Below are 55,168 nucleotides of genomic sequence, written 5' to 3'. Positions count from 1 at the left end.
GAGCCATGGAACACGACTGGCAGGTCTGTGCCGACAACGCCGTCACCTGGGCACGACAGCATCTCGGATCGACCGCTTACACCTCGCGCTGCCTCGCCTTCGTGGAGGACGCCTACGAACGGTCCAACCACGTGGAGATCTTCGGTGGCGACTTCGCCGGTGAGTCCGCCCGGATCTATGCGGCGCGGGAGAATACCGGAGTTCCTCCGACCGGCGCCTTCGCCTTCTACGACAGCACCGGGGAGTTGTTCGGCCGCCGACAGGACTGGGGCCACGTGGGGCTGTGCGTCGGGGACGGCCGGGTCGTGCACGCCTGGGACCGGGTCAGGATCGACCACTATCTCGACATCCCGGACCTGGCGGCGCCTCCGGGCTGGGATCCCCCGCGCTGGGTCGGATGGACACCGGTCCAGCGCATCTTCCGGGGATGTAGGCCCAAGGACTGGGAGGCTGTCGGCGACGCGTCCGCAGCCGCGCAGCGCATGCAGGCGACCAGGTTCGGTGAGGGGCCGGGGCCGGCCTGACACCCGTGTGGGGCCCGGGCCGAGGCGCGACGGACCGGCCCGACACCGCCGCCTTGGGCGGCAGCGCACGCCGCACCGCCGCCGACCTGGCCCGCCGGGCCCTTACCGGCGGCCCCGCTCCCCCCTATGCTGCCGGGCATGGCAACACACGAGCGGGAGATCACCGCCCCTGTCGACCTGTGCGCGCCCGACGGCCGCCTCAACCCCGACGCCGTGGGGTGGTCGCGCACCCCCCTGCACCGGAGCGCGCTCCCCGGCTGGGGCCGCCGCAAGAAGTGGGAGTACTGGTGTGTGTCCACCCCCACCCACCTGGTCGCCCTCACCGTCGCCGACATCGACTACCTCGGAGTGGTCGGGGTGTACCTCCTGGAGTACGGGGGCCGCGAGGTGAGCCGCACCTCCCTGCGTCCGCTCGCCCACGGCGTCCGCCTGCCCGACACCCTGGGCGCCGGGACGGGCGCGGCCATCGGACCCGTGCGCGCCCTCGTCCAGGAGGCGCCCGGCGCGACACGGCTCCGCTTCTCCTGCGACACCCCCGAGGGCAGGCTCCACGGCGACCTCACCGTGGACCTGCCCCAGGACCACGAGACCATGAACGTGGTCATCCCCTGGAGCGCCGACCGCTTCCAGTACACCTCCAAGCACACCGCCCGCCCCGCCCGGGGCGCGGTCCGCCTCGGAGGGGACGTCCTGGACTTCGGGGGCGGCTGGGGGGTGCTCGACCACGGGCGCGGCCGCTGGCCCTACGACACCCGGTGGAACTGGGGCGCGGCCTCCGGCCGCACCGACGGCCGCACGGTGGGGCTGCAGTTCGGCGGCAGGTGGACCGAGGGCACCGGCCTGACCGAGAACGCCCTGTGCGTGGACGGGCGCCTGTCCAAGATCGGCGAGGAACTCGAATGGGAGTACGACCCCGACGACGCCCTCACCCCCTGGTGGATCCGCACCCCCGGCTCCGACCAGGTCGACCTCGTCTTCACCCCCTTCCACGAGCGGGTCGACCGCACCGACGCCGGCGTCCTCGTCAACGACACCCACCAGTGCTTCGGCCACTACACCGGCACCGTGCACACCGACGACGGCCGCCCGGTGGCCGTGGACGGCCTCTTCGGATTCGCCGAACACGTGCACATGCGCTGGTGACACGGGTGCGGTCCCGGTCCGTGGCGGTGCCCGAGCCGGCGCCGCCTCGGCTATTTTCGGCAGGGTGAGCAATCTCGAACCCCACCCCGCCGAAGAGCGCGTGTGCGCCGGGGAGATCGACCCCGCCCTCCCCGACCCGGACACCGAACTCCTCGAACCCCGCGAGGTCCCCCTGGGCGGGCCCCGCGCGATGCTGGTCCGCCGGGCCCTCCCGGGCAAGAACCGCCGCATGGTCGGCGCCTGGTGCTTCGCCGACGCCTACGGCCCCACGGACGTCTCCCCGGGCGCCGGCATGCAGGTGCCGCCGCACCCCCACACCGGCCTCCAGACCGTCAGCTGGCTGGTGAGGGGGACGGTCCACCACCGCGACAGCGTCGGCTCCGACCAGCTGGTCCGCCCCGGCCAGCTCAACCTCATGACCGCCGGGCACGGCATCGCCCACTCCGAGCGCACCCCCGCCGACGCCCCCCGCGACCTGCACGGCGCCCAGCTGTGGGTGGCCCTGCCCGGGGCCGACCGCGAGGGCGACCCGCACTTCGAGCACCACGCCGACCTGCCCGTCCTGGACCTCCCTCTCCTGGACCGGGCCGGCGCGGCCCCCGCGGAACCGCCGGCCCACGGGGCGAGGGTCACGGTGATCATGGGCGAGGTGGACGGGCGCCGCTCCCCCGCCCGCACCTACACCCCGCTCATGGGCGCCGAACTGGTGCTGGAGCCCGGCGCCCGCGTGCGCATGCCCCTGGAACCGGGGTTCGAGCACGGCGTGCTGGCACTGGACGCGACCGTGCACACCCTCGGGCACCGGGTCGGCGCGGGATCCCTGCTCTACCTGGGGCAGGGGCGCGACCACGCCGTCCTGCACGCCGAGGAGCGCGCCCACCTGCTGGTCATCGGCGGCGAGCCCTTCGCCGAGGACCTGGTGATGTGGTGGAACTTCGTCGGACGCGACCACGACGAGATCGTCCGGGCGCGCACCGCCTGGGAACAGGGCCGCGAGGCGCCCGCACCCGGATCCCGCTTCCCCGCGGTGGCCGGTGACGGGGGCGCGGCACTGCCCGCGCCCGACCTGCCCAACGCCCGCCTGCGGCCCAGGCCCCGCCACCGCCCCTGAGACCCCTCCGGCCCAGTACCGCAGGACCTGTGGCGGCGCCCCGGTACCCCGGGGGCGCCGCCACACGCGTGTGCAAGCGCGACTGAAGAGAGGTGTCCAGTGTTCCTTGACACACACGCGGGGTACGTCCATACCTGGACAAAGTGATACGAAAACCGTATTGCTGCACGACATGCGGCGAGGCGAAATGTCCCAACGATGCCGCCTGGACCAACTCCTGCTACGGTGCGGTTCGCGAACTACGGGATGATTTAGGAGGCCTGAACATGGCCCAACAGCCTCGCGAGCAGTGGGGGACGCGCGCGGGATTCCTGATGGCGGCGATCGGATCCGCCGTCGGACTCGGGAACATCTGGCGATTCCCCTACATCGCCTACGAGAACGGCGGTGGGGCGTTCATGCTGCCCTACCTGGTGGCCCTGCTCACCGCCGGTATCCCACTCCTGATCCTGGAGTACTCGATCGGCCACCGGTACCGGTCCTCCGCCCCCCTGTCCTACAGACGGATCTCCCGGCCCGCCGAGGCCATCGGCTGGTGGCAGGTGGCGATCTGCTTCGTCATCGCCATCTTCTACGGCGCGATCATCGCCTGGAGCGCCTCGTACATCTACTTCTCGGTCACCGGCGCCTGGGGGGACGACCCCAACGGGTTCTTCTTCGGCGACTACCTCCAGATGAGCGAGACCCCCGGCGGGATCACCGGGTACGTGCCCGCGGTGGCATGGCCGCTGGTCGGCGTGTGGGTCGTGGTGCTGGCCATCCTGGCCCTGGGCGTGCGCAACGGCATCGAGAAGGCCAACAAGGTCTTCATCCCGCTGCTGGCGGTCCTGTTCCTCGTCCTGGTGGTGCAGGCGCTCACCCTGGACGGCGCCGTCGCCGGCCTGGACGCCCTGTTCACCCCCGACTGGAACGCCATGCTCGACGGCAGCGTGTGGGTGGCGGCCTACGGACAGATCTTCTTCTCGCTGTCCATCGGGTTCGGCATCATGGTCACCTACGCCTCCTACCTCAAGCGCAAGGCCGACCTGACCGGCTCGGCCATGGTCGCGGGCTTCGCCAACAGCTCCTTCGAGCTGCTCGCGGGCATCGGTGTGTTCGCGGCGCTGGGCTTCATGGCCACCGCCGCCGGAACCGCGGTCGACGAGGTCGCCACCTCGGGCATCGGGCTGGCCTTCATCGCCTTCCCGCAGATCATCTCCACCCTGCCCTTCGGCGGGGCGCTGTTCGGCGTGCTCTTCTTCGCCTCGCTGATGATCGCCGGGCTGACCTCCCTGATCAGCATCGTCCAGGTCGTCGTCTCCGCCGTCCAGGACCGGGTCGGCCTGGGCCGCCTGCAGTCCGTCTTCCTGGTCGGCGGCATCATCGCCCTGGTCTCCATCCTGATCTTCCCCACCCACCAGGGCCTGCACTACCTGGACGTGTTCGACCACTTCATCAACCAGTACGGCATCGTCCTGGCCGCCCTGGCGATGCTCATCGTCTTCGGGTGGGTCCTGCGCCGACTGCCGATGTTCCAGAAGCACGCCAACGAGGTGTCCTCCATCCGCCTGGGCACGTGGTGGAAGGTCGTGCTGGGCGGGATCACACCGGTCCTGCTCGGCTTCATGATGTGGGACAGCCTGCGCACCGAGCTCACGGAGAACTACGCGGGCTACTCCACCGGGTTCCTGCTCTCCGCGGGCTGGGGCGTGGCGATCGGCGCCCTCGTGTTCGGGATCGTCGTCTCGCTGTTCCCCTGGAAGCGCGCCGACGCCATCGCCCGAGAGGACGCGGCCGACGCCGCCCTGACCGCCAAGGAAGGTGACAGCTGATGTCCACCAGCGCGATCGTCATGATGGTCGTCTCCATCGCCGTGCTCTGGGGCGGCCTCGTCGCGGCCGTCGTCCACCTGCGGCGCCACCCCGACGAGTCCGGGCCGGAGTAGGCGCCGGGCAGACGACGGGCGGGGCGGTGGATGCCGGGAGCATCCACCGCCCCGCCCGTCGTTCGCACCACGCCGGCGCACGCCTCACCCCTGGGCGAACTCCCGCACGATGCGCTCGCAGAACGCGGGCAGGTCGTCGGGGTTGCGGCTGGTGGTGACCCCGTGGTCGGTGACCACCTCCTCGTCCACCACGACCCCGCCGGCGTTGCGGATGTCGGTGCGGATGCTGGGGTAGGAGGTCACCGTGCGCCCCCGCACCACGTCGGCCTCCACCAGGATCCAGGGCCCGTGGCAGATCGCCGCCACCGGCTTGCCCGCCGCGACGAAGTCGCGCACGAACCCCACGGCGTCCGCGTCCAGGCGCAGGTTGTCAGGGTTGACGGTCCCTCCCGGGACCACCAGGGCGTCGTAGTCCTCCACCTTGGCCTCGGAGACCACGCGGTCCACCGCGAACCGCTCGGAGGGCTCGATGTCGCCGTTCATCGACTGGATCTCCCCCTCGCTCAGCGAGACCAGGTCGGTGCTCGCGCCCTCCTCCCGCAGCGCCTCGCGCGGTCGGACGAGTTCGACCCGTTCGACCCCGTCCGCGGCCAGAATCGCGATCCTGCGTCCGTTGAGCCTGTCGGCCATGGCTGCCCCCTCGGGTCGCGTCCTCGGCACCGCTCCGGTGCCGCGTTGGCCGCCCTACCCGCTCAGGGGGGACGTCTCACCTTCCGCCCGCGCGCCGAACCGCGCACCGCTCCGCGGGATCCGACCGGTACGGCCGCAGCCCCGCCGCCGCGCCCGGGAGGGGCGGCGGCTTCCCGGCGCCCAGGGCCGACCCGACCGGAGGCCCCCATGCCCGCGACCCGCTACCTGTACCTGGCCCGCCACGCCGAGGCCGACCCCGCTCACGGCGGACTGACCGGCACCGGCCTGCGCCAGGCCGTCCTGCTCGGCGACCGCCTGCGCGAGGCCGGGGTGCGAACGCTCCACCACGGACCCTCGGAGCGGACCACCGAGACGGCGCGCCTGGTAGCCGACCGGCTCGCCCTGGACGGGGCCGGCGTCGAAACGGCGGCCGCGCCCGAGGCGGGCGACTACGCGCCCCACCTCCCCTCCCGGGAGGAGGTGCCGCCCGAGTGCGCCGACACCGTCATGGCGTTCACGGCCTCCCTGCCGGAGCAGGAGCGCGGACCCGGTCCCGAGCTGGGCCGCCGGTGCCTGGAACGCTTCTCCGGTCCGGCCCCGGGCGAGCGGGAGGTCCGGGAGGCGGTCATCACCCACGCCTACCCGGTGGGCTGGCTGACGGTGGCCGCACTCGGGGAGCCCGCCTGGCGGTGGGCGACCCTGGCCCCGGCCAACGCCGCCCTGACCGTCATCCGCCACACGCCCGGGCGTGCGGCCGAGGTCCTGGCCTTCAACGACGTCTCGCACCTGGAACCGGACCTGCGGTGGAGCGGATGCGCGCCCGCGCGGCGCCCCTGAGACAGCCGCCTCAGGGACGGACCTCCGGGGCCTTCGGGGCGCCTTCCCAGGCCGAGGCGGGGATCCGCTCCAGCAGTCCGACCATGGTCCGGGCCGAGGCACGGACCCGTTCGGCGTCCAGTTCCCGGTGGTCCCAGCACAGCAGGCGGTCGCCGTGGATGCGGAACGGCACGGCCGCCGCGCCGGCGCCGGACAGCCACGACCGCACGTCCTCGTCCAGGACGGCGCGGGCGAAGCCGTCGTCGGAGGTGGCGACGTAGAAGAGGGAGTCGAACGCCGTCTCGCCCAGCCTCAGGTCGTGGACCCCCAGCGGGCCCAGCACCGCATGCCCCAGGGCCTCCTCCCGCAGCTCCAGCACGGGGGCGCCGGACGGGACCGGGAGCACGACGACGGTGTGCGTGTGGGTGGCGGTCCTGGTCTGGCGCCCGTCGTGGTGCGAGGAGGAGTAGCGGTACTCGAAGGCCAGGACACGGTGGCCGCGCAGCTCCGTGCACAGCACGTGCGTGGCCCTGGCGTCGGAACGGCCCTCCACGAACGGATCCCCCGAGAAGCGGTCCACCAGCTCCGGGCGCTCCCGGTCGTAGCGCCACCCCTCGCGTTCGGCCCAGGCGGCCAGGGCTTTCGCACGCCGGCGCTCGGCGGCCGAGCCCGCGAACACCAGGGCGCCGACCGCGGCGACCACAGCGACCGTGACGGCCAGGACCAGTAGGGCGACGTCCAAGGGGAACTCCTCATCCGGGTGCGGCTCTCCCACGGTGAGACGCCGCCCACCACCGGGCCGGTTCCCCTTTCCCGCTCACTCCTTGTCGGCGGATCCCCTGGTGCGCGGGCGCACCCGCACGTGGGCGCGCTCCCCCTGGGGGCCGAACAGGCCCAGGTACTCCACCGGCTCGGGGCCGGGGTTGGCGAAGGCGTGCGGCAGGCGCGTGTCGAACTCGGCGACCTCCCCGGCCGAGAGCACCATGTCGTGGTCGCCCAGGACCAGGCGCAGGCGCCCGCTCAGGACGTACAGCCACTCGTAGCCCTCGTGGGTGCGCTGCTCGATCTCGGTGTGGCCCCGGGGCGGCGGATAGGTGACCTTGAAGGCCTGCAGCCCCCCGGGCTTGCGGGTCAGCGGCACGAACGTGATCCCGTTGCGGACGAAGGAGCTGCGCCGCACGCGCGGATCGGAGGCGGGGTCCTCCCCCACGAGTTCGTCCAGGGGCACGCCGTGCGCGCGGGCCAGCGCGAGCAGGAGTTCCAGGGTGGGGCGCCGGCGTCCGGCCTCCAGGCGCGACAGGGTGCTCACCGAGATGCCGGTGGCCTCCGACAGCTGGGAGAGGGTCGCCCCGCGTTCTCGGCGCAGGGCGCGAAGGCGGGGCCCGACCGCGGCCAGGGTCGGCGCGAGTTCGTCGTCCATGACCACAATCTGCCACAGCGCGGCCCCCGGGCAGGCCCCGGCCCGCCCGGCCCGCGGGTCAGGCGAACACCTTGCCCGGGTTGAAGATGCCCCGGGGGTCGAGGGCGTTCTTGACCGCGTGGTGCATCCGCACCACGTCCGGCCCCATCTCCCGTGCCGCGCCGCGCATCTTCAACAACCCCACACCGTGCTCACCCGTGACCGTCCCTCCCAGGGCCAGGGCCTCGTCCACGATCACCTCGAAGGCCTCCTGCGCGCGCTTCTTGGCCGCCTCGTCGCCGGCGGGGACGATGAACAGCGGGTGCAGGTTGCCGTCGCCCGCGTGGGCGATGTTGCCGATCCGCGTGTCGAACCGCTCGGCGGCGGCCTCGATCCTCTCCAGCATCTCCGGCAGCTTCGCCTTGGGCACGCACATGTCCTCGGTCAGCAGCGGACCGAGCCGCTCCAGGGCCGGGTAGGCCAGGCGGCGGGCCTCGAACAGCGCCTCGGCCTCCTCCTGGTCGGTGGAGCGCACCGCGTACACCGCCCCCTCGTCCCGGAAGCAGGACAGGATGCGCTCGGCCTCCTCCTCCCCGGCCGCGCCCGGCTGGTCGCTGCGCGCCAGCAGGAGCACCTCGCCCTCGGCGGACAGCCCCATGTTCTTCCAGGCGTCGACCGCCTGGAGGCAGAACCGGTCGATGAGCTCCATGGCCGAGGGGACCACCCCCGCCGCCGAGACGGCGGCCACGGCGCGCCCGGCGTCGGTGAGGGAGTCGAAGTAGCCGACCACCGTGTGCTCGGCGCCGGTGCGCAGGGGCCGCATCCGCAGCGTCACCTCGGTGACCATGCCCAGGGTGCCCTCCGACCCGACCATCAGCCCGCACAGGTCGTAGCCGGTCACGCCCTTGGCGGTGACACGGCCCAGCCGCACCACCTCCCCGGACCCCATGACCGCCTCCATGCCCAGCACGTAGTCGCGGGTGACCCCGTACTTGACGCAGCACAGCCCGCCCGCGTTGGTCGCCACGTTCCCGCCGATGGTGGACCAGGGCGCGGAGGCGGGGTCGGGCGGGTACCACAGGCCGTCCCGGGCCACCCGCTCGCGCAGGTCGTCGTTGACGACGCCGGGCTGCACCGTCGCGGTCTGCTGGACCGGGTCCACCTCCAGCACGCGGTTCATGCGCTCGAAGGAGACCACCACCCAGCCGTCCACGGCGTTGGCCGCTCCGGAGAGCCCGGTGCCCGCGCCGCGCGCGACCACCGGGACCCCCAGTTCGGCGCACAGGGCGACCGTGGCCGACACGTCGGCGGTGTCGCGGGGGCGCACCACGGCCGCGGGGCGCCCGTAGGGGGCCCATTCGGCCTCGTCGTGGGAGTAGCCCTCCATGACCTGGGGGTCGGTGACGACCTGCTCCTCCCCGATCGCTGCCGTCAGCCTCTCGGCGATCCCGGACATGGGCACACTCCTCACCGCTTCGCGCCGCCGCCCGCTGCGCCGACGCTGCCAGCACCCTAGCGCCGCGCCTTCCCCCGCAGGTCACCCGTCCCCCGGGCAACCGGCCGAACGGTCCGGCGGGGCCCTTCGGCGGCCGGAACACACACCGCGACGAACCACCGCGAAAGCACACGTACGACCCTGCTCCGGTGTTAGCGTCGTCCCCACCGGCCACAGAGGGAGCCATCATGAAGACAGTGCTGGTCACAGGCGGTACCGGAACCCTCGGCCGTGCCGTCGTGGAGCACCTGCGCCGGGCGGGGCACGGCGTGCGCCCCCTGAGCCGCCACCCCGACCCCGGGGACCCCGACGCCGTCGGCGTCGACCTGCGCACCGGCGCCGGCCTGGGCCGGGCACTGGAGGGGGTCGACACGGTGGTCCACTGCGCCTCCAGTCCCGCCGGCGGCGACATCGAGTCCGCCACCAACCTCGTCCGCGAGGTGCGCGCGGCGGGCACGGCGCACGTGGTCCACGTCTCGATCGTCGGCGTGGACCGCGTACCCCTGGGCTACTACAAGGACAAGCTGCTGGTCGAGCGGGCACTGGAGGCCTCCGGTCTGGGCTGGACGGTGCTGCGCGCCACCCAGTTCCACGCCCTGGTCCGGCGGATCTGCGCGGGCGCGGCCCGCTCACCGCTCATGCCGTTCCCGGACGTGGACGTGCAGCCGGTCGACAGCGCCGAGGTCGCCTCCCGCCTGGCACGCCTGGCGGAGGGGGCCCCGGCGGGCCGCGCCCCCGACATGGGCGGACCGCGCGTGGAGTCCTTCCGCGACCTGGCCCGCGCCTACCTGGAGGCGGAGGGGCTGCGCCGGCGGCTCCTGCCGGTGCGCCTGCCCGGCAGGACCTTCGCCGCCTACCGGGCGGGCGGCCACCTGGCCCCGGACAGGGCGGTCGGCAGGACCACCTTCGCGGAGTACCTGGCCCGCTGAGGACCGGGCGCCTCCGGGCCGGGGCCGTGCGGCGGGCGCGCCGACCGGTCGCCGGGGAACGGCCTCGGGGCCCGCCACCCCGACCGTGAACACTTGGTTGAAAAAAACTAGTTGACAACAACTTGTTCAAGTCCCATGCTGGGTGCATGACCGAGCAAGAACGCGACGACGCCTTCACCCGGCCCGACGCCCGCAACGCCCAGCGCCTGCGCACCCACCAGGCGCTCCTGCACATCACCGAACGCCACGCCGCCGGCGAGCACCGCACGCGCTGGGACGAGCAGCGCATGCCCATGCAGCCCTTCGACGCCCTGCGCCGCGTCGCCGACCTCGCCGCCGGCAGCGCCCTGCCCCAGGACGGCGAACCCCCCGTCGACCAGGACGACCTCACCGCCGCACTCACCCTGGTGCCCTGGGCCCGCGCGGAGTTCGACCAGCTGGAGGCCGGCCTGCTCCAGATGTCCAGGGGCCGCGGCATGACCTGGCAGGAGATCGCCTTCGGACTGGGCCTCGGCTCGGCCCAGGCCGCCCGACAGCGCCACGAACGGCTCTCCCGGCGCACCGACTCCTGACCGCGCTGCGGGGGCCGGCCGCGCGGCCGGCCCCCGCAGCCCTCAGCCGCCCACCGGATAGTTGGACCGCACCACCCCGTGCGGGTCGCGCTCGCGCTTGATCCGCCGCAGCCGCGCCAACGCCTCCGGCCCGAACACGTCGGCCACCGACTCCCCCGGGGCCAGCGCCGTCAGCGGCTTGCGTCCGCTCACGAGCGGCCCCAGGTCCGCCACCAGCCGCCCCAGGCGCTCCCGGATCCCCTGCGCCGCCTGCGCGGAGACGGGAACCCCCAGCGCGTACACGTAGTACGGCTCCTCCACCGCACCGAACGGGGTGGCCGACTCCCGCGCCAGAGCACCGCCCAGGTGCCGCACCTGCACCCCCAGCAGGGGCGCCGGCGGCTCCTCCACCAGAGCCCGCACCGCACCCCCGTCCAACCCCCTCAGCAGCTCCGCACGCGCCATCCCCGGCGAGGGGGCGGTGGGCTCGGCGGTGATCGACCCCAGCGCCGCCGACGACATCGTCCCGCGCCCGTCCCGCAGCGGCGCGCCCACCGCCTCCAGCGGCCGCAGCAGCTTGCGCGCCCGCTCCTCCCCGCCCAGGAAGGTGACGTCCACCGACACCGTCGGATCCAGCCCCGGGATCTGCTGGAGGTTCGCCCACACCGTCAACTCCTCCGGCGCCCCGGACACGACCTCGGCGAAAGCCGCCATCACCCGCGCCGCCGCCGAGACCGGCCACACCACCCGGCCCCCGTACAGCTCCGGCGCCGGGTACAGGTCGAACTCCACGGAGGTGACCACTGCGAAGTCCCCTCCGCCCCCGCGCAGCGCCCAGAACAGGTCCGGGTCCGAAGCCGCGTCCACCCGGGCCCGCCCGCCTTCGGCGTCCACCACCTCGAACGCCCTCACACTGTCGGCAGCCCACCCGTGGCGTCGGGCGAACCAGCTCAGACCGCCGCCCAGCGTGTACCCCACCACCCCCACCACCGTTGAACTTCCCGGCAGCCCGGTCAGACCGTACGCGGCGGCGGCCTCCTGCACCCGCCCCCAGGCCACCCCCGCCCCCACACGGGCGGTGCGCCGGACCGGGTCCACCTCCACCCCGTCCAGGGCCCCGGTGCGCAGCAGCACCACACCCTCCACCGCCCCCGAGGCGCCGTGCCCGGTGGGCTGCACCGCCACCGTCAGCCCGCACCGGCGGGCGTGGCGGACCAGCGCGGACACGTCATCCGCACCGGCGGCCTCCACCACCGCCGCCACCGGCTGCTCGACCGCCAGGTTCCAGGGCCGGGCGGCGGCGTCGAAGCCCTCCTCGCCCGCCACCAGCACCCGGCCCCGCAGCATCCCGCGCAGATCGCCCAGGTCACTCATGCGTCATCCTCCGTCGACATCGGTCACACCGGCTGACCCGAAAACGTCAGCATCAACAAGCGTCGGAACCACGACGAACCTGCACGGAAGAATGTGACCGGTGAACACCGCAGAATCCCTCGCCGCCCGTTTCCACGAACACCGCGGGCTGCTGCACTCCATCGCCCACCGCATGCTCGGCTCCCGCGCCGAGGCCGAGGACGCCGTCCAGGAGACCTGGCTGAAGCTGAGCCGCACGGACGCCTCGCAGATCGACAACCTCGCGGCCTGGCTGACCACGGTCACCGGCCGGGTGTGCCTGGACCTGCTCAGATCCCGTTCGGCGCGCCGCGAGGACCCCGCCGGCGAGGACCTGCCCGAACCCGCACCCGCCGCCGCACCCGCCCCGGACACCGACCCCGAGCACCAGGCGGTCCTCTCCGACACCGTCGGCACGGCGCTCATGGTGGTCCTGGACACCCTCTCTCCCGCCGAACGGCTGGCGTTCGTGCTGCACGACATGTTCGCCCTGCCCTTCGAGGAGATCGCCCCCGTCGTCGAGCGCAGCCCCGCCGCCACCCGGCAGCTGGCCAGCCGGGCCCGGCGCAGGGTCCGCGGGGGCGGCGCCGACGGCCGCACAGACCTGGCACGACGCCGGGAGGTGGTGGACGCCTTCCTCGCCGCGGCCCGCGGGGGCGACTTCGAGGCGCTCCTGCGGGTCTTGGCCCCCGACGTGGTCGTCCGCCCCGACACCGCCGCCAGACTCGCCGGCGTCCCCGCCGAGACCCGGGGCGCGCGGGCCGTGGCCTCCCAGGCCATCACCTTCGCGCGGCTGGCGGAGCAGGCGCGCCCGGCACTGGTCCGCGGCCTGCCCGGGTTCGTCTCCCTCAAGGACGGGCGGCCCTACGCCGCACTGGCGTTCACGGTGCACGGGGACCGCATCACCGGGTTCGACGTCCTCTACGAACCCGAACTCCTGGCCGGGCTGGCCTGACCCCGCGGGCCCCGACGGCGGGACCGCCCCCCGCTCCCGGTCACGGGGGCGGGAGCGGGCCCTCCTCAGACCGGCACGAGGGGGGAGTGCTCCCCCGCGGGCGCGCTCACCTCGACGGGCATGCCCGCTTCCACGGGGCCTCCTTCCAGGACGACCCCCATCACCCCGGCCCGGCGCACGATGCCCCCGTCCCCGTCGCGGTGGACCAGCCGCTTGAGCAGGCCCCCGGCGAACCCGTCGATCTGCAGGCACGGATTGCGCAACCCGGTGACCTCCACCCGGGCGCGGCCGCCGAAGCGCAGGACGGTCCCGGTCGACAGGGCGAGCAGGTCCAGCCCGCGCGTGGTGACGTTCTCCCCCAACTGCCCGGGGGCGACCGCGAAACCGGCCGCGGCCAGCTCCTCCAACAGCTCGGCGTGGATCAGGTGCACCTGGCGCAGGTTGGGCCGGGTGGGGTCGACGGCCACCCTGGACCGGTGCTTGACGGTGGCGCCCATGTGGGCGTCGCCCTCCACACCCAGCCCGGCCAGGAGCCGGATACCGGGAAGGACGTCCTTGCTGAAGGCGTGCACGGGGCTGCTGCTCACCGATTCCACGACCGGGCCCATGGGCGCAGTCCTCTCTCTCGGTCGCCAGAGCCCCACAGCCTAGCCACCGGGGGGGCGGGCGCCCCCGTGCCGGGGCGGCCGGAGACGCTACCCGGACACCGCCCGCAGGGGCACGGGTCCGCGCAGGGTGAGGCGGTCCAGGGCCGCGGCGGTCCCCTCGTCGGCGGGGAGGTAGACCACCAGGCGCTGGCCTCCGGCGTCCAGGCTCTCGTAGGACAACCGCAGCTCGCCCGCCTCCGGGTGCACCAGGCGTTCGAGGCCGGTGCGCCGGGGCACGGCGGGCGCCGCCGCGAGCCGGTCGGTGAAGGGCGCGCCGCCCACGATCTCCAGCTCCTCCACCAGGTGCGAGAGAAAGGGGTCGTCGAGCGCGCTCTCGGCCCTGAGCTCGGCGATCCGCTCGTCCGCGACGCCGTCCCAGTCCGGGTACACCTGCCGCGCCCGGTCGTCGGCGAACACGAACCACCACCGGTTCACCGGCTCGCCGTCCTCGTCCAGGAGCCCGACCGGGCCCGCCAGGCGCGCGTACGCGGCCGTGTGCGCGAGCGTCTCACCGACCCTGTTGAACAGCACCGCCGGGGCGGGCTCCAAACGCTCCAGCAGGGACACCATGGTGGGGCGCACCTCGCGCTCGGGAGGCTGCTGCGGGCACAGCGCCCCCACACCGGAGGCGGCCTTGGACAGGTTGCGCAACTGCACCCGATCTCCCACGGACAGGCGCAGCGCGTCGGCCAGGGCCACCAGCACCTGCCCGGACGGGTTGCGGTCGCGCCCCTGCTCCAACCGGGTCAGGTAGTCCACGCTCACCCCCGAGAGGGTGGCCAGTTCGGCCCGCCGCAGACCGGGGGTGCGCCGCCGCGGCCCCGCCGGAAGCCCCACCCGGTCCGGGGGCAGGGCCTCCCGGCGGGCGCGCAGGAACTCTCCCAATGCGTTGTCGTCCATGGGCCGAGTCTAGGATCGGGCGCCCCTGCCGTCCTGGCCCCCTCAGGGCCAGCCTCGCCACGGCCTTCCTCCGCGCCCGCCTCCTCTCCACACTGGCCCCATGACCTTCACACCGGACGAAACCGCCCACCCGCACGGCCGGCCCCCGGCGAGCAGGCCGCACCCGGCGGCGGACCGGCCCGCCCGCACCGGGGGCGCCGCACACGCGGCGGAGGGAGCCGCCTGATGCGCTACCGGCTCCTGGGCCCCTCGGGCCTGCGCGTCTCCCAGCTCTTCCTCGGAGCGATGACCTTCTCCGGGCCCGAGGAGGCGCGCCGCATGGTCGACCTCTACCAGGACGCGGGCGGCAACGTCATCGACACCGCCTCCGCCTACCGCGACAGCGAGGAGGTCGTGGGCGCACTCCTGCGGGGGCGCCGCGACCGGTTCGTGCTCGCCACCAAGTACGCCCTGCCCCGGGACCCCACCGACCCCAACACCGGCGGCACCCACCGCAAGAACCTCGCCCGCTCCCTCGACCGGAGCCTGCGACGGCTGCGCACCGACTACGTCGACCTGCTGTGGGTGCACACCTGGGACGAGTACACCCCCGTGGAGGAGACCATGCGCGCCCTGGACGAGGCGGTGCGCGCGGGAAAGGTCCTGTACGTGGGGGCCTCCAACCTTCCGGCGTGGCTCGTCGCCCAGGCCAACACCCTGGCCCTGTGGCGGGACTGGTCCCCGTTCGTGGGCGTGCAGGTGCCCTACAGCCTCCTGCGGCGCGACATCGAACGCGAACTGCTGCCGATGTCCGAGGCCCTGGGTCTGAGCGCGGCCACCTACGGCGGCCTGGCCGCCGGGGTGCTCTCGGGCAGGTTCACCGGCCCCGGCGCCGAGGCCTCCGGCCGCCGGGTCGACGCCGCCGCCCTCTCCCCGCACGAGCACGGGGCCGCACGCGCCGTACGCGAGGTGGCCGGGGAGGTGGGGGCGAGCCCGGCCCAGGTCGCGATCGCCTGGACCCTGGCCCGCTCGCACACCGTCCACCCGATCATCGGCGCCGGCACCGCCGACCAGCTCCGGGACAACCTGGGCGCGGTCCGGGTGGACCTGCCCGAGCAGGCGGTGCGCCGCCTGGACGCGGTGGCCGGGTTCGACCCCGGATATCCGGGACCCGAGGACAGGGGCGCGCGCTCGTGGCTGAACGGCGACAGCGAGGTGGTCCCGCCGTCCAGGAGCGGGGCGCAGGTTTCCTAGGGGCCGACGGTCCTCGCCCCAGGAGCGGGGTGAGGACCCGTGCCGAACGCGCCCGCGCCGCACGCGCGGGCCGCCGCTTCCACGCCCCTCACCTCCTGGCCGGGGCGTGGAAGCGGGCCAGGTCCACGGGCCAGGCGTCGGCGTACCCGACCCCGCGCTCGGGCGGCAGCCGCCGACCGGTGAGGGCGTCGGTACGGGCGACCGCGGCGACGCCCCGCGCGTCCAGCGGGTGGAGCCCTCCCCCGTCGAGCCGCCACCCGCACACGCTCTTGAGGGGGACGGCGCGGCCGTCGGGCAGGGTGTGGGAGGTGCGGTCGGTGAAGGTGCGCAGCACGGCCGTCCCGGGGACGCCGTCCAGGAGGGCCGTGCCCAGGGCGTCGACCACCTCGGGGTGCTCGACGCTGAGCACGCCCAGACGGCGCCGCAGGCAGGTGTAGGCGGAGGAGGTGGTGAGGAGGGTGAGGATGTGCAGGTCGCCGGGGGCGCCGTCCAGGAGCGGGTCGAGGAGGGCCCGGACCTTGTGGGAGTCCATACCTACGGAGTATGCGGGGTCGGAGGCGGCCGGAACCGGTTGTCCACAGACCCGGTTCCGGCCCTTCCCGCCCCTGTCCGCCCCCGGCCCGGGCTCAGTGCCCCTGGGAGACGTCCAGTGACCTGGGCGTGAGCACGAACACGGCCACCGCGGCGGCCAGCAGCGCGAGGCCGCCCGCCAGACTGATCTGTGTCAGCGACTCGCTGAAGGCCGACCGGGCCAACGCGGAGAGCTCGGCGGAGCCGGTCTCGGCGGCGATGTCGAGGGCTCCCCCGAGCGACTCCTGGGCGGCGAGCACCGTCTGCTCGCCCAGGCCGGTGCCGGTGAGGAGCCCCACGGGCAGCTCCGCCCGGTAGACCGCCGCGGCGGCACTGCCCAGCACGGCCACCCCCAGGACGTTGCCCAGGTCGTAGGAGGTCTCCTCGATGGCGGCGGCGTTGCCCGCCTTCGCCTGCGGGGTGCTGGACATGATGACGGCCGAGGCGATCGCCAGGGAGCCCGAACCCGTTCCGAGCAGGACGAGGGCGACCATGACCACCGGGTAGGACAGCGGCCCCGGCAGGGCGAACATCAGCACGAACCCCAGCGCGGCCACGAACAGCCCGCCCGCCAGCACGGTGCGGCTCCCCAGGCGCCGGGCCAGCACCGGCGCCAGAGGCGAGGCCACCGCGGCGCCCAGCGCCATCGGCAGCAGCCGCACCCCCGCCTGCAGCGGCGAGTGCCCCTCCACGAGCTGGAGCCACTGGGCGACCAGGAGCAGCATCGCCGCCATGGCGAACATGGAGGCCAGCGCGGCCACGGTCCCCGCGGTGAAGGACGGGGAGGAGAACAGACGCACCTCCAGCAGCGGGTCCGGGCGCCTGAGGCAGCGCACCACGAACCAGCCCAGCACCAGCGCGCCCAGGGCGAACGCCAGCAGCGCCGAGGGGTCCAGGATCCCGGCCTTGCTGAACTGCTTGATGCCCCACACCAGCGCGACCATGCCCACGATCGACAGCACGGTCGCCACCATGTCCCAGCTGCCCGGGTGCGGGTCGCGGGCCTCGGGCAGCAGGAGCAGCCCCGCCAGGAGGCCCGCGGCCATGAACGGCACGTTGACCAGGAACGCCGCGTGCCAGGAGAAGTGCTCCAGCAGCAGCCCGCTCACGATGGGGCCCACCGCCGCGCCCAGCGACGCGATGGCCGCCCAGATCCCCAGCGCGGTGGCGCGCTCGCGGGGATCGGGGAACACGGTGCGGATCATCGACAGGGTGGTGGGCATGATCATCGCCCCGCCCACGCCCAGCAGGACGCGCACCGCGATCACGGTGCCGGGGCTGTCGGCCGCCAGCACCGCGAGCGAGGCGCCGCCGAAGACCGCGAAGCCGGCCAGCAGCATCCTCTTGCGGCCCCACCGGTCGCTCAGGGCGCTCATCGTCACCAGGAGCCCGGCCAGCACCAGGGAGTAGGCGTCCACGATCCACAGCTGCTGGCCGGAGGTGGGCCTCAGGTCGGCCGAGAGCGCCGGCAGGGCCACGTTGAGGATGGTCATGTCCATGACCACCACGAGGAGGCTGCCGGAGAGCACCATCAGCGCGGCCCAGCGCCGGGCGGCCGACATCGGCCCCTTCCCGGTGGTGGCGGTCGGGGCGGGATCGGTTCCCATCAGAGCTCCGTGTCGGTGGTGGCGGCCCGGCCCATCAGGGCGGTGACCGCGAAAGCGAGTTCGTCCGGGTCCAGGGGGTCGTCGTGCGTCAGGGCGTGCAGCATCGCCCCGTCCACGTACAGGGCCAGCGCCCGCGCGGCCCGGGGGGTGGTGTGCTCGGCCAGGATCCGCACCAGCCCCTCGAACCAGCGCAGTGTCAGCGGGCGCAGGTCGGGCCGGTGCACTCCGGCCAGGTACAGCTCGGCGTCGGCCCGCACCCGGGGGCCCTGGCGCAGGTAGTCGTGCAGGAGCGCGGCCACGGCGGCCGGGTCGCCCCGGTCGCGGGCGATCTGCCCGGCGAGCTCGCGCAGGGCCTCGTCGGTGTCCTGGGCCAGGTGCTCCAGGGCCGCTGTGCTGAGGTCGTCCAGCGTGGCGAAGTAGTAGGTGGTGGCGCCCAGCGGCACGCGGGCGCGCGCGGCGACGCCGCGGTGGGTGAGGCCGGAGACGCCGCTCTCGGTGATCAGCGCGGCGGCGGCCTCGACGATGCTCCGGCGGCGCCCCTGGGGGTCGCGTCGGGCGCTCACCGCCGCACCGCCCCGGGCGCGCGGCCGTTCCTGCGGCGCATACGTGTATCCCTCCTGCCCCGGACAAGCTCTAGTACATCTGTACATGTACGAGAGTACTGGAACCCCGCACGCCCCCGAGGCCCTGCGGCGGAGGTGATCCCGGCCACTCCGGAACCCCCGCGCCCCGGTCGGGGTGCGCCACCGTGCGCAGTATCCCCGGCTCACGGGGCCGCAGGGGCACGACAGGGGCCACCGTTCTTCCACCGCCCTACTCTAATACTCCCCAAAACTCCCTTTATTGGTTCGCTTTTAGGGAAGTTTGGTTTACTTTGGTGGCACATGATCGTCTGTGTCGACCGGGGCCCCTTGCCCCGACGGACACGGGCGGCCGATCCGGGGAGGACCGCTCGACCCATGAGTGCCATCTACAAGACCGAAGCGGGGGAACAGGAGCTGCGCCGCCGCTACCAGGAGGAGCTGCGCACCTGGCCGGTTCCCGCCGACCACCTGCGGGTGCCCACCCGCGAGGGCGAGACCTTCGTGCTCGCCTCGGGCCCCGCGAACGCGCCCCCCGTGGTCCTGCTGCACGGATCGGGGGCCAACGCGACGATGTGGCGCCAGGACGCGGCCGCCTGGGCACGGCACTTCCGCACCTACGCCGTGGACCTGGTGGGCGAACCCGGCCTGAGCGCCCCCTCCCGCCCGCCCCTGTCCTCGGGCGCCCACCGGCTCTGGCTCGACGACGTGCTGGAGGGACTGGGACTCGTCGACACGGCCCTGGTCGGCACCTCCCTGGGCGGCTGGATGGCACTGGACTACGCCGCCCACCGCCCAGACCGGGTACGCCGCCTGGCACTGCTGTGCCCCGGGGGCGTGGGCGCCCAGAAGGTGGGATGGCTGTTCGCGACCCTCCTGCTGCGCCCCTTCGGGCGCCGGGGCCGGCGCCGCTCGGTGCTGGTGGCCACCGGCCTGGACGCGCTCTCGGCCGGACCCGCCCTGGACCGGATCAGCCTGACCTTCGAGCAGTTCCGACCGCGCACGGAACGGCTCCCGGTGTTCTCCGACGACACCCTGCGCCGCCTGACCATGCCGGTGCAGGTGAGCGTGGGCGAGCGGGACGCGATGTTCGACTCCGCGGGAACCGCGAGCCGCGTGCGAAGGTGCGTGCCGCACGCCTCCGTGCACGTCCTGCCCGGGGTCGGGCACGCGATCCTGGACCGGTCCGGGGCCGTCCTGGAATTCCTCCGCGCCTGACCACGGCGGGCCCGACCCGGGGCGGACACCCGGGCCGGGCCGTACAGGAGCCCGGCCACAGCCGGCCGGGGACCGGCCCCGCCGGCCCGCGTGGACAAGCGGGCCACCGGCTACCGGTCGGCCCGCCCCGCAACCAGGAGGAACCCGGGGTCAGGCACGGCGCGCGGCCCACACGGTGCGCTCGGTGCGCACCGCCAGGTCCTCGCGGCGCAGGATGCCGTGCGGGCTCCCGGCGTCCAGGAGCCGGTCGAGCGCGGCGAGGTCCTCCGGGGAGAGCTCCGCGGCCACGGCGGTGCGGATGCGCTGCAGTCCGCCGAGCGCGTAGCGGCCGACCGCCTCGCTGCGGGAGCCCTCGACGTCCACGGAGACCGTGCGCTCGCCCTCGACCGTGAACCCGGCGGCGGCCAGCATCGGACCCCAGTCCGCACCGCGGTGGGGCAGGTGCTCGGCGTACAGGCGGTCGGCCACCGCATGGCAGCGCTCCTCCAGGCCGGGCCGCTCCTCCGGGGCGCCCTCGGGCAGGAAGCGCGGGAACCCGGCCAGTTCGACGACGGTGAACAGGCCGCCGGGCGCGAGCGCGCCACGGACGTTGCGCAGGGCGCGGTCGGGGTCGGACAGGTGGTGCATCGAGGCCGACGCCCACACCAGGTCCGGTGAGCCGAGGTCGGGCCACCCGGGTGCGTCCAGGTCGGCCTGCACCGTGCGCACGCGCGCCCCGACGCCGCGGTCAGAGGCCTTGGCGCGCAGCCGCTGCAGGTGCCCGGCGGAGGTGTCCACGGCCGTGACGTGCGCGTCGGGGAAGCGCTCCAGGAGGGCGAAGGTCCCCGCGCCCGTGCCGCAGCCCAGGTCCACGATCCGGCGCGGGACGGTCTCCAGCGGCAGCCACGCGGTGATCGAGGCCATGTGTTCGGCGAGGACCTCGGCGTCCAGGTCGAGGATCTCCGCCTGGACCTCGGAGTCGTGCTCCCGGTGGTGCTCGTGCCGGGTGCCGTGGTGGGAAGTGTGCGAGTGCGCTTCGTTCATGCCTTCACCGTAGGACGGCCATGCCTCTGAAGCGCGATTCCTTCCCCGTTGCGCAAGACGATGGTCGGATGCGCGGCCCGACGCGCAAGACACGGGGGTCGAGGAGGATCGGTAGGGGATGGCGGCCTCAGGACCAGCCGGCCCACCGGTCGCCGGTGAGCGCCTCCGACGCCCGGGCCGCGCCCACCTCGCCGGGCAGGGCACAGCGGCGGGCGGTGTCCAAGCCGACATGATCGGCCCGGCCGCCAGAGCACGTCGACCGCCTCGCCGCCGTCGGCGGGGCCGGCCCCGCCGATCCGATGCCGCCCCGGACCGGTGAGCTCACCCGTCGGCGCCCCGACCCCCGGGGGCCTCGCCCTCGCGCTGGTGCCCGCGGCGGGCGTCGCGGTCGAAGATGCCCAGGATCTCGCAGGGGCCGCCCTCGGCGCCGATCGCGTGCGGCATCATCGTGGGGAACTCGGCAGCCTGGTTCGCCTCGACGCGGAACCGGCGGTGGCCGAGCATGAGGGTCGCGGTGCCGGACAGGACGACGAGCCATTCGCGTCCGGGGTGGGCGCGCATGCGCGCGGGGTTGTCGGGCGGCGGTTCGGTCATGCGCTGGCGCACCACGCTCATGCCGGGGTCACCCTTGACGGGCCAGCGCATCAGGCCGTGGGCGGCGTCGATCATCGGGCTGGTGACGATGTCGTCGGTGGCGGTCTCCACGAGCTGGTCCAGCGTGGTGTCCAGGGCCCGGGCGAGGGTGACCAGCTGGTCCAGGGCCAGACGGCGCCTGCCGTTCTCGATGCGGCTCAGCGAGGACTGGCTCAGGTGGGCACGGGTGGCCAGTTCGGCCAGGGACCACCCCTGCGCCACCCGCAGGGCACGGATGCGTTTGCGTACGAGACTGTCCAGCTCCCCGTCTTCTTGCGTCATGAGCAATAGCGTATGCCTCCGGTGCGCCCGGGGTCGTCCCCGTGGGCGCGGAGCCCGACACGAGGGCAAAGCCGAGACCCCTGCGTAGGGGGCCCGGTAGTTCTCGCGGAAAATCCAACGCCGAGCCTCCCCCGCTGGTCAGCTGTTCGCCGACGGTCACCCCTCACCCCCGACCGGAGTCCCACGTCGGCCACCCAGGTCTTCTCCGAGGCCGAGCCCGCCCAGCTACGCGCGTTCCCCGACACCGTCAGCTCCCAGGAGCTGATCCGCTACTTCACCCCGGCCCCCACCGACGCCGAGTTCGTCGAACACCGCCGCGGCGCGGCCAACCGACTCGGCCGGCGGTGCAACTGTGCACACTGCCCTGGCCCGGGTACGTGCCCACCGGCCTGACCGGGGTCCCCGCCCCGCCCCCGCTCCGGCCCGGCCCGGCTCCCGGGCAGGCTGCGCCTTCCCATCGGGGAGCTGCGCGCCCACGGCATCCGTGAGCAGACCCGCAGCGACCACCTGCGCGAGGTCGCCCGCCATCTGCGATGGCGGGCGATGAAGGAGGCCCAGGCCAAGGCGCTGGAGACCTGCCCGCTCGCCCGCGCGATGGAGCACGACTCGCCCACCGCCCTGTTCCGCGCCGCGTGCGCGCACCTTCGCAGCGCGTGTGTGATCCGGCCCGGCCCGGCGTGGCAGCACGGAGGACCGAACCGGGGCGCCGCCGCCCGTACGTCCACGTCAGCCGCTGCGCCTACGAGCGCACACGCGGGTGCCGACACGGTCAGTCCGTGGTGAAGCTGGACAGGGCCGCGGCCGGGAGGCGGCTGCCTGCCGAGCCGTGGGGAAGGATCTCCGTGATGCGGGCCAGTTCGGCGGCGGAGAGCTGGACGTGGATGGCGCCGGCGTTCTCCTCGATGCGCTTGGTGCTGCGGGTGCCGGGAATGGGCGCGACGTCCTCGCCCTGGGCGAGCAGCCAGGCCAGCGCGAGTTGGGCGGTGGTGATGCCCTTGGTGTCGGCCAGATTCTTGAGCTGTTCGGTGGCGTGCAGGTTGTAGGCGTAGTTCTCGCCCTGCCAACGTTCGTCCCAGCTGCGCATGTCGTCCGCGGCGTACTCGCCGGCGGGCTTGACCTGGCCGGTGAGGAAGCCGCGGCCGAGCGGGGAGTAGGGCACCAGGCCGATGCCGAGTTCCCGCAGAACGGGAAGGATCTCCTCCTCGACCTCCCGCTCGAAGAGCGAGTACTCGTACTGGAGCACGGAGACCGGGGTGACGGCGTGGGCGCGGCGGATGTACCGGGGGCCGACGTTGCTCAGGCCGAAGTACCTCACCTTGCCTTCGGTGATCAGTTCGCCGACCGCGCCGGCGACCTCCTCGACCGGGATGTCGGGGTCGGAGATGTGCTGGTAGAAGAGGTCGATGTGGTCGCTCTGCAGGTAGCGCATGCTGTTCTCGGCGACCTTGCGGATGTTTTCCGGGCGGCTGTCGAAGGCGGAGCCGATCGCCGGGGCGGTCATGTCGAAGCCGAACTTGGTGGCGAGGACCACCTCGTCGCGGAAGTCTTTGACCGCCTTGCCCAGGAGGATCTCGTTGCTGCCGGTACCGGCGCCGTACAGCTCGGCGGTGTCGAAGAAGTCGATCCCGAGTTCGTGGGCGCGGCGGACGGTCGCGATGCCCTCGTCGTCGTTCGAGGCGCCGTAGGCCATGGACATGCCCATGGTCCCCAGGCCGAGCGCCGAGACGCGCAGACCCTGAGAGCCCAGATCGCGGTGCTGCATGAGTTCACTCCCCAACGGTTCGCCGGTTCCACCCAGAGGTCAAACCGAACTGTTCGGTTTGACACTACGCGCCGATCACCGCAACGGCAAACCGAACGGTTCGGTGCTCTACCCTGGGGATATGCCTCAGTCTCGCGACTCCGATCAGAGCACAGCAGCAGCCGCCGTCGGCGACGCCACCCGCGAGCGCATTCTCAACGCTGCCATGGAGGAGTTCGCCCGCCACGGCATCGCAGGCGCCCGTGTGGACCGCATCGCCAAACTCGCCAGAACCAGCAAAGAACGCGTCTACGCCTACTTTCGCGGCAAAGACGCGCTCTATGCCGACGTCACTGCACGGGAGTACGTCGTCATCGCCGAGGCCACCCAGATAGACCCGTCCGACCTCCCCGGCTACGCGGGCCGCCTGTTCGACTACTTCGTTGCCCGTCCAGACCACCACCGCCTGATCACCTGGGGCCGCCTCGAACTGCCGGGCACCGCAGCCGGTGCCGACGATCCCGCCCAGGCAGCGATCGCCCGCAAGATCGACCAGATCCGCCAAGTGCAGCAGGCCGGACAGCTCGACCCCGCCTGGGACCCGACGGACGTCCTCGCCCTGGTGAATCAGATCGCCATGACCTGGGCGTCTCAGCCCGAACTCAGCGAGGCCGCCGCCGCACACGCCGTGGACCCCACCACCGCCGCCCGCCGCGCCGCGGTGGTGACCGCCGTCGAGCGGCTTTTCCCTCGAGCGCGCTGAGGTCCCCGACCTGCGGCAGCCCTGTCCGGACATCCCCCGAACGGCGCCGGCCACCCTTGCCGCTCACCGATGGGCACATCCTGCTGACGAACCAGCGCTCCCGGGGTCCCGATAAGCCGGAAAGGGGCAACGGTCGGCCGACCGCGACCACGGCACACCGACACCGGGGCGGCTCGCCGCGATGGACGCCCTCGTTCGTGCGGGCCGGTCTGGCGCCGTGCGGCGGTGCGCACCCTCGTTTGCTCAACCGGGTCGAGCGCTGAGCGTTGGATTTTCCACGAAAGCTACCGGGCCCCGTGCACGCGGGCGATGCCCGGCCAGGGGCCGCCAGGGGCCTCAGGGCACTGGGCCCCGCCCGTGTCGCCCCGTGACCGGCGTCCTTCCCATGGCGGCCGTCCCCCACGCCTCGTTAATAACGTTTCGTTGGTAACGTAACTCAACAACAAAAACCCCTCGAGCATACGAAACGAATCCCCAGAGGCCCCCGAATCCTCACCCCCGATAAGTGAACCTTATCGGCGGTTACCCCCGCGGGGGCGACCGAGGCCCCCGGCAGCCCCAACCAAGGCCCCGCAACGTAATTCAGGGCAGGTCAAAGGGCATCGAGAACGCGATGGGTACACCATCCCCTGAATTCACTGACCGCTGTCATGTCGCCGGGTGCGGGGCCCTCTTCACGCCGCGGGGGCCGACGCCCCTGGATCACACCCGTGCGGACCCCGGTGCGGTGAGCCGCCGGACGTGCGCCGGCGCACCCCGGGACCCGTGCTCGTGACGAAGACCGGCAGGCCCGGTCGGCTTCCGGGAGGCGAACCGCAGTGACCTCGCAGTGCACGACGGCCGGGCTTACCCCGACCCCGCGGGGGATCGCGCCCAGCGACGGGCCATCGGCGCGACGGGCCAGGGTCGCGCGGCGCCTGTCGGCCGGTCCCGAGAGCGGGATCCCGCCCTGCTGGGGGTCGGACGAGGCCGCGTTCCCAGCAGATGCGGACGGCTTGCGCGCGGTCGGCGGCTCCCAGCTTCGAGTACGTGTGGAGGAGATGGGTTTTGACGGTGGACTCGCTGATTCGCAGTCGGGTTGCGATCGCTCTGTTGGTGAGGCCGTCGGCGACGAGGCGCAGTACGTCGATTTCTCTGGTGCTGAGCTCGGTCTCCGCCTCGCGTCCGAGGAGGGCCGCGAGTGCTGCGGGCGCCAGCACCGGCCGGCCAACGGCCAGGTCGCGCACGGCACGGACCAGTTCGGTGCGCGATGCGTCCTTGAGCAGGTAGCCGTCTGCGCCCGCGTTGAGGGCGCTGCGGATGTCACGATCGGTGTCGTAGGTCGTGAGGACCAGCACTCGCGGTCGGCCCCGGGTCCTGTTCTTGACGAGTTCCCGGATCGCGGGGACACCGTCGCCGTCCGGCATGCGCAGGTCCATGAGGACGACGTCCGGTTCGGCGTCGGCGATGACAACCAGGCCTCGGGGGCCGCTGTCCGCCTCGCCGACCACGTCGATGCCGGGCTCGTCGGCGAAGACTCCGGCCAAGCCGTGCCTGACGATCGGATGGTCGTCGACGATGACGATTCGGACGGCGCTCATCGTGGCACCTTCGCCGCGATCGTGGTGCCGTGGCCGGGTTCGGATTCGACGATCAGATGGCCGCCGACTTCGGAGAGTCGCTCCTTCATCCCCGAGAGACCCCTCCCTCGAACTATCGTGTTGGGGTCGAATCCGACGCCGTCGTCCGCGACGTCCAGCAGCAGGGTGTCGGGGAGCCAGCTCAGCGTCACGGTGACCGACGAGGCCCGGGCATGGCGTGCGACATTGGCCAACGACTCCTGCGTGACCCGTAGCACCACGTCGTCACCGTCGCCGGCGACCGGGGCTCCGACGACGACGAGTTCGGCCGGCGTTGCCTGAGACGCGGCCCAGCGTGCGACGAGGCCGCGGAGCGCGCTGGTGAGATCGTCCTTGGCCAGTTGGTGTGGAGCCAGGGCGCGCACGGCTCTGCGTGCCTCGGAGAGGCAGTCCCTTGCTGCGTGCTCCGCCCGTTCGATCCCCGGCCGTGCGCTCTGCCCGAGATCGCCGGGGAGCGCCTCGAGCTGGCGGATCACTCCGACGAGGCCCTGGGCCACCGTGTCGTGGATCTCGCGCGACAGCCGGGCGCGTTCCTGAGCGACGCCCGCGGAGCGGGCCTGTTCGAGCAGTAGCTCGTGAAGGGCGAGGTTCTCCCGGTGAGCTTCGGCGAGTTCGGCGGCGACGCGCTCTCGTTCGTCCGCGTGCTCCTCCCGCAACTGCGCGAACCATGTCATCGCGCCGGCGAGGCCGACGTTGACCAGGAGCAGGGTGACGAAGACGAGCGGGCTGGTCGTCACGCCTGCGACAGCGCCCGCCTGGCCGAAGGCGCACAGCAGAGCCGTACCGATGATCCCTGCGAAGACGACACGTCGAGGCAGGAAACGCTCGACGTCGAGGAAGCCCAGAAAGGCGTAGACGCACAGAAACGGGTTGAGGGTGACCCCCGCCAGCAGGGTGAGGCCGTGCACGAGGTAGAGGGCCGTCGCCAGGCGGCTGCCCTCGTGCGCCCTCTGGTACACCAGTTCCATACAGACGCGGAGCACGAGCAGCACGACGATCGGTGACACGACCCGCAGCGGAGCCGGCTCCGCTCGATCACTGAGAAGAGGAGGGAAGTCTCCGCCGATTCCCAGGCTGATCGCGAGCACGAGGGAGAGCGCGGCGACCGACAATCCGATCCACAGCGCGGAGGCTCCCGCCGGGCCGGCAGATGTCGGCGCCGGGCCTCGCCCCGATCCGCTTCGTCTTGGCACCACTCGATTGTCGCCGTCCCGAACGACGATCCGCCGGCGTCTCCGCTCCACCGATCGGTGGATATCCGGCTGACCCGATGATCGATGTGCCGGCCCGGTGCGATCCGTAGCGTCGCTGGCATGACGACCTCCTCCAAGGAACCGGCCCCTGTCCGCACGGCGGAGCCCGCCGGCCGCCCGCAACGGATACACGGACTGGATGCGCTTCGTGGCGGTGCCTTGCTGCTGGGCATCGTGTTGCACGCATGCGTGCCGTTCATCGCGACCCAGCCCTGGTTCTTCCACGATCGATACACGTCGGTGGGACTCGCCGAGACGAACTTCGTCATCCACTCGTTCAGGATGGTGCTGTTCATGACGCTGGCCGGTTGCTTCGGGGCTCTGATGCTCGACCGGCGCGGCGCCCGGCGGTACGTAGGTGATCGAGCCAAGCGCGTCCTGCTGCCCATGTTCGCGTTCTGGCCGGTCGCGGTGTTTCCGCTCGGCCTGCTGGCGCTCATGTTCGCAAGCACCCATCCCGGTACGGCGCAGCCCGAGGTGACCGACCCCCTGGTCATGTTCGGTCCCGGTCAGCTCTGGTTCCTCCTCGTGCTCATGGAATGCATCGTGATCACCGTGGCGGTGCGCGCTCTGCTCATCCGGTTCATCGGGAGGGAACGGACGTCGGCGTTCTCCGAGCGGATGGCGACGCTGTTCTCGTCGCGCGCCGGCGTCCTCGTGGCATCCGTGCCCTACATCGTCGTCGTGTTGATCCAGGGGAGGCCGATGTCGGGGATCATCGAGCCCGCAACGATCGTTCCCGAGGTCGCCCCACTCGTCGGATACCTCGGCGCCTTCGCGGTCGGCTGGGCGCTGCGCCGTCGCTCCGACGCACTGGCCCGAATCAGCAGGGACTGGGCCGCGTATCTCACCGTCGGGGCGATCAGCCTGTCGATCATGCTGATCGCCCAAGGGCAGGTTCCGCTACCCATGGGTGCGGCGTTGGTCGCCCTCGGCGGATGGTGCGTGACCTACGGTCTGGTCGGCGTGTGCGTGCGCTTCCTCAACCGCCCCCGCCCGGCGATCCGGTACCTGGCCGACGCCTCCTACTGGATGTACCTGATGCACCTGCCGATCGTGGTCGCCATCGGGATGAGCCTTGCGGACCTGAGCCTCCCGGTCGCGGTCAAGCTGTCGATCACCCTGATCGGTTCCAGCGCGATGCTGCTCCTCACGTACCAGCTGGCCGTCCGCTGCACACCGCTCGGCGCCTGGCTGAACGGACACCGACACCCGTGGAAGAGCGCCGAACGAGGGGCGTGAACGCCGCTTGGCCGCTCCCGCGCTGCCGGTGTCCCAGTAGTTTTCGCGGAGCATCCGACGTTCGGCCCCCGGTCCGCCACAGCTTGCTCTGCGTCGGTCAGGAGCCTGTCACCGGGCACCGAGTAATCCGCGAGCCACCTACGCGGGCCTCGTGGCCGGTGTCGTACTCCTGGAAGCAGGTGTTTTCCGGAAGTAGACCTTCGGCGCGAAGGCCGCAGGGCCGACCTGCCAGCGCTGGGCGGCGGCCGAGGAGTCGGTGCGCGGCCGGGCCTTGAGGGAGTGGCGGGCGGCCTTGCACGTCTCGGCCGGAAAGCGGTTCTTCACCTACGCCCACCGGGTGGCCAGGTCGCCTCCGACCACCTGGGCGCGTCCGGCCGGTAGCGCTTGCAGGCCCTGGCGGGCCACCTGGACGCGGCTGTCCGGCACAGCAGGGGCAGCCGCCCACGGCCGCCCCCTTTCCCCGGCTCCACGCCCTGCCCCATGGGCCGACCACAGCAGGAGCCCACTGTCGGACCCCTCCGGCACAATGCGGCCCATGAACCCGTCAGCCGCACCAGCCCACCACGCCCTGAACTACGTGGAACTCACCGTCACCGACCTGCAGGAGGCCCAACGGTTCTACGCCGAGGCGTTCGGGTGGCGCTTCAACGACTACGGCCCCATGTACGCGGGCATCCGGGGCCCGGGGGAGGAGGACCACGAGGTCGGCGGCCTCACCACCCAGGGCCGGGTACAGCCCGGAGGCCCCTTCGTGCTGCTCTTCTCCCAGGACCTGGACCGGTCGGTGGAGGCGGTCACCCGCGCCGGGGGGCGCATCGTCGAAGCCCCCTACGCCTTCCCGGGCGGGCGCCGCTTCCACTTCGCCGACCCCAGCGGCAACGAACTGGGGGTATGGGCGCACTCCTAGGCCCACCGCCGGGGGCGGGGTCCGCACACCGCGCCGACCCCGGCGGTGGCACCCGCCCCCGGGCGTGAGAACCCCGCCCCACGGCGCGGCCCGGCTCCTCCTCCGCACCCCGGGGGCGGCGGCGCCCCGGACCCCCGGCAGGAGCAGGCCCTGCCGAGGGTCCGTCCCCCTAACGGGCCAGCAGGGCGCGCAGCGCCTTGACGACCTCCGCCGGGTCCTCCTCCGCCATGAAGTGGCCGCAGGAGACCGTGGCGTGGTGCAGGTCCCGCGCCCACCCACTCCACCGGGACAGGGCGTCGAAGCCGAGCTCGGACCCCCAGTCCTGCTGGAGCACCGTCACGGGCATCGACAACGTCCGCCCCGCCGCCCGGTCGGCCTCGTCGTCGGCCACGTCCACCCCGGCCGAGGCCCGGTAGTCGGCGACGATGGAGGGCACCGCCTCCCGGCTCGCCCGCAGGTAGGCGGCGCGCACCGGCGCCGGGATCGCCTCGGGGTCACGCGCCCACACGTCCAGGAAGTGGCCGAAGAACACGTCGGGCTCCGCGCCGATCAACGCCTCGGGCAGACCCGGCCGCTGCGCCATCAGGTACAGGTGGAAGCCCACCGACGCCGACACCCCGTGCATCACGTCCCACATGTCCAGGGTCGGCAGCACGTCCAGCGACGCCAGGTGGGTGACGGCGCCGGGGTGGTCCAGGCCCGCGCGGATCGCGACCAGCGCACCGCGGTCGTGGCCCGCCAGCGCGAACCGGTCGTGGCCCAGGGCCGCGGCCAGGGCGACCACGTCCGCGGCCATGGTCCGCTTGGCGTAGGCGCGCCCGTCGGTGTCGGCGGGCTTGTCGCTGTCACCGTAGCCGCGCAGGTCCGGGCAGATGACGGTGTGGTCGGCGGCCAGGTCCGCCGCCACGTGGCGCCACATCAGGTGCGTCTGCGGAAACCCGTGCAGCAGCACGAGGGGGCTGCCCGAGCCCCCCACGGCGGCGTTGAGCGCCACCCCCTCGGCCACGGGCACACGCTGGTAGTCGAATCCGCTGATCCTCGGTTCCACGGTTACCTCCACTGGTTCGGTTCTTCGTCCAGAGCATGCCGGGCGCGGATGAGCAGGCGATGAGCGCCCGCTGAGCGCCCCCGCCTGCGACGACCGGCCACGGCCCCGAGCCCGCTACCGTGGAGGACATGACGGGGGAACACGAGGACACGGCCGTGGAGCTGCGCGTCCTGGGCCCCTTGGAGGCCCGTCGCGCCCAGGGGCCGCTCCCCCTCCCCGGCCCCCGCCACCGGGCCGTCCTGGCACGGCTGATCCTGGCCCGGGGCCGCACCGTCCCCGTGGACCTGCTCGTGGAGGACCTGTGGGAACACCCCCGCGAGGGCTCGGTGTCCGCGGTCCGCACCTTCGTCTCCGCGCTGCGCCGCTCCCTGGAACCCGACCGGGCCCCGCGCCGGCCCGCCCGCCTGCTCGTGACCGCCCCGCCCGGCTACGCCCTGCGCGCCGGCCCCGAGGGCGTCGACGCCTGGAGGTTCGAGGCCGCCCTGACCCGCGCCGGCACCCGCCTGGACACCGGGGAGCCGGGCCCCGCACTGGCCGAACTGGACCGGGCGCTGGCCCTGTGGCGCGGCCCCGCCTACGCCGAGTTCACCGCCTACCCGTGGGCGCACCAGGAGGCCGACCGCCTCGAAGGGCTGCGGCTCCTGGCCGTGGAACAGCGTGCCCGCGCCCTGCTGGATTTGGGCCGCGCCGAGCAGGCCGCCGCCGACCTGGACCCCCACGCCGCCGCCCACCCCCTGCGCGAGAACGCCTGGAACCTGCTGGCCCTGGCCCTGTACCGGTGCGGGCGCCAGGGGGAGGCCCTGCACGCCCTGCGCCGCGCCCGCCGCACCCTGGCCGACGAACTCGGCGTGGACCCCGGCCCCGACCTGCGCCGCCTCGAAGCCGACATCCTCGCCCACGCACCCCGCCTGACTCCCCCCACCCCCACCCCGGCGGCCCCCGACCTGCCCGGCCCGACCACCCGCCCCCTCCCCGCCGACCACCCCTTCGTGGGCCGCGCCCACGAACTGGACCTGCTCGAACAGGCCGCCGCCACCGCCACCGCACACGCCCGCACCACACCCGTCCTGGTCTCCGGCGACGCCGGGGCGGGCAAGAGCGCCCTGGCCCGCGAACTCACCCGGCGCCTGGCCCACCGCGGCTGGCGCACAGCCTGGGGGCGCAGCCCCGAACACGACGGAGCCCCGCCCACCTGGCCCTGGACACAGATCACCACCGCCCTGACCGGCACCGACACACCCCACCCCACGGCAACACCCCACCCCGGCCCCGCCCCGGGCGACCCCGCCGCCGCACGCTTCCACACCCTGCGCAGCACCACCGACCTCCTGACACGCACCACCGGCCAGGGCCCCCTCCTGCTCGTCCTGGAGGACCTGCACCGCGCCGCACAGGAAACCCTGGAACTGCTCACCGCCCTGGTCGCCGAACACCTCCCCGGCCCCCTGCTCATCGTGGGCACCCACCGCACCGGGGAGATCTCCGCACCCCTGGCCGCAGCCCTGGCCCGCCTGGCCCCCCACGAACCCGTCCGCGTCTACCTGGGCGGACTCCCCCAGGACACCACCGGCGAACTCCTGCGCACCGTCCTGGACCACGACGTGGACGCCCCCACCCTGCGCACCATCCACCGGCGCAGCGGCGGCAACCCCTTCTTCGCCCGCGAACTCGCCCGCCTGCTGCGCACCGACGGCCCGGCCGCCCTGGCCACCGTCCCCGCCGGCGTACGCGACGTCATCCGCCACCGCCTGGCCGCCCTGCCCCCGCCCGCGCAGCGCCTCCTGCACCAGGCCGCCGTCATCGGCCACGACATCGACCCCGACGTCCTGGCCGCCCTGGCCCCGGACCAGGACACCCACCTGGACGCCCTGGACGCCGCACTGGACGCCGGCTTCCTCACCCAGCAGGACACACCGCTGCGCTTCTCCCACGTCCTGGTGCGCGACACCCTCTACGACTCCCTGTCCCACCCCCGCCGGGCCCGCTGGCACACCGCCGCCGCCGAGGCGATCACCGCCCTGCACCCGGACCGGCCCGGCGCCGACGCCGCCCTGGCCCACCACTACGCCCGCGCGCACACCCCCGCCACCGCCGCCCTGGCCGCGCACCACGCCCGCGCCGCCGCCCTGCAGGCCGAACACCGCTTCGCCCCCCACGAGGCCGCCCGCCTGTGGCAGGACGCCCTCACCGCCCACGAGCGCTCCGGCGAGGAGGACCCCCGCGCCCGCCTGGACGCCCTCACCGGACTGGTGCGGGCCCTGGCCCTCACCGGCCGCCTGGAGTCCGCCCGCCACCACCGCGGCCGGGCCGTCGCCGAGGCCGACCGGCTCGGCGACCCCGACCTGAGCGCCCGCGTCATCACCGCCTTCGACGTGCCCGCCCTGTGGCCCCGCAACGACGACCCGGACCTGTCCGCGCACCTGGTCCGCGCCACCGAACGCACCCTGGCCGCCCTGCCCCGGGACCGCGAGGCCCTGCGCGCCCGCCTGCTGGCCGCCCAGGCACTGGAGATGCGCGGAACCCTCGACGGGCGCGGCGCCCGGGCCGCCCGCCTGGCCGAGCAGAGCGCCCGACGCCTGAACGAGCCCGCACTGCTCGCCCTGGCGCTCAACGCCCGCTTCATGCAGTCCTTCTCCCGCACCGGCCAGGCCCCGCAACGGCTGCGCATCGGCGCCGAACTGGTCGCGCTGGCCACCGAGCACTCCCTGGTCACCTTCGAGGTCCTGGGCCACCTCATCCTGGTCCAGGCCCACGCGGCCCTGGCCGACCTGGCCGCCGCCGACACCCACATGCGCGCCGCCGACCGGCTGGGCGCCCTCCACGAGATCCCCCTCGTGGGCGTGTTCACCCACTGGTACGCGGCACTGCGCCTGGCCGTGACCGGCACCGCCCGCGAGGCCGAGGCCGCCTACCGCACCGCGAGCGTGCGCCTGGCGGGAGGCGGCATGCCCGGCATGGAGGAGGGGCTGCTGGACCTGGCCCTGGTGTGCCTGCACCTGCAGCACGGCCACCCCCCGCCCACCACCGACGCCCCCGGCCCCCACGCACCGTGGATCCGCGCCCTCACCGACCCCGACCGGCCACCGCTGCCGCCCCGACCGCCCCCCGGGCTGCTCACCGAGGCCCTGGCCTGCCTGGGCGCCCGGGCCGCCGTCGAACGCGGCGACCGCGCCGCCATGGAACGGGCCCACAGCCTGCTGCTGCCCGCCGCCGGGGAACTGGCCGGGGCCGGCAGCGGACTGCTCACCCTGGGCCCGGTCGCCCACCAGCTCGGCGACCTCGCCCTGGCCCTGGGCGACCCCGCCCGGGCCGCGGGCCACTACCGCCGGGCCCTGGAGACCGCCGAGCGGGCCGGCGCACCGCACTGGGCGCGCGCCGCCCGCCGCGCCGCGGACGCACTGGGCTGAGCGCCCCGCACCGGCACCGGACCCCGCCGACGGGACCCCGGCCACCGACCCCCGGGGCGGCCGGGGCCCCGCCACGAATGTGGCAGCATCCCTGTCATGTCCGTACGCGAACTCGTCGTCCTGGGGACCTCCAGCGCCGTGCCCACCCGCCGCCGCAACCACAACGGCTACTTCCTGCGCTGGGACGGCCACGGCATCCTGTTCGACCCGGGCGAGGGCACCCAGCGCCAGATGCGCACGGCCGGGCTCGCCGCCACCGACATCACCCGCATCTGCCTCACCCACTTCCACGGCGACCACAGCCTGGGCCTGCCCGGCACCCTGCAGCGCATCGCCCGCGACCAGGTCCCCCACACCGTGCGGGTCTGCTACCCCGCCCAGGGCGAGGAGTACTGGCGCAGGCTGCGCCACGCCACCCCCTTCCGCGACACCGACGCCGTCCTGCCCCAACCGGTCGGCGGCCTGGGCGCCTGCCTGCTGGGCGAGCAGGACCTGACGCTGACCGCGCTGCCGCTGCGCCACTCGGTCCCCGCCTACGGGTACCGGCTCGCCGAGCCCGACGGGTGGCGGATGCTCCCCGAGAGGCTGGCCGCCCACGGGGTCCGCGGCCCCCTGGTGGGACGCCTGCAGCGCGAGGGCGCGGTCACCACCGGCGACGGGCGCCGGGTGGAACTGGCCCAGTGCGCCCGCCCGCGCCGCGGCCAGGTGTTCGCGTTCGTCATGGACACCGCCGAGTGCGAGGGCGCCCTGGAACTGGCGCGCGGCGCGGACATGCTGGTGATCGAGTCCACCTACCTGGACACCGAGGAGGGGCTGGCCGCCTCCTACGGGCACCTGACCGCACGCCAGGCCGGGCGCATCGCCGCCCGGGCGGGGGTGCGCACCCTGGTGCTGACCCACATCTCCGAACGCTACGAACAGAGCGAGGACCCGCTCTTCGCCGCCCAGGCCGGCCAGGAGTTCGACGGCCGCATCGTCCTGGCCCAGGACCTGGACCGCATCCCCCTCCCGGCCCGCGACTCCTGAGGGCCGCCCCTCGGGGCGGGCGGTGCCGAGTTCACCGCCCGGACACGGAGGAGCGCCGGACGTTCACGCACCGTTGCGACAGGGCCGCTACGTTCGCACCGTCAGCGCACCCGGCAGAAAGGCCCGGCACCCCATGCCCGCCTCCCCCCGATCCGCCGCCCGCCGCACCCTCGCCGTCCTGAGCGGCGCCGCCCTGGCGATGACCGTCCTCCCGGCCTCCCCCCACGCCCTGGCCCAGACCGTCCCCGAACGCGTCATCCTCTCCCCCACCGCCGACCCCTCCACCTCCCAGACCCTCACCTGGCGCACCGCCGACGCCGGCGACCAGGTCCTGGAGATCGCCCCCCGGACCGACCCCGACCAGGTCACCCGCGTCCCCGCACACACCACCGCCCGCGTCGGCGGCACCTACCACGCCGCCACCGCCACCGGCCTGGAACCCGACACCGCCTACCGGTACCGGGTCGGCGACGGGGCCGGCGCCGACACCCCCTGGCGCACCCTCACCACCCCCGCCCAGGACGCACAGCCCTTCGACTTCCTCTACTTCGGCGACATCCAGAACGACATCACCCGGGGCGCCGCCCCCGTGGTCCGCGCCGCCCTGGCCGCCGAACCCGACGCCGAACTGGCCGTGCACGCGGGCGACCTCGTCGACAGCGCCGACAGCGACTCCCAGTGGGGGGAGTGGTTCGACGCCTTCGGCGCCCAGGCCACCGGCGGCATCAACCACATCGCCGCCCCCGGCAACCACGAGTACTCCGGCCCGAACCTGAGCGGCCACTGGGCCCCGCAGTTCCCCGGCGCCGCCAACGGGCCCGACTCCGGCCGCGACCTGGCACAGACCGTCTACCACACCGACTACCAGGGTGTGCGCTTCATCGTCCTGAACTCCAACTACCGCAACGCCGCCCCGCTCAACGCTTCGGCGTGGCTGCGGACCCAGCAGCGGTGGCTGGAGCAGGCCCTGAGCCAGAACCCCCACCGGTGGACCGTGGTCACCTTCCACCACCCCGTCTTCTCCAACAGCCCCGGCCGCGACAACGCCCCCCTGCGCCAGGCCTGGCTGCAGACCCTGGAGGAGTACGACGTGGACCTGGTCCTGCAGGGCCACGACCACTCCTACAGCCGCGGCAACCTGGTGCGTAACCGCACCGGCGACCCCGACGTGCAGACCGGCCCCGTCTACGCGGTCACGGTGACCGGCCCCAAGATGTACGGCGTCGGCGACGGCAACTGGACCGCCAACGGAGCCGAGGCCCGCGTACAGCTCGGCGACACCCAGACCTTCCAGGCGGTGTCGGTGGACGGCGACACCCTGCGGTACCGGGCGCTCACCGCCCAGGGCACGGTCGTGGACTCCTTCACCATCGTCAAGGACCAGGACGGCAAGCGCGTCACCGACACCCTCTGACCCCCGGCCCTCCCCCCAGGGGTGTCCCCGTGTTCGGGCGGGGACACCCCGCCCCCGCAGCGGCGGGCGCCGCCCGCGCACAAGACACCCCCGGCCGGGCACAGCGCCCCCGCAGGACCTGTCCGCCGCACCGGCGGGCAGAGGGGCCCGCGCCCGGACGCTTCGTCCGCGAACGCACCGTCCATGACGCATCCTGGAGGACATGCACGCTCCCGACGGATCCCGCCTGGCCGCACTGGCAGCACTCCTGGCCGACCCCACCCGGGCCGGGGTGTGCCTGGCCCTGCTGGACGGGCGCGCCTGGACCGCCGGAGAACTCGCCCGCCACACCGGTGTGGGCGCCTCCACCATCAGCGCGCACCTGACCAGGCTCACCGAGGGCGGCCTCCTCGCCCAGGAACGCCAGGGCCGCCACCGCTACGTCCGCCTGGCCGACGCGGGCGCGGCCCGCCTGGTCGAGACCCTGGCCTCCCAGGCCGCCCCCGCCGCCGACCCCCCGCGCACCCTGCGCACCTCACGCGCCAACGAGGCCCTGGCCCGCGCACGCACCTGCTACGACCACCTGGCCGGACGCCTGGGCTGCGCCCTCACCGACGCCATGACCCGCCGCGGACTGCTCCGCCAGGACACCGGGTTCGCCCTCACCGAGGACGGCCTGGCCTGGTTCGGCGACCACTCCATCCCCCTGGAGCGCACCCGCTCACGCCCCCTGGCCCGCCCCTGCCTGGACTGGACCGAACGCCGCACCCACCTGGCCGGGACCGCCGGAGCCGCACTGTGCGCCCACGCCCTGGACGCGCGCTGGCTCACCCGGATCGGCTCGGGCCGCGCCCTGAGGATCACCGACCGGGGGGCGCAGGCCCTGGGGGAGGCCCTGGGCCTGGACGCGGACACACTTCGCTGACCGCCGCAGCGTCCGCCCCCTACCGCCGTTCGCCCGCACCGCCCTCCCCCGCGCACGAGGGCCCGCCGACGGCGCCCTCCCCCGGCCGCGCATCAGGTGCGTGAGCGGCCCGCCTGCGGGCCGACGGTCCCCCGCGCGAGGAGGCGGCCCCCGGCCTCAGCCGCCGCGGGGGGCGTCCAGCAGGGCGCGGGCGCGCCGGTGCAGGTCCTCGACCTCGCCCGTGCGCGCCGCCCCGCGGGAGCGGGGCTCGCCCGAGGCCAGGGCGTGGGCCTCGCGCAGCGCGACCAGCGCGCGGGCCAGGCCCCGCCGGGCGCCCGGGTGGGCGCCGCCCTCCCGCTCCAGCGCCAGTCGGGCCCGCTCCCCCTCGGCCAGGGCGGCCTCCAGGTGCTCGTCGGCCCTGCGGTTGGCCAGCACGGCGCACACCACGATGCCCACCGCGGCCCCCAGCACGGTCGCCCACAGCCGCTCGGCCGCCAGGTCCTGGGCCCCGCCCGCCGGGTGGGCCAGCCCCGACAGGGCCAGGGTGAGCGGGGTGACGAACACGATCGCGTAGGAGTAGTTGGTGACCACCACCATCTCCGCGGCCATCTGGCACAGCACCACCAGCGCGATGACGCCCAGGGGCGAGTAGTCGAAGGAGAAGAGCACGGCCGCCAGGGCCACGCCCATGAGCGTGCCCAGGGCGCGCTGCAGGGTGCGGTGCCAGGTGGTGGTGACGTCGGTGGCCTGCAGGACCGACCCGGCCGAGACGGCCGCCCAGTACCCGTGGTCCATCCCCGCGGCCCAGGCCAGGGCCCCGGCGAGCAGGGAGGCCAGCCCCACCCGGGCCACCGAGACCGGGGTGGGCGAGGGGGACCGCAGCGCACCGCGCAGGCGCTCGGCCACACCGGGCGCGGGGGTGCTGTGCCGGTGCAGGTGCTCGGCGTGGGCGGCCAGGGCGGCGCGTTCGCGGCCCGCGACCAGGGGCCGCACCCCGCGCTCGCGCCGTGTGCGGCGGGCGAGCTCGCCCATCTCGGCGGCGGCACGGGCGTCGCCGAGGGCGTCCCCCGTGCCGCCGAGCAGGGACTCGGCCCGGGCGGTGAGGATCTCCAGCGACTCCAGCACGGGGGCGCTCCCCGGCCGGGCGGGGCGGGTGCGGGAGAGCAGCGTGGTCCAGGCGTGCTGCACGGCGGCCTCGGCGGCGGCGCGGGTGGCGCCGGTGGGCCCGCCCAGGTGCCGGGCCAGGGCGTACAGGGCGCGGGAGACCGCCAGGCGCTCGGGGGCGGTGGGGTGGACCAGGGCTCCGGCCACGGCCGCGGCCCAGCACAGGGCGGCGGCCGCCGCGGTGACGGCCACCTCCAGGGGGAGCGCGGCCAGGGTCTGCGGGTTGTAGGCGGCCACACCGGTGGCGAAGACGAACATCAGCCCCGCGGGGGCGCCGAAGGCCAGCGCGTCGGAGAGGTACTTGGCTCCGGCGGCCACCAGGGAGCCCGCCAGGACCGCGGCCAGGGGGTGGGAGAACAGGGCCGCGGTGAGCCCGCCCACCGCCACCGCCAGGGTGAGGGCGGCGCCGACGACGGCCAGGACCCGGGCGCGGCGGGCGTAGGTGTCGTCGCGCGCGTACAGGGCGGTGAAGCAGCCCATGGCGGCGTAGGGCGCCAGGTCCACGCGCCCCAGGGCGTGGAGCAGCAGCAGGGGCAGGGCCACGCACGCCCCCGCGCGCAGGGCGGTGAGGGTGACGTTGCCGTGGACGCGGCGGGGGGTGAAGGCCCCGCGGACGCCGAGGACGCCGCGCAGGGAGGCCACCTTGGACAAAAAGTAATTCACAAGTAAATTATATTAGGGTGGTCCACCGGCACACACCACCCGCGGAGAGGGAGACCTCCCCCACCAGGAAGGCCACCATGAGCGACGCAGTCTCCCGCTTCCTCCGCAGCTGGATCCGCCTGCGCCCCGACCTGGACCTGTCCACCGTGGCCGCCATGGGCCGCGTCCTGCGCCTGGCCGCCCTGATGAACAACATCACCGAGGACGGCCTGGCCGGCGCCGAGGTCACCCGCCCCGAGTTCGAGGTCCTGGCCGCCCTGCGCCGCTCCCCCGACGGACTGCGCCCCCGCCAGCTCACCCGCGAGACCATCGCCTCGGGCGCCTCCACCACCAAGCGCCTCACCCGCCTGGAGTCCGCCGGACTCATCACCCGCACCCCCCTCGAACGCGACCGCCGCGAGGTCCAGGTCCGCCTCACCGACCGCGGCCGCACCCTGGCCGACACCCTCTTCGCCGCCCAACTCGACCGCGAGGCCACCGTCCTGGCCCCCTTGACCACCGACGAACGCGCCCAGCTCGCCGACCTGCTCGCCCGCGTCCTGGCCCCCATCGACCGAGCCTGAACCCGCCGGCCCCACCACCCGGACGTCCACCACCCGCCCCACCACACCCACCAGGACCCCCTCATGAGCCGCGAACCCCACACCCGCCTCGCCCGAGCCCTGGCGGCCCTGCTCCAGGACCCCCGCCCCGTCACCGGCGTCCAACGCCTGCGCGGCGGCAGCAAGAAGGGCGTCTACCGCCTCACCCTCGACCACACCGACACCGTCATCGCCTACCTGTGGCACAGCACCGAGGACTACTGGCACACCGGCGCCGCCCACCGCCAGGACCCCGCCGACCCCTTCTCCCACGCCTCGGGCCCCCACCTGTTCACCGCCGCCCACCGCGCCCTGACCGACCTGGGCGTACGCGTGCCCCGCCTGCTCGCCCACGACACCACCGGCACCCACCACCCCGGCGCCATCGCCCTGGTCCAGGACGTGCCCGGCCCCACCCTCGAAGAACTCCTCGAACGCGACCCCGCCGCGGCCGCCCCCGTCCTGGACCGCCTCGGCGCCTTCCTGCGCACCATGCACGCCACCACCCACCCCGGCTTCGGCAAGGTCCACCACCTCACCACGGGAGGCCGCCCCCACGCCCCCTCCTGCGAACAGACCGTCCTGGACCGCGCCCTGGCCGACCTGGACGAGGCCGCCGCACGCGATGCGCGCCTGCACCCCCACCACGCACGGCTCACCAGCGCCCTGCACACCCTGGCCCACCGCATCGCCCCGCGCCGCGAACACGTGCTCATCCACGGCGAACTCGGCCCCGACCACGTCCTGGTCGACACCGACGGAACCCCCGTCCTCATCGACATCGAGGGCATGATGTTCTTCGACGCCGAATGGGAGCACTCCTTCCTGCGCCTGCGCTTCGGCGAACACCACCCCCGCCTGCGCACACGCACCCCCGACCCCCACCGCAGCGCCCTGTACGACCTGGCCATGCACCTGTCCCTGGTCGCCGGCCCCCTGCGCCTGCTCGAGGGCGACTACCCCGACCGCGCCTTCATGCTCTCCATCGCCGAACACCACCTGGCCCGCGCCCTGCAGACCACCGCCTGACACACTCGCCGACCATGGACACCTTCGACCACCTGTGGAACACCGACACCGTCTGGCTCAACACCGCCCAGTACGGCATCCCGCCCGCCCCCGCCCACCAGGCCCTCGACCAGGCCCTGCACGCCTGGAGGTCGGGCACCGGCGACCCCCTGCACTGGGGGCGGGCCGTCCACGACACACGCACCAACCTGGCCGCGCTCGTGCACGCCCCCGCCCAGGACATCACCCTGGGCACCGCGGTCTCCCAGATCACCGGCACCCTCGCCGCCTCCCTGCCCGCCGGGGCCCGCGTCCTGGTCCCCCAGGACGAGTTCTCCTCCCTCGTCCTGCCGTGGCTGTCCCAGGCCGACCGCGGCGTCACCGTGCGCACAGCCCCCCTGCAGCACCTGGCCGAGAGCGTGCGCCCCGACACCGACCTGGTCGCCTACAGCCTGGTCCACTCCGCCACGGGGCGCATCGCCCCCACCGCCGACATCGCCTCCGCCGCACGCGCCCACGGCGCGCGCCTGGTGGGCGACGCCACCCAGGCCGCCGGATGGCTGCCGGTACGGGCCACCGACTTCGACGCCCTGCTCGGCGCCGCCTACAAGTGGCTCATGGCCCCGCGCGGGCTGGCCTTCGCCTACCTGTCACCGGCACTGCGCGCCGAGCTGCGCCCCCACAACGCCGGCCCCGCCGCCACCCGGGACCCGGCCGCCTCGCTCTACGCCGGCGACCCGGCCCCGGAGCTGTCCGAGACCGCCCGGGCCTTCGACACCTCCCCCAACTGGTTCGCGTGCGTGGCCGCGGCCGCCTCCACCCGCGTGCTCCTGCAGGCCGGAGTGGAACGGGTCCGCGACCACAACGTCGCCCTGGCCGACCGCCTGCGCGCCGCCCTGGGCCAGGAGCCCGGCGGGTCGGCGATCACCTCGGTGGAGCGGCCCGGGGCCGCCGAGCGCCTGGCGCGCGCGGGGATCGTCACCACGAGCCGGGGCGGCGGGACACGCCTGGCCTTCCACCTGTACAACACCCCGCAGGACGCCGACCTGGCCGCGCGCGCCCTGCTCTGAGCCGCGGGCCCGGCGGGGGCAGGGCGCGGTGGCCGCAAGGACGCACGGCCCTGCGGGCCGGGCCCTCACCCCGCACCGGCCACCGCTCCCGTACCCGTGTGCCCCGGATCAGTCCCGCGCCGGGCCCGGGCGGACGTTGCCCAGCTCCCGGGTGACCGCGATCTCGATGGCGACCCGCCCGGGGTTGGGACGCGGGGCCCGGTAGCGCCCGGTGTACAGGCGCACCGCCTCGGCCACCGCCTCCGGGTCGCGCGTCACCGTGGCCGTGCCCTCCAGGGTGGACCAGCGCGCACCCTCCACCTGCGACACCGACACCCGCGCCCCGGGGTGGGCGGCCAGGTTGCGCGCCTTGAAGCTGGCCCCGTCGGCGATCACCCGGACCAGGCGGCGCCCGGGGTCGTAGGTCGCCCCCACCGGGACCTGGTGGATGCTGCCGTCCGGACGCGGACTGGCCAGCGTGCAGATGCGGCGCTCGCTCCAGAAGGCGAGGAAGGGGTCATCGGGGATCTGGGACACGGTCGGCTCTTCTCGGGTCGTCGAATCAGGGCACGGCTGAGGACCCCAGGATCCCAGAACCCCGGGTGTGCGGTGGCGCACACCACATTGACGCGTCAAACTCCGTCAATAAACTTGAGTCCATCAGCATCAAGTTATGTTTCTGAGACTTTCTCGGGGGTTCACACCATGCTCCTCACCCGCACCATCCCCTTCGACCCCACCCGCGCCGCCACCGCCCACCAGCGCACCGTCCCCATGGACATCCTGCGCACCGAGGACGAACTCCTCGTCCGGCTCGACCTGCCCGGCGCCGACGCCGACAGCATCGACCTGGAGGTCGAACGCGACGTACTCACCGTCAACGCCCGGCGCCCCGCCCGCCAGGAGGGGGCCGCCCCCGTCCTGACCGAGCGCCCCACCGGCCCCTTCACCCGGCGCCTGCGCCTGGGCCGGGACCTGGACACCGACAACATCGGCGCCGACTACACCGACGGCGTCCTGACCCTGCGCCTTCCCGTGGCCGAGAAGGCCAAGCCGCGCAAGATCCTCCTGGACCAGGGCGGCGCGACCCTCTGACGCCCCCTCGGCGCGAGAACGCGCGGGGGCGCCCCACCCAGGGGCGCCCCCGCGCGGGCAGGTGCGGCCGGGCGCACCGGGGGCCGGTGCGCGGTCAGGCCGCGCGGGCCCCGTCCAGGAACAGCGACACCAGGGCGGCGGCCGTCTCCTCGGGGGAACCCGGCGCCATGTCCACCGCCCTGGCCAGGTGCAGGAAGGCGTTGCACAGCAGAGCCGGGTCCCGGTCGGCGAGCTCGCCCTCGGCCACCGCCCGCGCCAGGCGCGCCGTCACCGGCTCCAGCAGCCTGCTCACGTACGCCTCGCGCAGCTCCTTCTCCGCATCCCCCTCCAGCTGACCCAGGGAGTCGAACAGGTGCTGCTCGAAGGAGGAGGTGGCACCCGTGGGGTCGGCCACGGCGCCCACGATGACGGCCCGCAGCTGGGCGGCGAGCCCGCCCGGGGCGGCCAGCGACTCCTGCAGGCTGCGGCCGCGCCTGTCGATGAAGTCCAGGGCCACGAGCTTGTGCAGGGTCTCCTTGCCGCCGGGGAAGTGGTGGTAGAGCGTGGGCTTGCGCACGCCGACCTCGGTGGCCACGGCCTCCAGCGAGGTGCCGCGGTAGCCGCGGGCGGCGAAGTGGGCGGCGTAGACGGACATGGCCCTGGTCCGGGTGTCGCCGGTCATGGTGGGCTCCTCGCTGGTGGACGACGGTGCGGACCGGGGCGCCGGCCCGCACCCGCGACTCTACCGACCAGTCGGTAGAGTCGCAAGTCGGGGACCTCCGCACCCCCGGGAGGAAACCCCTCACCCCCGCCCCCACACGGGCGGATCCGCCCGCCGCGAGACCAGATCCACCCACCCCCGCCGCCCCGACGGCGACGCACAGTACACGCGCCCAGCGGGCTTCAACCTCCCATCACGCCCATACCAGGACGACCCCCTTCGCCCAGGACAGCCACAACTCCTCCAGAGCCCCGCGCCGCGAACGCATCGCCTCCTCCTGCGCCCGCCACCACCCCCCGACCAGCTCCGCCGCCTCCGCACCGCCCGGACCCACCACCTGCGCCACCAACGCCAAAGGCACCCCCAACCGGCGCAGCAGACCGATCCGCCGCACCCGCTCCACCCGCCCCGGCGCATAGAACCGGTACCCGTTCTCCCCCACCCGGTCCGGCACCAGCAGCCCCGAACGCTCGCACAACCGCAACGCCTTGGGAGAGAGCCCCCCACGACGCGCGAACTCCCCCCGCGACAGCCCGCCCCGGGCCCCTTCGGCAGCCATGCGCGCCAGTGTGCCCCCTGCCCCAAGGGCACGCTCAACCCCGCACCGCCCTGTAGTAGAGTCCCCGGCCCACCCCTGCGACCGCGGAGACCCCCATGACCGCGCCCACACCCCACACCCAGGGCCTACTCCCCACCGCCGACGGACACCACCTGTACTGGCACGAGTACGGCAACCCCCGCGGCCACCCCGCCCTGGTCCTGCACGGCGGCCCCGGCAGCGGCTGCCACCCCGCCTACACCGACTTCTTCGACACCGACCGCTACCGCGTCATCATGCTCGACCAGCGCGGCAGCGGACGCTCCACCCCCAACGCCCGCCACACCACCACCGACCTGAGCACCAACACCACCCACCACCTCATCCACGACATCGAAGCCCTGCGCACCCACCACCGCCTCACCACCTGGCACGTCCTGGGCCTGTCCTGGGGCTGCACCCTGGGCCTGGCCTACGCCCAGGCCCACCCCGAACACGTCAGCGCCCTGATCCTGGCCGCGGTCACCAACACCACCGCCGCCGAGGTCCACTGGCTCACCCACGCCATGGGCCGCGTCTTCCCCGAGGAATGGGAACTCTTCCGCCACGGCGCCGGACCCGGCGCCGACCCCCACGACCTGTCCACCGCCTACGCACACCGCCTGGCCCACCCCGACCCCCAGGTACGCTTCGACGCCGCCCGCGCCTGGTGCCGCTGGGAGGACGTCCACGTCTCCACCGCCCCCGGCCACACCCCCCACCCCGCCTTCGCCGACCCCGCCTTCCGCATGACCTTCGCCCGCCTGGTCACCCACTACTGGTCCCACGCCGCCTTCCTCCCCGACGGACAGCTCCAACGCGACGCCCACCGCCTGGCGGGCACCCCCGGGGCCATGGTCCACGGGCGCATGGACATCAGCGGACCCGCCGACACCGCCTACCGGCTCTCGCGCACCTGGACCGACGCCGACCTGGTGGTGGTCGAGGAGGCCGGACACGGAGCGGGCACCACCACCCTCAAAGCGGCGACCCGCGCCGCCACCGACCGGCTCGCCCCCTGACACCCCCGCCGCAGCGGACGGGGCGCCGGGCGGGGCGGCGCCTGAGGCGCCCCGCCCGGCAGGGCTCACCCCCGCCCCTGGCGCTCCTTCACCTCCCGCACCAACACCTCCACCTCCTCCTCGGTGTTGAAGTAGTGCACCGAGGCCCGCACCGCCTCGTCCACCCCCTCCCGCGGCTCCCACACCTGGTTCCACACCCGCGCCACACTCACGTTCACCCCGGCCCCCACCAGGTGCGCCCGCACGTGCTCGGCCGGCACCCCCCGCACCGCGAACGTCACGATCCCCGACCGCACCGCCCCCCGGTCCAGCACCCGCACCCCCGCCACCTGCCCCAACCGCTCCCGCGCGTACTCCGCCAGAGCCCCCACCCGCTCCCGGACCCGCTCCAACCCCAGCGCCACCGCGTAGTCCACCGCCACACCCAAACCGATCTGACCGGCCACACTGCGCTCGAAACTCTCAAAACGACGCGCATCGGCACGCACCCGGTACTCGCCCTCCCCCACCCAGTGCGCCGAGGACACATCCACCACCGCCGGCTCCACCAGGTCCGCACCCGCACGCGCGTACAGAAAACCCGTCCCCCGCGGCCCCCGCAGGAACTTGCGCCCCGTCCCCGTCAACAGATCGCACCCCAACCGCTCCACATCCAGATCCCACTGCCCCACCGACTGGCACGCATCCAACAGGAACACCGCCCCCGCCGCCCGGCACAGCGCCCCCACCTCCTGCACGGGGTTGACCAACCCGTTGTGCGTGGGCATGTGGTTCAACGCCACCAACCGCACCCCGCCCCGCCCCAGCTCCCGCTCCAACGCCCCCAGATCCACCACCCCCTCCGGGCCGTCCGGAACCACCTCCACCCGCACACCCCGCTCACGGGCCGCCTTGACCAGCCCCAACGCGTTACTGGGGTACTCGCTCGTGGTCGTCAGCACCCGGTCCCCCGCCTCCAGGCGCACCGCACCGAACCCCGCCTCCCACGCCCGCGTCGCACTCTCCACGAACGCCACCTCCTCCGGCCGCGCCCCCAGCATCCGCGCCACCGCCGTGTAGAACCCCTCCACCAGCCCCTCGGCACGCTCGGCCGCCTCATAGCCGCCCACCCGCGCCTCCAACCGCAGGTGCCCCACCACCGCCTCCACCACCGGCACCGGCGGCAACGACGAACCCGCGTTGTTCAGATGCACCAGATCCGCGACCGCCGGAGTGTCCGCCCGCACCGCGCCCACATCGATTCCCATACACCGCCACCTTCCAGGAGGAGACCACCAACCCCCCGGAACCTACCCACCGCCCACCCCGCCCAGCGCACCGCAGCCACCCACAACACCCCACCCGATGTGGGCCACAACGCCCCCGCACACGACCCACCCACCCCCACCCATCAGCCACAATGACCACACACACCACACCCGCCACAAGAGAGCACCGCCATGCCCCTGCCCAAAGCCGAACTCCACCTCCACATCGAAGGCACCCTCGAACCCGAACTCGCCTTCACCCTCGCCCACCGCAACGGCATCACCCTGCCCCACCCCACCGTCCAGGACCTGCGCGCCGCCTACTCCTTCACCGACCTGCAGTCCTTCCTGAACCTCTACTACGAGCTCATGGACGTCCTGCGCACCGAAGCCGACTTCACCGACCTGGCCAACGCCTACCTCACCCGCGCCGCAGCCCAGGGCGTGCGCCACGCCGAGATCTTCTTCGACCCCCAGGCCCACACCAGCCGCGGCATCCCCCTGGACACCGTCGTCAACGGCCTGGCCGCCGCCCTGGACACCAGCCTGCGCGACCACGGCATCAGCACCGCCCTCATCCTGTGCTTCCTACGCGACCGCCCCGCCTCCGAAGCCCTGCACACCCTCCACCAGGCCCGCCCCCACCTGCACCGCATCAGCGCCGTGGGCCTGGACTCCGCCGAGGTCGGACACCCGCCCCAGAACTTCACCGCCGTCTTCGCCGCCGCCCGCGACCTGGGCCTGCGCTGCGTCGCCCACGCCGGAGAGGAAGGACCCCCCTCCTACATCTGGCAGGCCCTGAACCTCCTGCACGCCGAACGCATCGACCACGGCATCCGCGCCCTGGAGGACCCCGACCTGCTCGCCCACCTGGCCCGCACCCAGACCCCCCTCACCGTGTGCCCCCTGTCCAACGTGCGACTGCGCGCCGTACCCACCCTCGCCCAACACCCCCTGCCCGCCCTCCTCGACGCCGGGCTCCTGGTCACCGTCAACTCCGACGACCCCTCCTACTTCGGCGGCTACGTCCACGACAACTACGAGGCCCTGCGCACCCACCTGGGCCTGGACGAGGCCACCCTGCGCCAACTCGCCCGCAACTCCTTCACCGCCTCCTTCCTGTCCCCCGAACGCAAGAAGGCCCTCATCGCCGAAGTCGACGCCCACCCCGCCACCGGGTAAGACACACCACCGGCCCCCTCCCCCCGGGGGGAGGGGCCCCCACCGCCACCGCCTCACACCCAGGCCAGCGACTGCCCGTGCTCACCGGCATAGGCCACCACCCGCCCGTCCACCGCCACCGTGAAATCGGTCTCCACCACCGGCTCCGTGTTCTCCCACCCCGCGAACACCCGCCACCCCTCGTTCGCCACCCAGCGCCCCTCCAGGGCACCCACCACCCGCACGAACTCCTCCCGCCGCTCCTGCGACAGGTAGGCCAGCACCGCACTGTGGAACACCACCAGCGTCGCCCCCGCCGGGGCCAGGGCCGCCACCGCACCCACCCGCTCCACCAGGTCCCCCTCCACCAGCAGCGGCGGATCGGCCGCCACCACCGACGCCGCCCCGCGCAGCCGCGCACGCCGCCCCTCCTCCCGCCCCGGCCACACCAGCGCCTCCAACCAGCGCACATCCTCCTCGGCGCCCGCATCCAACGGGTTCAGGTCCACCCCCGCCCGCCACACCACCCGCGGCACCCGCTCCGGAACCGGCACCCCGCCCGAGGTCGCACACTCCAACAGCACCGGGCTGCCCGCAGGACCCACCTGCGCCCCGCCGTCGAAGGAGTACCGGTACCGGTCCGGATACAGGCACAGCCCCGCCGAGGCCCCCACCTCCAACAGCGCCAACGGGCCCGGCACACCCGCCAGCACCGGCAGCAGCGCCGTACACCGGCGCACCTCGTTGGTCTGGGTGTGCCGCTCCATCACCACCCGCCGCACCTGCTCCCAGTGCCCCACCAGCCACGCCCGCCACGGCCCCCACCCCCGCACCGGCCCGCCCAGGTAGCGCACCGCCCCCAACAACAGGTTGGGCTGCCTCTTGTTGCCCCGCGGCAGGGACGCCACCAGACCCAGCACCTCCCCGTCCCGCGCCACCTCCTCACAGATCCGCGCATAGGCGGGGGACCCCCCCCGCCGCACAGTGCCGGGCGAAACCGCGGTACCCGCGCGCAAGGCGCTCAAGGTCCGCTCCACCGTCCGCAGCAGGGCCCACGGCCCACACCCACCTCTCACACCGGGGGAAGAAGACACCGAACCCCTACCCGCCCCCACACCGCACCGCCCCTGTGGCGCCCCTCACCCCCGCTCCCCCCGCAGGAACCGCGAGTACGAGCGCGCCAGCGCCACCACCCCGGCCGGAGCGCTCTCCACCGACCCCGCGTCGAAGGGCGGGCACGGGTCGTACTCGGTGGCCAACTGCACCAGCTGCGCCGCCTGCAACCCCGCCAACCGCTCCGCCAGCGCCAACGCCATGTCGATCCCCGCCGACACCCCCGCCGCCGTCACGTACTTGCCCTCCCACACCACCCGCTCGCGCACGGGCACCGCACCCCAGCGCCCCAGCTCCTCCACCGCCGCCCAGTGCGAGGTGGCCCGGCGCCCCTCCAACAGCCCCGCCGCCGCCAGCACCAGCGAACCCGTGCACACCGACGTCGTCCACGTGCTGGCCCCGTCCACCTGCCGCACCCACTCCACCAGCGGCCCGCCCCCCATGTGCCGCTCCTGCCCCGGACCGCCGGGCACGCACACCACCTCCGCACGGTCCACCTCCCCCAAGGACGCCTGCGCCACCAGCGCCGCACCCCCGCCCGCATCGCGCACCGGCCCCCGCTCGGCGGCCACGAACACCGTCTCCACCCCCGGCAGCCCGCTCCACATCTCATAGGGACCGGCCGCGTCCAACAGGGTGAAACCCTCGAACAACACGATCGCCGCACGCACCACGACCACACTCCGTCCATCACCGAACAGGCCCCGCCGCACACGGCGGGACACACACGAACAACCCACGGAAAAAGAAAAAAGGGGGGCAGGCCCTCAGCCCGCCCCCGAACCGAACCGCTCCCGGTACAGGGCCGGCCCGCACCCCAGCGCCCGCACGAACGAACGCCGCATCACCTCGGCACTGGCGAACCCGGCCCGCCGCGCCACCACCGCCACCGGAGCCCCGTCCTCCTCCAACAGGCGCCGCGCCGTCTCCACCCGCACCCGCTCCACATACCGGCCCGGCGTACACCCCACCTCACGCGCGAACATCCGCGCGAACTGGCGCGCGGACAACCCCGCCCGCTCCGCCAGGGCCCCCACCGACAGGTCCTCCCCCGGATGCTCGGCGATCCAGTGCAGCACCCGGCGCACCGGCCCCGGACGCGCCGCCCGCACCGACACATGGGTCGAGAACTGCGCCTGGTTGCCGGGCCTGCGCAGGAACACCACCATGTGGCGCGCCACCTCCAGCGCCACACCGGCACCCAGGTCCTCCTCCACCAGCGCCAACGCCATGTCGATCCCCGCCGTCACCCCCGCCGAGGTCACCACACCCCCCGACCTCACGAAGATCGGCTCCGCCTCCACCCGCACCGACGGGTACTCCCGCGCCAGACGCCCACACGACGCCCAGTGCGTGGTCGCCCTCAACCCGTCCAGCACACCCGCCTCCGCCAACAGGAACGCCCCCGTGCACACCGACGCCACCCGCCCCGCACCCCCCGCGTTCGCGCGCAGCCACCCCACCAGGCCGGGCTGCTCGCCCCGCGTGCCCTCACCCCCCGCCACCACCAGGGTGTCCACCCGCCCCGCCCGCTCCAACGCCACCGACGGCACCAACCCCAGACCGCTGGAACAGACCACCGCGCCCCCGCCCAACGACGCCGTGCGCACCCGGTAGAACCCCTCACGCACATACGAGGCCCCCGAGAACACCTCCAGCGGACCCGTCACGTCCAGACTCTGCACCCCGTCGAAGACGACCACCACCACCTCATGGACCATGCCCCCATCCTCACCGGCCCCCCGAGGCGGCCACAAGGTCGCACACCCCACCCTTCCTGCCACCACACCTTGACCTCAACCAAACCTCAGGTGCAAGCGTGGGGGCACACCCACCCACCACCTCACCGGCCCCCACCACCACACCGAAGCCGAACAGGTCCGCATCCTCGCCCAGGTCCTGGACCTGCCCCTGACCCACACCGCCCCCCACGACCCCGCCTCCGCCGAGCCCGAACCCGCCACCACCACCGTCGAAAAGATCCTCCGCCGCCCCGCACGCTCCTACCGCCAATGGGTCGCCGACCACGCCACCGACTTCCGCTGACCCCCGCCCCGCACGGCCCGCACCCACCACCGGGCGCGGGCCCACACCCCTGCCCACACCCACCCACCACCCCGGGAACCAACCCGCCCCACCGCCCGTTCCACACACCGAACACCCACCCACGGAGACCAAGGACACGAACAGATAACGAGAACTCTCATGCGCCCAGGACAATCCCAGGCAGGTGACGACCACCCACACGAACGGACACCCGTGAGGCTCACCAACCGCGGAAAGCTGCGCCGCAGCCCCGCACACACCCCACCCACCACCCGACCCCTCCTCGAGTTCCACGACGTGTCCCTGCCCCCCGCCCACCCCCCGCTGCTGGACCACCTCGACCTCACCGTCCACCCCGGCGAACACGTCTCCCTCGTCGGCCTCACCCCCACCGCCACCACCGCCCTCACCCACCTGCTCACCCACCGCACCACCCCCACCCGCGGCCGCATCACCACCCACACCCCCACCCACCTGCTCACCCCCACCCCCCACACCACCCTCGCCCAGACCATCACCGGCCACCCCGCCCCCGACCCCCACGACCCCCACCTCACCCACACCCTCACCACCACCGGACTCGACCCCGCCCACCTGCACACCCCCCTCACCCGCCTCGACCCCGCCCTGACCACCCGCATCCACCAGGCCCGCACCCTCTACACCCGCCACACCGGCGCCCGCCTCTTCCTCCTGACCACCCCAGCACCACCCCCGCCCACCCCCACCCCCGACACCGCACTGCTCTCCCTCACCGACCACCCCACCCACACCCGCACCGCCGACCGCATCCTCCTCCTACGCAACGGACGCGTCACCGAAACCGGCACCCACCACCAACTCCTCGTCCGCGGCGGCGCCTACGCACGCCTGTACGCCCTCCACGGCGCCCACCGCACCCGCACCCCCTGACCCACGCACCCCACCACCACCCACGACCTAAGATGGGCACCGTGCCACCCATCACCAAGGAACTCACCGTCGGCCAGGTCGCCGAACGCGCCGGAGTCGCCGTCTCCGCCCTGCACTTCTATGAACGCCAAGGGCTCATCCACAGCCGCCGCACCAGCGGCAACCAGCGCCGCTACCGCCGCGACACCCTGCGCAGGGTCTCCTTCATCCGCATCTCCCAACGCGTCGGCATGCCCCTGGCCCGCATCCGCCAGGCCCTCGAAGCCCTTCCCGACAACCGCACCCCCACCCGCACCGACTGGGCCGCCGTCTCCGAACAGTGGCGCGACGAACTCGACACGCGCATCGCCCAGCTCATCCGCCTGCGCGACGACCTCACCGGCTGCATCGGCTGCGGCTGCCTGTCCCTGGACACCTGCACCCTGTCCAACCCCGACGACGAACTCGCCGCCGCGGGCCCCGGACCCCGCCGCCTCATGGTCCAGGCCCTCGCCCAGGACGCCGACGCCCTCTGAACCACCCGCGGCCCACCCCGCCGCACCCGGCCCCGCACACGAGAACGGCGGCCCCCACAGGGACCGCCGCCACCCCACACCCGCAGACCGCCTACCGGCCGGCCGCCTCATCACGCCCGCGCCGGGCCAACTCGTCCGCGCGCTCGTTGCCCTCGTCGCCGCTGTGCCCGCGCACCCAGCGCCACTCCACCTCGTAGCGCGAGGCCACCTCGTCCAGGCGCTGCCACAGGTCCACGTTCTTCACCGGCTTCTTGTCGGCCGTGCGCCACCCGCGCTTCTTCCACCCGTGCAGCCAGGTCGTGATCCCGTTGCGCACATAGGAGGAATCGGTGTGCACCAGCACCGGCAGCGGCTTCTTCAAGCTCTCCAACGCCTGGATGGCCGCCATCAGCTCCATCCGGTTGTTGGTGGTCTGCTCCTCGCTCCCGTACAGCTCCTTCTCGTGCTCGCCGTAGCTCAGCCACACCCCCCACCCTCCCGGGCCGGGGTTGCCGCTGCACGCCCCGTCGGTGTAGACGACCACCCTGTGCGCCGGCTCCCGGCCGACCTCGTCCCCGTTGTGCATGCCGCGCAATCTACCGCCCCCCGCGGTCACAGAAGAGTCACACCCCCCACCGGAGGAGCCATAAACAGAGCCACATTCCACCACTGGCTCCCCTAAACCCATCATTTCGGACCAACAAGTCCCCCAAAGGCACCCACCCACCACACCACCACCGACCACCGCGCACGGCCATCCACCGCCACCCTCCGCGACGACAACGCCACCGCGAGCACCCGACCCGGCCGCCGCGAAGGCCTCGCCCCACAACGCCGGACCCCGCCGGTGGGGCCCTCGGGGGGCCACGGCGCCGCACAAGCGGCCGAACCCCTCCGTCCCCACCCCCGGTCCGCACGCCTTCGGGCCCCCGGCCCCGGACGCCGCCCCCGCGACAGGCCACAGGCAGGGCACGTGGTGAGAACACGGCGCCGACCGCCCACCCCGGCGGCCACAGAAAAAGGGGGGCGCCCCGGCCGACGCCGGGACACCCCCTTCGCGCTCGCGCGCTCAGCCCGCGAACTCCTCCGCCAGCTGCGCCGCACGCTCCTCACGACGCGCGAACACGTCGTTGGCCATCTCGTTCATCTTCTTCAGCACCCGCTTGCGCTCGCGCGCCGAGAGCCGGTCCACGTACAGCCGGCCCATGGTGTGGTCGGTCTCGTGCTGCAGGCACCGGGCGAAGTACCCGCTCCCGCTCACCACCACCGGGTTGCCGTCCCGGTCCACGCCACGCACCGTCGCGGTCGCGGCCCGCCCCAGGTCCGCGTGCGGGCCCGGCACCGACAGGCAGCCCTCGCTGTCGACCTCCACGGCCTCCTCCGGGTCGCGCTCGTCCAGCACCGGGTTGACCACGTGCCCCACGTGGCGCACCCCGTCGTCGTCGGGGCAGTCGTAGACGAACAGCCGCAGGTCCACACCCACCTGGTTGCCCGCCAGGCCCACACCCTCGGCCGCGTACATCGTCACGAACATGTCGTCGACGAGCTGGTGCAGCTCCCGGCCGCCCCACATCTGCTCGGGCACCTCCGCGTTGCGCCGGTGCAGGACCTCCTCACCCGTCACGGTGATGCGCCGCACACGGCCGCGCGAGGCCTCCGGGGCCAGTTCGGGGAAGTCCTCCACCTCCCGGCCCTGGACAACAGCGGCGACATGGGCAGGCGTGGACTGCTCCGACATGGTCCTACTCTCAAACGCACTAGGGGAGACAAACAGTGACACAACGCCACCAATACCCCGAAAAATAGCACGAAACGGCAGGTCAGCCACGCACGGAACACCCGGTCAACGGAACCAGGAATTGCCCTGGATCAGGCATCGCGCCAGGTAGTCGCGCAACGACACCACCACCAGCCGCCGCCGGTCGCTCTCATGATCCCACACCACGATCCCCGGACCGTAGTCGGTGTGCACGTAGGCGAACTGCGGCCCCATGTCGGAGTCGCCGAAGAAGATCATCTCGTCGAAAGGCGCGTACAACTCCAGATAATCGGGCTCACCCCGCATCGCCAGGTTGTCCTCCACCAGGCGCCGGGCACTCCACACCACCGCGTCCCCGTACTCGTTGGTCACCCCGTCCGTCTCCCGCAACAGGGAGGCCAACTCGAACGGCAGAGGCAGCATCAACCGCTTCTCCACCTCGGCAAGGGTCACCTCATCGGCCGGATCGTACAGATCGGCCTCGGGATACATCTCCAGGATCAGTTCACGCCACACACTCCCGATCATCACAGGTCGTGGCAAGACACGGGAAATCGTCGACGGCGAGTTGCGCCAAAAACCCGCACGGACCACGTCCGCAGCGTCACAAACCACCACCCACACCCCCAACCGGCCCCCACGGGAATAGCCGCACCCCCCGACCCGTTGACCCCACTGCGGGACGGTGCGGTAGCAAGTGTCCCCCGGGCTCACACAAAGCCTTCGCGGAACACCGCGCCCCCAGGGGCGGCCACGGAACCGCGTTGTGCGCCACGCCGTGAGGCGACCGCCGCACCGTCCCGCACTCCTTCCCACCCCCACGCACCAGATGCCGCGAACGCCCCGAACACGCCCAAAACGTCACTCTGAGTGTAGGCAAAGCTACAAACGGTAATAATGCTGCCATGGCCACCACCACACAACGCCTGCTCGCCACCGCACTCGCCACCGCACTCACCCTGCCCGCCACCGCACACGCCACCACAACCCCCACAACCACCCCCACCCACACCACCACCTACCCCGGACACACCACAAGCCGCTACGTCCCCCTGGGCCCCGCCACAGCCGACCACGCACGCGACGCCGGATGCACCGAAGCCCGCACCGGCACCAACGGCGTCCGCATCCTCTTCTTCGGCACCCAGGAAACCGACAACCAACTCCGCGAACCCGGCACCAGCCACGCCACCACCACACCCCGCGCAGCCACCACCAAAGCCGCCTCCTACGCCCACCACTGGGCCCAAGGCTTCACCGACTGCCGCACCGGCCAGACAACAGCCACCCTCGCCCTGGGCGTCAACAACAAAGACGACGGCAACCTCACCGGCCCCACCGCCGGCAAACAATGGGCCACCCTCGTCCACGACGCACGCCAACGCTCCACCACACCAGCCGTCACCATCACCGGCGCCCTCGACGCCGAACCCGCCTGGTCCACCCCCACCTGGGCCCGCGGCTGGATCGACGCCTACACCGACACCACCACCACACCCCTGCACACCGCCAACTCAGCCGACGGCTGCCCCACCACCGGCACCGCCCACTGCAACAACAACTGGACCCTCGCCGACGTCCACCACCTCGCCGGAGGCGGCCGACCCACCGTCCACGCCCTCCCCCAGATCTACCGCACCGACGGCATCCAAGCCCGCCAATGGGCCAACATCAGCCGCTGGGGCCACACCCACGCCGACGACCCCCTCCG

54 protein-coding genes and 2 pseudogenes (1 of these 56 cut by a window edge) are annotated in these 55,168 nt (G+C 73.7%); 29 read left to right on the top strand and 27 right to left on the bottom strand.

The genetic code is table 11. The features are described from left to right. Positions 1–5: 5 nt before the first annotated feature. From ABZ234_RS11295 to ABZ234_RS11275, 5 genes are all read left to right on the top strand, one after another. Positions 6–524, top strand: a complete 519-nt coding sequence (locus ABZ234_RS11295; RefSeq protein ID WP_267950146.1) for a hypothetical protein — start codon at positions 6–8, stop codon at positions 522–524. A gap of 138 nt (positions 525–662) precedes the next feature. Further along, positions 663–1,667 carry a DUF2804 domain-containing protein gene (locus ABZ234_RS11290; protein ID WP_355011895.1) on the top strand — a complete coding sequence of 335 codons (1,005 nt, stop codon included), beginning with the start codon at positions 663–665 and terminating at the stop codon, positions 1,665–1,667. A gap of 64 nt (positions 1,668–1,731) precedes the next feature. After that, on the top strand, positions 1,732–2,778 hold the full coding sequence (locus tag ABZ234_RS11285; protein WP_355011894.1) for a pirin family protein: 1,047 nt from the start codon (positions 1,732–1,734) through the stop codon (positions 2,776–2,778). Positions 2,779–3,044: 266 nt separating this feature from the next. Then, entirely contained in the window at positions 3,045–4,589 is a 1,545-nt protein-coding gene (locus ABZ234_RS11280; RefSeq protein WP_267950149.1) for a sodium-dependent transporter, read from the top strand. After that, on the top strand, positions 4,589–4,702 hold the full coding sequence (locus ABZ234_RS11275) for a methionine/alanine import family NSS transporter small subunit (RefSeq protein WP_267950150.1): 114 nt from the start codon (positions 4,589–4,591) through the stop codon (positions 4,700–4,702). Before ABZ234_RS11280 ends, ABZ234_RS11275 begins: the two co-directional genes overlap by 1 nt. Positions 4,703–4,786: 84 nt before the next feature. On the opposite strand, the gene ABZ234_RS11270 is transcribed toward ABZ234_RS11275, so the two are convergent. Next, positions 4,787–5,332, bottom strand: a complete 546-nt coding sequence (locus ABZ234_RS11270; protein ID WP_267950151.1) for a type 1 glutamine amidotransferase domain-containing protein — start codon at positions 5,330–5,332, stop codon at positions 4,787–4,789. A gap of 207 nt (positions 5,333–5,539) precedes the next feature. On the opposite strand from ABZ234_RS11270, the gene ABZ234_RS11265 reads away from it, so the two are divergent. Beyond that, positions 5,540–6,169 (top strand): histidine phosphatase family protein, encoded by a 630-nt coding sequence (locus tag ABZ234_RS11265; RefSeq protein ID WP_355011893.1) that lies wholly within the window; start codon positions 5,540–5,542, stop codon positions 6,167–6,169. A 10-nt stretch (positions 6,170–6,179) separates the two neighbouring features. On the opposite strand, the gene ABZ234_RS11260 is transcribed toward ABZ234_RS11265, so the two are convergent. The 3 genes from ABZ234_RS11260 to ABZ234_RS11250 form a co-directional block, all read right to left on the bottom strand. Beyond that, positions 6,180–6,890, bottom strand: a complete 711-nt coding sequence (locus ABZ234_RS11260) for a hypothetical protein (protein ID WP_355011892.1) — start codon at positions 6,888–6,890, stop codon at positions 6,180–6,182. Between the two features lie 75 nt (positions 6,891–6,965). Beyond that, a complete protein-coding gene (locus tag ABZ234_RS11255) occupies positions 6,966–7,568 on the bottom strand; it encodes an XRE family transcriptional regulator (protein ID WP_267950154.1) in 603 nt (200 codons plus the stop codon). A 58-nt stretch (positions 7,569–7,626) separates the two neighbouring features. Further along, positions 7,627–9,003 (bottom strand): FAD-linked oxidase C-terminal domain-containing protein, encoded by a 1,377-nt coding sequence (locus tag ABZ234_RS11250; protein WP_344175381.1) that lies wholly within the window; start codon positions 9,001–9,003, stop codon positions 7,627–7,629. A gap of 227 nt (positions 9,004–9,230) precedes the next feature. Here ABZ234_RS11250 and ABZ234_RS11245 point away from each other — a divergent pair, with 227 nt between their 5' ends. Both ABZ234_RS11245 and ABZ234_RS11240 read left to right on the top strand, forming a co-directional pair. Further along, the gene (locus ABZ234_RS11245; protein ID WP_355011891.1) at positions 9,231–9,971 is read left to right on the top strand and encodes an NAD(P)H-binding protein; all 741 of its coding nucleotides are present in this window, start codon (positions 9,231–9,233) and stop codon (positions 9,969–9,971) included. Positions 9,972–10,117: 146 nt separating this feature from the next. Next, the gene (locus tag ABZ234_RS11240) at positions 10,118–10,543 is read left to right on the top strand and encodes a DNA-binding protein (protein ID WP_344175377.1); all 426 of its coding nucleotides are present in this window, start codon (positions 10,118–10,120) and stop codon (positions 10,541–10,543) included. 42 nt (positions 10,544–10,585) lie between these two features. Here ABZ234_RS11240 and ABZ234_RS11235 read toward each other — a convergent pair whose 3' ends face one another. Continuing rightward, positions 10,586–11,896, bottom strand: a complete 1,311-nt coding sequence (locus ABZ234_RS11235; RefSeq protein WP_344175375.1) for an FAD-binding oxidoreductase — start codon at positions 11,894–11,896, stop codon at positions 10,586–10,588. 100 nt (positions 11,897–11,996) lie between these two features. On the opposite strand from ABZ234_RS11235, the gene ABZ234_RS11230 reads away from it, so the two are divergent. Then, positions 11,997–12,869, top strand: coding sequence for a sigma-70 family RNA polymerase sigma factor (locus ABZ234_RS11230; RefSeq protein ID WP_267950159.1), 873 nt, complete (start codon positions 11,997–11,999; stop codon positions 12,867–12,869). A gap of 65 nt (positions 12,870–12,934) precedes the next feature. Here ABZ234_RS11230 and ABZ234_RS11225 read toward each other — a convergent pair whose 3' ends face one another. After that, complete coding sequence (locus ABZ234_RS11225) at positions 12,935–13,477, bottom strand: MOSC domain-containing protein (protein WP_355011890.1); 543 nt, start codon at positions 13,475–13,477, stop codon at positions 12,935–12,937. 87 nt (positions 13,478–13,564) lie between these two features. Next, positions 13,565–14,416 carry a helix-turn-helix domain-containing protein gene (locus ABZ234_RS11220; protein WP_355011889.1) on the bottom strand — a complete coding sequence of 284 codons (852 nt, stop codon included), beginning with the start codon at positions 14,414–14,416 and terminating at the stop codon, positions 13,565–13,567. Positions 14,417–14,516: 100 nt separating this feature from the next. On the opposite strand from ABZ234_RS11220, the gene ABZ234_RS11215 reads away from it, so the two are divergent. Both ABZ234_RS11215 and ABZ234_RS11210 read left to right on the top strand, forming a co-directional pair. Continuing rightward, a complete protein-coding gene (locus ABZ234_RS11215) occupies positions 14,517–14,642 on the top strand; it encodes a hypothetical protein (protein ID WP_355011888.1) in 126 nt (41 codons plus the stop codon). Then, complete coding sequence (locus ABZ234_RS11210; RefSeq protein ID WP_355011887.1) at positions 14,642–15,649, top strand: aldo/keto reductase; 1,008 nt, start codon at positions 14,642–14,644, stop codon at positions 15,647–15,649. The genes ABZ234_RS11215 and ABZ234_RS11210 overlap by 1 nt, the downstream gene beginning before the upstream one ends. Before the next feature lie 88 nt (positions 15,650–15,737). On the opposite strand, the gene ABZ234_RS11205 is transcribed toward ABZ234_RS11210, so the two are convergent. From ABZ234_RS11205 to ABZ234_RS11195, 3 genes are all read right to left on the bottom strand, one after another. Then, positions 15,738–16,181: a hypothetical protein gene (locus ABZ234_RS11205; protein WP_355011886.1), complete on the bottom strand. Its 444-nt coding sequence runs from the start codon at positions 16,179–16,181 to the stop codon at positions 15,738–15,740. Positions 16,182–16,275: 94 nt separating this feature from the next. Continuing rightward, positions 16,276–17,826, bottom strand: a complete 1,551-nt coding sequence (locus tag ABZ234_RS11200) for an MFS transporter (RefSeq protein WP_355011885.1) — start codon at positions 17,824–17,826, stop codon at positions 16,276–16,278. Beyond that, the gene (locus ABZ234_RS11195) at positions 17,826–18,389 is read right to left on the bottom strand and encodes a TetR family transcriptional regulator (protein ID WP_267950163.1); all 564 of its coding nucleotides are present in this window, start codon (positions 18,387–18,389) and stop codon (positions 17,826–17,828) included. The genes ABZ234_RS11200 and ABZ234_RS11195 overlap by 1 nt, the downstream gene beginning before the upstream one ends. A gap of 396 nt (positions 18,390–18,785) precedes the next feature. Between ABZ234_RS11195 and ABZ234_RS11190 the strand changes: the two genes are divergently transcribed. Further along, the gene (locus ABZ234_RS11190) at positions 18,786–19,625 is read left to right on the top strand and encodes an alpha/beta fold hydrolase (RefSeq protein ID WP_355011884.1); all 840 of its coding nucleotides are present in this window, start codon (positions 18,786–18,788) and stop codon (positions 19,623–19,625) included. 150 nt (positions 19,626–19,775) lie between these two features. On the opposite strand, the gene ABZ234_RS11185 is transcribed toward ABZ234_RS11190, so the two are convergent. Both ABZ234_RS11185 and ABZ234_RS11180 read right to left on the bottom strand, forming a co-directional pair. Next, positions 19,776–20,648 (bottom strand): class I SAM-dependent methyltransferase, encoded by an 873-nt coding sequence (locus tag ABZ234_RS11185; protein ID WP_355011883.1) that lies wholly within the window; start codon positions 20,646–20,648, stop codon positions 19,776–19,778. Between the two features lie 321 nt (positions 20,649–20,969). Next, positions 20,970–21,563, bottom strand: coding sequence for an XRE family transcriptional regulator (locus tag ABZ234_RS11180; protein ID WP_355011882.1), 594 nt, complete (start codon positions 21,561–21,563; stop codon positions 20,970–20,972). A gap of 12 nt (positions 21,564–21,575) precedes the next feature. Here ABZ234_RS11180 and ABZ234_RS11175 point away from each other — a divergent pair. Then, positions 21,576–22,346 (top strand): annotated as a pseudogene (locus tag ABZ234_RS11175) (DUF4158 domain-containing protein). Here the strand turns inward: ABZ234_RS11175 and ABZ234_RS11170 are convergent. Then, positions 22,333–23,325: an aldo/keto reductase gene (locus ABZ234_RS11170; protein WP_355011881.1), complete on the bottom strand. Its 993-nt coding sequence runs from the start codon at positions 23,323–23,325 to the stop codon at positions 22,333–22,335. The pseudogene ABZ234_RS11175 and the gene ABZ234_RS11170 overlap by 14 nt on opposite strands. Between ABZ234_RS11170 and ABZ234_RS11165 the strand changes: the two genes are divergently transcribed. Continuing rightward, positions 23,324–24,067: a TetR family transcriptional regulator gene (locus tag ABZ234_RS11165; protein WP_355011880.1), complete on the top strand. Its 744-nt coding sequence runs from the start codon at positions 23,324–23,326 to the stop codon at positions 24,065–24,067. The two genes, ABZ234_RS11170 and ABZ234_RS11165, sit on opposite strands and share 2 nt — an antisense overlap. A 674-nt stretch (positions 24,068–24,741) precedes the next feature. On the opposite strand, the gene ABZ234_RS11160 is transcribed toward ABZ234_RS11165, so the two are convergent. Beyond that, positions 24,742–25,647: a response regulator transcription factor gene (locus ABZ234_RS11160; RefSeq protein WP_355011879.1), complete on the bottom strand. Its 906-nt coding sequence runs from the start codon at positions 25,645–25,647 to the stop codon at positions 24,742–24,744. Beyond that, positions 25,644–26,693, bottom strand: coding sequence for a sensor histidine kinase (locus tag ABZ234_RS11155; protein WP_355011878.1), 1,050 nt, complete (start codon positions 26,691–26,693; stop codon positions 25,644–25,646). The genes ABZ234_RS11160 and ABZ234_RS11155 overlap by 4 nt, the downstream gene beginning before the upstream one ends. A gap of 270 nt (positions 26,694–26,963) precedes the next feature. On the opposite strand from ABZ234_RS11155, the gene ABZ234_RS11150 reads away from it, so the two are divergent. Together ABZ234_RS11150 and ABZ234_RS11145 are read left to right on the top strand one after the other, a co-directional pair. Continuing rightward, entirely contained in the window at positions 26,964–28,181 is a 1,218-nt protein-coding gene (locus ABZ234_RS11150; protein WP_355011877.1) for an acyltransferase family protein, read from the top strand. A 535-nt stretch (positions 28,182–28,716) separates the two neighbouring features. Then, complete coding sequence (locus tag ABZ234_RS11145) at positions 28,717–29,088, top strand: VOC family protein (protein ID WP_344175343.1); 372 nt, start codon at positions 28,717–28,719, stop codon at positions 29,086–29,088. A 169-nt stretch (positions 29,089–29,257) separates the two neighbouring features. Here ABZ234_RS11145 and ABZ234_RS11140 read toward each other — a convergent pair whose 3' ends face one another. Next, complete coding sequence (locus tag ABZ234_RS11140; protein ID WP_355011876.1) at positions 29,258–30,136, bottom strand: alpha/beta hydrolase; 879 nt, start codon at positions 30,134–30,136, stop codon at positions 29,258–29,260. A 128-nt stretch (positions 30,137–30,264) separates the two neighbouring features. Between ABZ234_RS11140 and ABZ234_RS11135 the strand changes: the two genes are divergently transcribed. The 4 genes from ABZ234_RS11135 to ABZ234_RS11120 all read left to right on the top strand — a co-directional run bounded on the left by ABZ234_RS11135 (position 30,265) and on the right by ABZ234_RS11120 (position 36,887). Further along, entirely contained in the window at positions 30,265–33,543 is a 3,279-nt protein-coding gene (locus ABZ234_RS11135; protein WP_355011875.1) for a BTAD domain-containing putative transcriptional regulator, read from the top strand. Positions 33,544–33,639: 96 nt separating this feature from the next. After that, positions 33,640–34,569, top strand: coding sequence for a ribonuclease Z (locus tag ABZ234_RS11130; protein WP_355011874.1), 930 nt, complete (start codon positions 33,640–33,642; stop codon positions 34,567–34,569). Between the two features lie 133 nt (positions 34,570–34,702). Next, positions 34,703–35,983 carry a metallophosphoesterase family protein gene (locus ABZ234_RS11125; RefSeq protein ID WP_355011873.1) on the top strand — a complete coding sequence of 427 codons (1,281 nt, stop codon included), beginning with the start codon at positions 34,703–34,705 and terminating at the stop codon, positions 35,981–35,983. A gap of 202 nt (positions 35,984–36,185) precedes the next feature. Continuing rightward, entirely contained in the window at positions 36,186–36,887 is a 702-nt protein-coding gene (locus ABZ234_RS11120; protein WP_355011872.1) for a helix-turn-helix domain-containing protein, read from the top strand. Between the two features lie 156 nt (positions 36,888–37,043). Here the strand turns inward: ABZ234_RS11120 and ABZ234_RS11115 are convergent, their stop codons facing one another. Further along, complete coding sequence (locus tag ABZ234_RS11115) at positions 37,044–38,693, bottom strand: FUSC family protein (protein WP_355011871.1); 1,650 nt, start codon at positions 38,691–38,693, stop codon at positions 37,044–37,046. A 77-nt stretch (positions 38,694–38,770) separates the two neighbouring features. Between ABZ234_RS11115 and ABZ234_RS11110 the strand changes: the two genes are divergently transcribed. The 3 genes from ABZ234_RS11110 (at position 38,771) to ABZ234_RS11100 (ending at position 41,352) form a co-directional block, all read left to right on the top strand. Further along, positions 38,771–39,256: a MarR family transcriptional regulator gene (locus ABZ234_RS11110; protein WP_355011870.1), complete on the top strand. Its 486-nt coding sequence runs from the start codon at positions 38,771–38,773 to the stop codon at positions 39,254–39,256. A gap of 63 nt (positions 39,257–39,319) precedes the next feature. After that, positions 39,320–40,303 carry an aminoglycoside phosphotransferase family protein gene (locus ABZ234_RS11105; RefSeq protein WP_355011869.1) on the top strand — a complete coding sequence of 328 codons (984 nt, stop codon included), beginning with the start codon at positions 39,320–39,322 and terminating at the stop codon, positions 40,301–40,303. A 14-nt stretch (positions 40,304–40,317) separates the two neighbouring features. Next, on the top strand, positions 40,318–41,352 hold the full coding sequence (locus ABZ234_RS11100) for an aminotransferase class V-fold PLP-dependent enzyme (protein WP_355011868.1): 1,035 nt from the start codon (positions 40,318–40,320) through the stop codon (positions 41,350–41,352). Positions 41,353–41,460: 108 nt separating this feature from the next. On the opposite strand, the gene ABZ234_RS11095 is transcribed toward ABZ234_RS11100, so the two are convergent. Beyond that, positions 41,461–41,859: a TIGR03618 family F420-dependent PPOX class oxidoreductase gene (locus ABZ234_RS11095; protein WP_267950395.1), complete on the bottom strand. Its 399-nt coding sequence runs from the start codon at positions 41,857–41,859 to the stop codon at positions 41,461–41,463. Between the two features lie 177 nt (positions 41,860–42,036). Here ABZ234_RS11095 and ABZ234_RS11090 point away from each other — a divergent pair, with 177 nt between their 5' ends. Next, positions 42,037–42,426: an Hsp20/alpha crystallin family protein gene (locus tag ABZ234_RS11090; protein WP_267950183.1), complete on the top strand. Its 390-nt coding sequence runs from the start codon at positions 42,037–42,039 to the stop codon at positions 42,424–42,426. Positions 42,427–42,520: 94 nt separating this feature from the next. Here the strand turns inward: ABZ234_RS11090 and ABZ234_RS11085 are convergent, their stop codons facing one another. Further along, positions 42,521–43,087 (bottom strand): TetR/AcrR family transcriptional regulator, encoded by a 567-nt coding sequence (locus ABZ234_RS11085; RefSeq protein WP_355011867.1) that lies wholly within the window; start codon positions 43,085–43,087, stop codon positions 42,521–42,523. Positions 43,088–43,319: 232 nt separating this feature from the next. Beyond that, a complete protein-coding gene (locus ABZ234_RS11080; RefSeq protein WP_355011866.1) occupies positions 43,320–43,685 on the bottom strand; it encodes a MerR family transcriptional regulator in 366 nt (121 codons plus the stop codon). A gap of 95 nt (positions 43,686–43,780) precedes the next feature. Between ABZ234_RS11080 and pip the strand changes: the two genes are divergently transcribed. Continuing rightward, a complete protein-coding gene (pip, locus tag ABZ234_RS11075; RefSeq protein ID WP_355011865.1) occupies positions 43,781–44,725 on the top strand; it encodes a prolyl aminopeptidase in 945 nt (314 codons plus the stop codon). A gap of 65 nt (positions 44,726–44,790) precedes the next feature. Here the strand turns inward: pip and ABZ234_RS11070 are convergent, their stop codons facing one another. Further along, positions 44,791–45,972 (bottom strand): aminotransferase class V-fold PLP-dependent enzyme, encoded by a 1,182-nt coding sequence (locus tag ABZ234_RS11070; protein ID WP_355011864.1) that lies wholly within the window; start codon positions 45,970–45,972, stop codon positions 44,791–44,793. A gap of 192 nt (positions 45,973–46,164) precedes the next feature. Between ABZ234_RS11070 and ABZ234_RS11065 the strand changes: the two genes are divergently transcribed. Further along, positions 46,165–47,154: an adenosine deaminase gene (locus ABZ234_RS11065; RefSeq protein WP_355011863.1), complete on the top strand. Its 990-nt coding sequence runs from the start codon at positions 46,165–46,167 to the stop codon at positions 47,152–47,154. A 53-nt stretch (positions 47,155–47,207) separates the two neighbouring features. Here ABZ234_RS11065 and ABZ234_RS11060 read toward each other — a convergent pair. From ABZ234_RS11060 to ABZ234_RS11050, 3 genes and pseudogenes are all read right to left on the bottom strand, one after another. Continuing rightward, positions 47,208–48,189: pseudogene (locus ABZ234_RS11060) on the bottom strand (DUF2332 domain-containing protein). 83 nt (positions 48,190–48,272) lie between these two features. Beyond that, the gene (locus ABZ234_RS11055) at positions 48,273–48,917 is read right to left on the bottom strand and encodes a DJ-1/PfpI family protein (protein ID WP_355011920.1); all 645 of its coding nucleotides are present in this window, start codon (positions 48,915–48,917) and stop codon (positions 48,273–48,275) included. A 96-nt stretch (positions 48,918–49,013) separates the two neighbouring features. Then, a complete protein-coding gene (locus ABZ234_RS11050) occupies positions 49,014–49,967 on the bottom strand; it encodes a GlxA family transcriptional regulator (protein WP_355011862.1) in 954 nt (317 codons plus the stop codon). Positions 49,968–50,505: 538 nt separating this feature from the next. On the opposite strand from ABZ234_RS11050, the gene ABZ234_RS11045 reads away from it, so the two are divergent. Both ABZ234_RS11045 and soxR read left to right on the top strand, forming a co-directional pair. Next, positions 50,506–51,204 (top strand): ABC transporter ATP-binding protein, encoded by a 699-nt coding sequence (locus ABZ234_RS11045; RefSeq protein ID WP_353002611.1) that lies wholly within the window; start codon positions 50,506–50,508, stop codon positions 51,202–51,204. Between the two features lie 41 nt (positions 51,205–51,245). After that, entirely contained in the window at positions 51,246–51,719 is a 474-nt protein-coding gene (gene soxR / locus ABZ234_RS11040) for a redox-sensitive transcriptional activator SoxR (protein WP_267950191.1), read from the top strand. A gap of 91 nt (positions 51,720–51,810) precedes the next feature. Here the strand turns inward: soxR and rnhA are convergent, their stop codons facing one another. The 3 genes from rnhA to ABZ234_RS11025 form a co-directional block, all read right to left on the bottom strand. Then, positions 51,811–52,284, bottom strand: a complete 474-nt coding sequence (gene rnhA / locus ABZ234_RS11035) for a ribonuclease HI (protein WP_267950192.1) — start codon at positions 52,282–52,284, stop codon at positions 51,811–51,813. Positions 52,285–52,767: 483 nt separating this feature from the next. Further along, positions 52,768–53,436: a peptide deformylase gene (def, locus tag ABZ234_RS11030; protein ID WP_267950193.1), complete on the bottom strand. Its 669-nt coding sequence runs from the start codon at positions 53,434–53,436 to the stop codon at positions 52,768–52,770. A 105-nt stretch (positions 53,437–53,541) separates the two neighbouring features. Further along, positions 53,542–53,985, bottom strand: a complete 444-nt coding sequence (locus ABZ234_RS11025; RefSeq protein WP_267950397.1) for an SMI1/KNR4 family protein — start codon at positions 53,983–53,985, stop codon at positions 53,542–53,544. A gap of 377 nt (positions 53,986–54,362) precedes the next feature. Here ABZ234_RS11025 and ABZ234_RS11020 point away from each other — a divergent pair, with 377 nt between their 5' ends. Further along, positions 54,363–55,168: the 5' portion of a hypothetical protein gene (locus ABZ234_RS11020; RefSeq protein WP_355011861.1), read on the top strand. The gene runs 166 nt beyond the window's last position; only the first 806 of its 972 coding nucleotides appear in the window; its start codon is at positions 54,363–54,365; the stop codon falls past the right edge of the window.

Source organism: Nocardiopsis sp. NPDC006198 (genome assembly GCF_040613895.1).
GTDB lineage: Bacteria > Actinomycetota > Actinomycetes > Streptosporangiales > Streptosporangiaceae > Nocardiopsis > Nocardiopsis tropica.
Note: the sequence above shows the minus strand (reverse complement) of the source record. Positions and strands in the feature narration are given on the sequence as shown.

Bases quoted from the DNA above. Each gene is read 5' to 3' on its own strand.
- ABZ234_RS11280 (WP_267950149.1), top strand. From the start codon at position 3,045: ATGGCCCAACAGCCTCGCGAGCAGTGGGGGACGCGCGCGGGATTCCTG.
- ABZ234_RS11290 (WP_355011895.1), top strand. From the start codon at position 663: ATGGCAACACACGAGCGGGAGATCACCGCCCCTGTCGACCTGTGCGCG.
- ABZ234_RS11110 (WP_355011870.1), top strand. From the start codon at position 38,771: ATGAGCGACGCAGTCTCCCGCTTCCTCCGCAGCTGGATCCGCCTGCGC.
- ABZ234_RS11165 (WP_355011880.1), top strand. From the start codon at position 23,324: ATGAGTTCACTCCCCAACGGTTCGCCGGTTCCACCCAGAGGTCAAACC.
- ABZ234_RS11145 (WP_344175343.1), top strand. From the start codon at position 28,717: ATGAACCCGTCAGCCGCACCAGCCCACCACGCCCTGAACTACGTGGAA.
- ABZ234_RS11170 (WP_355011881.1), bottom strand. From the start codon at position 23,325: ATGCAGCACCGCGATCTGGGCTCTCAGGGTCTGCGCGTCTCGGCGCTC.
- ABZ234_RS11255 (WP_267950154.1), bottom strand. From the start codon at position 7,568: ATGGACGACGAACTCGCGCCGACCCTGGCCGCGGTCGGGCCCCGCCTT.
- ABZ234_RS11205 (WP_355011886.1), bottom strand. From the start codon at position 16,181: ATGGACTCCCACAAGGTCCGGGCCCTCCTCGACCCGCTCCTGGACGGC.
- ABZ234_RS11240 (WP_344175377.1), top strand. From the start codon at position 10,118: ATGACCGAGCAAGAACGCGACGACGCCTTCACCCGGCCCGACGCCCGC.
- ABZ234_RS11080 (WP_355011866.1), bottom strand. From the start codon at position 43,685: ATGGCTGCCGAAGGGGCCCGGGGCGGGCTGTCGCGGGGGGAGTTCGCG.
- ABZ234_RS11025 (WP_267950397.1), bottom strand. From the start codon at position 53,985: ATGATCGGGAGTGTGTGGCGTGAACTGATCCTGGAGATGTATCCCGAG.
- ABZ234_RS11150 (WP_355011877.1), top strand. From the start codon at position 26,964: ATGTGCCGGCCCGGTGCGATCCGTAGCGTCGCTGGCATGACGACCTCC.
- ABZ234_RS11050 (WP_355011862.1), bottom strand. From the start codon at position 49,967: ATGGTCCATGAGGTGGTGGTGGTCGTCTTCGACGGGGTGCAGAGTCTG.
- ABZ234_RS11070 (WP_355011864.1), bottom strand. From the start codon at position 45,972: ATGGGAATCGATGTGGGCGCGGTGCGGGCGGACACTCCGGCGGTCGCG.
- ABZ234_RS11270 (WP_267950151.1), bottom strand. From the start codon at position 5,332: ATGGCCGACAGGCTCAACGGACGCAGGATCGCGATTCTGGCCGCGGAC.
- ABZ234_RS11235 (WP_344175375.1), bottom strand. From the start codon at position 11,896: ATGAGTGACCTGGGCGATCTGCGCGGGATGCTGCGGGGCCGGGTGCTG.
- ABZ234_RS11200 (WP_355011885.1), bottom strand. From the start codon at position 17,826: ATGGGAACCGATCCCGCCCCGACCGCCACCACCGGGAAGGGGCCGATG.
- ABZ234_RS11065 (WP_355011863.1), top strand. From the start codon at position 46,165: ATGCCCCTGCCCAAAGCCGAACTCCACCTCCACATCGAAGGCACCCTC.
- ABZ234_RS11185 (WP_355011883.1), bottom strand. From the start codon at position 20,648: ATGAACGAAGCGCACTCGCACACTTCCCACCACGGCACCCGGCACGAG.
- ABZ234_RS11180 (WP_355011882.1), bottom strand. From the start codon at position 21,563: ATGACGCAAGAAGACGGGGAGCTGGACAGTCTCGTACGCAAACGCATC.
- ABZ234_RS11135 (WP_355011875.1), top strand. From the start codon at position 30,265: ATGACGGGGGAACACGAGGACACGGCCGTGGAGCTGCGCGTCCTGGGC.
- ABZ234_RS11190 (WP_355011884.1), top strand. From the start codon at position 18,786: ATGAGTGCCATCTACAAGACCGAAGCGGGGGAACAGGAGCTGCGCCGC.
- def (WP_267950193.1), bottom strand. From the start codon at position 53,436: ATGTCGGAGCAGTCCACGCCTGCCCATGTCGCCGCTGTTGTCCAGGGC.
- ABZ234_RS11275 (WP_267950150.1), top strand. From the start codon at position 4,589: ATGTCCACCAGCGCGATCGTCATGATGGTCGTCTCCATCGCCGTGCTC.
- ABZ234_RS11125 (WP_355011873.1), top strand. From the start codon at position 34,703: ATGCCCGCCTCCCCCCGATCCGCCGCCCGCCGCACCCTCGCCGTCCTG.
- ABZ234_RS11100 (WP_355011868.1), top strand. From the start codon at position 40,318: ATGGACACCTTCGACCACCTGTGGAACACCGACACCGTCTGGCTCAAC.
- pip (WP_355011865.1), top strand. From the start codon at position 43,781: ATGACCGCGCCCACACCCCACACCCAGGGCCTACTCCCCACCGCCGAC.
- ABZ234_RS11090 (WP_267950183.1), top strand. From the start codon at position 42,037: ATGCTCCTCACCCGCACCATCCCCTTCGACCCCACCCGCGCCGCCACC.
- ABZ234_RS11225 (WP_355011890.1), bottom strand. From the start codon at position 13,477: ATGGGCCCGGTCGTGGAATCGGTGAGCAGCAGCCCCGTGCACGCCTTC.
- ABZ234_RS11220 (WP_355011889.1), bottom strand. From the start codon at position 14,416: ATGGACGACAACGCATTGGGAGAGTTCCTGCGCGCCCGCCGGGAGGCC.
- ABZ234_RS11130 (WP_355011874.1), top strand. From the start codon at position 33,640: ATGTCCGTACGCGAACTCGTCGTCCTGGGGACCTCCAGCGCCGTGCCC.
- ABZ234_RS11215 (WP_355011888.1), top strand. From the start codon at position 14,517: ATGACCTTCACACCGGACGAAACCGCCCACCCGCACGGCCGGCCCCCG.
- ABZ234_RS11085 (WP_355011867.1), bottom strand. From the start codon at position 43,087: ATGACCGGCGACACCCGGACCAGGGCCATGTCCGTCTACGCCGCCCAC.
- ABZ234_RS11295 (WP_267950146.1), top strand. From the start codon at position 6: ATGGAACACGACTGGCAGGTCTGTGCCGACAACGCCGTCACCTGGGCA.
- ABZ234_RS11210 (WP_355011887.1), top strand. From the start codon at position 14,642: ATGCGCTACCGGCTCCTGGGCCCCTCGGGCCTGCGCGTCTCCCAGCTC.
- ABZ234_RS11105 (WP_355011869.1), top strand. From the start codon at position 39,320: ATGAGCCGCGAACCCCACACCCGCCTCGCCCGAGCCCTGGCGGCCCTG.
- ABZ234_RS11250 (WP_344175381.1), bottom strand. From the start codon at position 9,003: ATGTCCGGGATCGCCGAGAGGCTGACGGCAGCGATCGGGGAGGAGCAG.
- ABZ234_RS11245 (WP_355011891.1), top strand. From the start codon at position 9,231: ATGAAGACAGTGCTGGTCACAGGCGGTACCGGAACCCTCGGCCGTGCC.
- rnhA (WP_267950192.1), bottom strand. From the start codon at position 52,284: ATGCACAACGGGGACGAGGTCGGCCGGGAGCCGGCGCACAGGGTGGTC.
- ABZ234_RS11120 (WP_355011872.1), top strand. From the start codon at position 36,186: ATGCACGCTCCCGACGGATCCCGCCTGGCCGCACTGGCAGCACTCCTG.
- ABZ234_RS11265 (WP_355011893.1), top strand. From the start codon at position 5,540: ATGCCCGCGACCCGCTACCTGTACCTGGCCCGCCACGCCGAGGCCGAC.
- ABZ234_RS11160 (WP_355011879.1), bottom strand. From the start codon at position 25,647: ATGAGCGCCGTCCGAATCGTCATCGTCGACGACCATCCGATCGTCAGG.